The sequence below is a fragment of the Haematospirillum sp. H4485 genome, assembly GCF_012102745.1.
Lineage (GTDB): Bacteria > Pseudomonadota > Alphaproteobacteria > Rhodospirillales > Rhodospirillaceae > Haematospirillum.
The window spans coordinates 1-57,671 of sequence record NZ_JAAVSY010000014.1; the positions used below are offsets into that span (position 1 = coordinate 1).

The following is a 57,671-nucleotide window of genomic DNA, read 5'->3' on the forward strand; positions in this document are numbered from 1 at the left end:
GGAAAATGCGGCTCTATCGCCGCCCATCGGGCGTCCGAAAGCCAAAACAGGTGGGCCATTCATGCCTCCAATCTCCCGATTGAAGGGTATGAATCTGATCCGCAGACCACGAGCAATACCATGATTGAGTCTGGAGCCTAGGTTATTTCTGTATTGCTCTTTATGCCCCGCTGTTTCGGCAGCGGGGCTTTGTGCTGTTGATCTTCAGGCAAAGTCTGTGAGGCGACAGATCAGGCCATGACGCAGTTCAAAGAACGAGACGCCGCGTAGATCAATGCGCTGGCCTTCTTTCCAGCCATTGGGAAGATCTGTGGCAACAATTGCGGCATAGTCCACTTCAAGGGCAACCGCATCGTGCCCGACAACAGCATGGCGGACAGACTGGCTGCGGACTGAAAAAGCACGGATGCTTTGTTCAGCAAGAGTTGTGAAGGCTTCTTTCCCCGCCAACGTCAACCCGGATACACCCCCGTTGACGCTCTCAAACACAATATCGTCTGACAGGGTTTCCAGCATGGCGAGAACGTCTTTCTGGTTATAGGCATCAATGTATCCGACAACAGCAGTTGGCAGCAAACCGGGGGACATGGTTTTCTCCACACCAAAGGGAACGGGAAACACAAAGCCATACCTTATCTGTGTGTCACCAATGACAGCGTGAATCAAATGGAATCCTTGTGATATCTCTGTCGTTGCCTGCGGATTATTTTGTTTTTTATGTGACGTTCTATCCAAAGTATCTGGATGGAAAAGTATTTTGGGTGCAGTCTGATGTGTGAGTCATTCCGGGTTTTGTTGCCGGAATATGGGGGTGGTTATGGGGATGCGCCTTCTTACTCCTGATCGGTACCGACGCATGCCATGGCGTAATGGTCGCGGTATGACGACCGAACTTGCCCGTGAACCAGAAGACGGAATGGGCAATTTTCTCTGGCGTGTCAGTATTTCCGAGGTTAGCCGACAGGGGCCGTTCTCGTTGTTTCCCGGCTATGATCGTCTTGTTGCGGTTATTGAAGGGGAAGGAATGGATCTTCTGCTCGATGGGTCACTGGTCGAGCGGCTGAGCCGTAAAACAGCACCCTATACCTTTTCTGGCGACAGATTGGCTGAATGCCGTCTTATTGGCGGGATGATCCGGGATTTCAACCTGATTGTTGATCGTCATTATGGCCGTGCCACATTGCATCGCATTCGTAAAGGACCTGGTCTGACAGTGGGGGGGCTGGGGGCTGTCGTCTTGATTTATGCTGTTTCCGGCGAAGCCTGGATCCGGTTTCGGGAACAGGATGAAGAGCAACGGATTCGCCTGGAGGAAGAGCATACCTTGATCTTGGAGGGGGATCAGGTTGAGATCACGTGCCCGGCAGCAGAAGCTGAGGCCCTTGTCTCCGAGGTCAGTGTCGTCGGGCGTGCCAATGCTCATATTTGTATTGGTGCAATGGAAGATAATACCTTGCCATAACGCACCCCCCGCTGCGGGGATGGTCATATCTTCCATGGCGATGTAGAAAATGGGCAGCTCTGACAACAGCTGGCATTTGTGATGACACCCATTATTCCCATGTACCAAAAGCCCCCGGCCGGCCCGAAGGCAACATTCCGACTGTCATCGGACTATGTTCCTGCCGGTGATCAGCCTGCTGCAATTGAAGCTCTGACCAAGGGTATCTTGGCTGGTGAACGAGATCAGGTTCTGTTGGGGGTAACGGGATCAGGAAAAACCTTCACGGCTGCCAAGGTCATTGAGGCATTGGGGCGCCCTGCTCTGGTGATGGCTCCCAACAAGACGCTGGCTGCCCAGCTGTATGCAGAAATGAAGGCATTTTTTCCTGACAATGCTGTCGAGTATTTTGTGTCGTATTATGATTATTATCAGCCAGAGGCTTATGTACCCCGTACCGATACGTACATCGAGAAAGACGCCTCGATCAACGAGCAGATCGATCGTATGCGTCATGCTGCAACCCGCGCAATCCTGGAACGCCGGGATGTGGTGATTGTCGCTTCTGTTTCCTGCTTGTATGGCCTTGGGTCTGTTGAAAGCTATTCTGCTATGCGGGTTGTGGTACGCAAGGGCGATGTTCTTGATCGTGATGCACTTATCCGGTCACTGGTATCCTTGCAATACAGGCGCAACAATGCTGGTTTCTCGCGCGGGGATTTTCGTGTACGCGGGGATGTTGTCGAGTTGTTTCCGGCTCACTATGAGGATCGAGCCTGGCGTATCGATCTGTTTGGTGACGAAGTTGACCGTATTGTTGAATTTGATCCCCTGACCGGCGAAGTGCTGCTGTCCCTTGCGGAAATGATCGTTTATCCCAACAGCCACCACGTTACGCCGCGTCCCGCCTTGTCCCAAGCTGCCAAGGGCATTCGTGCCGAGTTGAAGGAACGCTTGGTTGCACTCTCGGCGGCAGGCAAGCTTCTCGAGGAACAACGCTTGCGGGAGCGGACACTTTTTGATCTGGAGATGCTGGAGACAACAGGCTTCTGCAAGGGAATCGAGAACTATTCCCGTTGGTTGACCGGGCGCAATCCGGGTGAACCGCCGCCGACACTCTTCGAATATCTTCCCGAAGATGCGGTACTCATCGTCGATGAGAGTCACGTAACAGTGCCCCAGATCGGGGGTATGTATCGTGGCGACTATAACCGCAAGTCAACGCTTGCTGATTATGGATTCCGTCTGCCTTCTTGCGTGGACAATCGACCACTGAAATTCGAGGAATGGGATGCCATGCGTCCTGCGACGGTTTTTGTTTCAGCAACCCCGGGAGATTGGGAGCTGGAGCGGGCAGGTGGTGTGTTTGTCGAACAGGTTATTCGTCCTACCGGTTTGGTGGACCCAGTCTGCGAAGTGCGGCCTGTCGCGTATCAGGTTGATGATCTTCTGGCGGAGGTGCGCACCGTTTCAGCCTCGGGAGGCCGAACCTTGGTGACTGTGTTGACCAAGAAGATGGCTGAAGATCTGACCGAATTCTTGCATGATCAGGGAATCCGGGTTCGCTATATGCATTCCGATATCGAGACACTGGAGCGGATCGAGATTATCCGTGATCTGCGTCTGGGTGTTTTTGACGTGCTTGTCGGGATCAACCTATTGCGTGAAGGTCTGGACATTCCTGAATGTGCCTTGGTTGCCATCCTTGATGCTGACAAGGAGGGTTTCTTGCGTTCCACCCGTTCCTTGATCCAGACCATTGGTCGTGCGGCCCGTAATGTTGATGGCCGCGTTGTATTGTATGCAGACCGTATGACAGATAGTCTTGTGGCGGCCTTGGACGAAACGGCGCGGCGACGCAAGAGACAGCAAGCCTGGAATGCTGAGCATGGCATCACACCCGAGAGTGTGCGGTCTCGTATACTGGATGTCGTTGGGGATGTGAGTGTCCATGATTACGTGACCGTTGATACAGGACCTGTTGGTAAGGTCGCCCTGACGGGTCAGTCCCTGCAAGATGTTATCCGTGATCTGGACAAGAAAATGCGGGCCGCTGCCGGCAACCTCGAGTTCGAGGAAGCCGCACGCCTGCGTGATGAGATCCGTCGCCTTGAAGCCCTTGATCTGGAAGTTCCGGTTCCACCGCCGACATCCTCAACGATGGCTGGCAAGGCCAGATCATCACGGCGGCAACGTCCGTAACGTTAGAGCTCACCGTTCTCAAGGGCTCGTGCCAACAGTTCAAGGGCGCGCATACCCCGCACCGAGTTCCCTTTTTCCGTAAGGGGAGGGGACCATACGCAGGCTGTTCCATGCCCGGGAATAACGGCCAGAATGCCCCCGCCAACGCCACTCTTTCCTGGCCAACCAACACGGAAAGAGAAGTCTCCTGTGCCGTCATACAAGCCGCACGTCAACATCAGGGAGCATACCTGACGGGCTTCAACAGGCCCAAGAATCCGGTTTCCTTTCAGGGTTTTTCCGCCCGTTGCCAGGAACAGGCCCGCCCGTGCCAGATCCACGCAACTCATCGGTATGGAACATTGCTTGAAATAGGCTGTTGTAACGGCCTCCACAGGGTTCTCCATTCGCCCATGTGCTTTCAGGAAGTAAGCAATGGCGCGATTGCGGTCCCCGTGTACGTATTCTGAACGAAAAACCGTATCGTCAAATACCAATTTGATATCTCCGGCAAGATGGCCGAGGAAATCGATGACGGCCCTGTCGGGCAGGGCAAAGCGGCTGACAATGGCATTGGTTACAGCCAAGGCACCGGCATTGATGAAGGGATTGCGCGGCAGGCCATTTTCTTGCTCAAGCAGAACAAGTGAGTTGAATGCCGTTCCGGAAGGTTCCCGTCCGACTCTCTCCCATAGTTCGTCCCCCCATGTTTGCAGTGCCAGAACCAGAGAAAACAGTTTGGATATGCTCTGGATTGAGAAAGGGGAAAAGGCATCGCCGGCTGTTGCCAAGCGTCCGTCCAACATCTGAAGTGCGATGCCGAATCGATCCGGTGCAACGCAGGCCAAGGCTGGTATATAATCAGCGACCTTGCCTTCCAAGGGTTCTGCCAGAATGCGATTATAAACGCGGTCAACGACGACCTGAAGCTCATCCACCGGATATGCTCCTGCCAGGGGGGCAATGCCTCCCACGATAGCGCCTTGTCCTAGCCGACAGAATTCCCTGCTGATAATTGAATGTGCAGCAATGACTCAAGGGCAGACTCAAGGGCCTCGGGAGAGGTAAAGTGAATGGCATGCATGCCAACCCGACGGGCCCCGTCAACATTATGCTGGTTGTCATCAATAAAAACGCAATCCTCTGCCTTAAGGTCATTTCGCTGTAGCAAGACCTGATAAATTTCAGGATCCGGTTTTACCTGATGTTCCTCTCCAGATACAACAATGTCCCGGAACAGATCCATGAACGGATAGTTCTTGCGCGTTGTTTCAAAAGTGTCTGCTGCCCAGTTGGTAATGGCATACAAAGGAATATTGGCTGCATGCAGCCGTTCAAGGATGGAAACCGTACCCGCAATTGCCCCGGTTATACTGATATCAAAATTATCATGGTACTGACCTATGATATGAGCATATTGCGGATGGTTCTCGCGGAAGTTTCGCTCGGCTTCTATCCACGAGCGACCACGGTCCTGCTCCATATTCCACGATTCAAAGTCAACATCGTTCAGAAAAGACCGCGTCGCTTCCTTATCCCCCGAGAAAGCCGGAAGAAAAGCACGTGCGGGGTCCCAGCCGATCAGCACGCCTCCTAAATCAAAAACAACCACCGAAGGTCTTTTCTTTTTTTTAGGCTTACCTGAAGACATGCACAGCCTCATAACCGATCATTGTCCCAGATTATGACGTCATCAGTGCGGAAACAAGACCCGTTTTCCCAAGATATGTCATGGGGTAATGTGATCGTGTGATGAGGCACACCTAACCTAGGCGTTTATTATTTCTGCGAGGAATGATCACCAATAATACTCGGTCCGCTCCGCGTTGTCAGGCTTCCTGCCAGGATGACCGGGAACGTTCCTATTTTTATGTTCGTGAATGAAACGCCGTAAACAGGATCTATGACAGATGGCACAAGAGCATCTTCAGGGGGCCCTGAAAGACCAAGGCAACCTTTGTCCATAATGGCAATGTGGTCACAAAAACGAGCTGCCAGGCACAGGTCGTGCAGAACAATGGTGACAGAGCGATTCTCACGCCTTGCCAAGTCAGCCAGAAGCTCGCACACAGCAATCTGATGCGCTGGATCCAGGTTGGCTGTTGGTTCGTCGGCCAAGATAACAGGGGTCTCTGTGGCTAAAACACGCGCCAACATGACCTTTGCTTTTTCACCGCCGGACAAGGTTGTTGCATCACGTTTGCCAAGACCCTGTATGCCCACACGCTCCATTGCCCTGTCAACGGCTTTGCAATCGGTTTTGCCGGACCTCCAGCGACCGGCCCAGGGCAGGCGCCCCAGTTCAACAACCTGCCGCACATTTAGTGACCAATGCAGGATATGGCCCTGCGGTAAATACCCGACAAGACGTGCGCGTGCCCTGGTTTCTGGTGCCGGTAACAACATATCCTCTAGCGTAAAGACTCCACGGGCAGGAACAATCCCGGCGATGGCTTTCAGCAGTGTGCTTTTGCCAGCTCCGTTCGGACCAATCAAACCGGTTAGTGCTCCTTTTGGTGCCTCGAACCGCTCAGCCTGTATTCTGACAGTGTGCCCCGGGGTGACAAGGACGGAGCAAGCAAGAAGAGATGTCATGCCTGAGAAACACCTTGCCGATATCGTAAGACAAGCGCGATGAAGAAAGGTGTCCCGACCAAGGCTGTTACAACGCCGATCATCATTTCCTGACGCGTTGGTACAATCCGGACCAGGCAGTCAGCAAGCACCAGCAGCAAGGCCCCGCCAAGAGCCGAAGGAAGAAGAAGGTGACTCGGTTTGCGGGATACCAAAGGACGAAGGAGATGGGGTACAACAAGACCAACAAAGCCAATCGCGCCCGTTACAGCGACAGCCCCGCCGACAGATGCAGCAATGCCGATAATAACGAGGGTATGAAGCCGGGCTATTTTTACACCCAAGCTTGATGCTGTTTCCAGCCCCAGAGAGAGAGCATCAAGCGCTCGCCCGGTTGACAGGGCAATCAGGGATCCAACCAGAATAAATGGTGTGCATAAAAGGACATCATCCATCGAGCGATCTTTCAGGGACCCCATCAGCCATAGCACCATTTCACTGACAGCCCATGGATTGGGAGCCAGATTCAGGGCAACAGCCGTCAGGGCAACTGCAACACCGGAAATGGCCATGCCGCCCAGAACCAGATCTGTTCCATCCCGCCCTTTGCGGGCCAGTAAAGCCAGTACCAATGTCGCAACAGCTGCTGCTCCCAAGGCAAACAGGGGCACAGCCCATCCAGATGCAGACGACAGGCCATGGTAGAGGGCGACAACAGCACCCAGCCCTGCCGCTGGTGAAATGCCTGTCAGCCCGGGTTCTGCCAGTGGATTGCGTAAAAGCCCCTGTAGTGTTGCCCCCGACAAGCCAAGAGCGGCTCCAACTTCCAGCCCAAGCAGAAGTCTGGGGATTCGTATATCCTGAATTACCATGGTAATGCGTGGATCTCCCTTCCCAAGTACCCCCGCAAGAACATCGGCTAATGGCAACGATGTAGATCCAATACACAGACTGATAAGCGAAACAATGCCCAGAAGGACAGTCAAGATGACAGAGAGTGGGATTATTCGCACTGTCCATCCTCCACTGTCCGGGGCGGCAGTATCAGTAGTGCGGATGAAAGATGTTCCGCTGCTTCCATGACGGTCCAGGTTGAACACGCCCACATGGCTCCGGGAACTGTAATGGCAGGAATTTTCTTCTCTCCTGACAGGTGTTGTAACTGCCGTGATGAAATATCCATTCCCCGTGAGTAATAGGGGGCATCGAAAAAGCTGGCCAGAAGCAGATCTGGGGGGTCCAGCAGAAGGTGCTCGGGATCATGACGTGGCCATCCCTCAGCTTGCGTGACATTACGCAGGCCATTGAGAGTCATGATCGCATCAATAATGGTGCCCGGACCAGCGCTGTATCCACCCGGTGTCTGGTACAGGGCACGGCGATCAGCCCCGGTTCGTCGGTAGGCAACCGCATCCAGGGAACGCTTCATGGCCTGTTTCAGCATCGTGCCGCGCTCATGCTGGCCAAGAGCTTCGGCGGCAAGGTCGATTTGATGGCCTATGCCTTCTACTGTCTCTGTCATGGGAAGACGGACCACGCGAATGCCGGATGTTTCAAGCAGAGAAGCCATGCGGTGATGGCTCCAAGCGTCTGTTATGACGACATCGGCACCAAGCTGGATGTAGGCTTCTGCAGACGGGGTTGGCCGCGGATATCCTGCCCCTTTCCGGGCCATCCAGGATACATGAGGGTCCGCCGCATCAGGTGATACAGCAACAATCTGGTCCGGATCAGCCAGCTTCAGAATAACCTGATCGGCACACAGGGTAGCTGAAGCCACACGGGGTTGATGTGCAAAAACCCGCAAAGGAAGGCAGAACAAGAGAATGCTGGCAGCCAATATAAGCATGCTGCTGTTCTTGTGGTTGGAAGAGATCACGGGCATGTCCTCAATACTGAACCGTCAGGCCGGCAAAGACAGAGCGCCCCGGGGTTCCGCGCCCATATTGTTCCTCGTAACGGCGGTTCAGCACATTCTCCATACGCCCATGTATTCGGAGGCTTTTGTTCACGACCCATCCTAATTTGAAATCTGCAACCCAATATTCACTTGCCCGTTCTCCGAACTGTGAAGCTTGGTCGCGGTAACGGAGGTTTGTTTGGGCATGCAGGGCAGGCGTTATGGCCCAACCCAGTGCCCCCGTTGCTTGATGACGAGGAGGCAAGGTAAGTAGAGGATCACCAGTCAGAACATTCTGGCTGATTTGCCATGTATACGTACCTTGTGCAGTCAAAGTGCTGGATAACTGCCATGAGAACTCAGTTTCCACGCCGCGGGTTTGTACACGTTCCGTATTATCATATCCGCCGCTGTAGGTGCAGCCGGGACGGGTACCCCTCTTGGATGACCAGCTGATCTGGTCTTTGATCATATTATTGAACCAGTCTACGCTCAGGATCACACGACCTGAATTCAGGTGTTGCTGGAAACCCGCATCCCACCCTCTCAAGCTTTCTGATTTTAGGTCGGGGTTCCCCTTACATGCATCGTAACACTCATAGAGACTGGGTGTTTGCCAAGCCGTGCCGTAACTGCCGCGTACAGTTGTTCCAGTAAGAGCAATGTGATACGCGGCTCCCAGTTTCCAGTTTTCATCACCGCCATAATACGTTTGATTGTCGGTGCGGCCAGAGGCTGTAAAATCCAGATTATCGAGCGGGGTTACCCCCAACGTTATGAAAGCCCCATGCTTGCGCATTGATACGTCCGTATTGGGCGATGATGGAGAGTAATTTGGTTCAGCAAGACTGATGGAGTCACGCCCCAAGTCGGCGCCAAACTGGATGTTGGCAGATGGAGTTAGCGTCCAGGTTCCAAGATAGTCCAAGCGACTTCTTTGCCCCTTATACGCATCAGGCAGAGGAAGGCCCCGGACGATCGCACGTTCCGTTTTGCTGTCTGAAACGGCAATGACCTGTGTCAGGCCAAGGGATGGGGTCTTGTGTGTGCCGGCCAGCCTAGCTTGGTGACTGGTAATATCAACGCTGTCAAACGTATCCTGCGTCTTCGAGTCATAAAAACGATCCTCACGCGTATAACGGACAAAGCTGTCTACTCGTGCCTCCTCTGTTGCCTGAAGGCCCAGGCGAGCCGCTCCTCCCCACTGGCGGTACCCATCACGCTCTGTGCCACCCCTGCGCTTGTTATAGTCGGAGTAACCGCCCCTGTTTTCACCATGTAAGGATACACGGTAGTCTATGGGGCCGGACAGACCGGATATCATGGATTGTCCTCTACGGGTCTTGTAGCTGCCTAACTCCACAGCCGACTTTCCACTGAAGGGGGCATTGGCACGCTTTGTTGTGATATTGATGACGCCACCGCCGGTATCAGCACCGAACCGTCCCGCCTGCGGCCCCCGCAGAACATCAACGCTCTCAATATCATCCATGTTCATACCAGAAACATAGAACTGGGATTGAGCCCTGGATGTGTCACTCACCTCTATCCCGTCGATAAAAACCCGTACGTTGCGGGCGCCCGCGCCACGTAGTCTCAACTGCGCCTGGTCCCCATATCCATTGGTATGACTGAGCGACAAACCCGGTATTTGCTGGAAGACTTCATCCAGACGCGTGATCTGGTTACGCTGAATATCTTCGGCCGTTACTGTGGATTGGCTGATGGTTGTCTGCTCCTGGGAAACACCTGCCATCGCCGGGATTGTTTCACTGACTGTCAGCGGGGGAAGGGTGGATGATGCCGTTGCCAGGGTTGCCGGGAACAGACAGGGAATACTGAAAACAAGGAGACGTGCTTTCAAAACGTTGCCCTCGATGTGGCAGGCACGCCGTTCCCGGAGCCCAGCCCGACAGAAAGACCGGCGTCACCAGAGAATACCCCCCGGTGACACCATTCCTGGTGCTGCGCCACAACAACGAAAAGCTGCCACCGATACTACCCCGGTATCGGATGACGTGACGCTGTCTGTGGCAGGTCTCCTGGCTTACGGGTCAACATCCTGTGCCACCTTCCCGCCAGGCAAAACGCTGCCTTGGCAGTGGTATGTCGGCACGGACTCTCCGCCTACAGTTGCGGGGACAGCCACATCAGGGAAACCTCGTAGAGAAGTTTTCCATCCGTTGTTCCCTTTTCATCCGGATACACGTGCATTCCGGAACCACAGACGCAGTGAAATCGCTAAACAAATGACACGTTCCTGTCAAGGGATGACGTTGAGCATCACCCGACGATTATGCAATCAGATTCTGAATTGCTGTGTATGAAGATCTCTTTTTATGGGACATATAAGGGCATGTCTGTATCAGGGAGGAGCAGATTGCTACGCTATGTTTGGATTGTTATCGGCATCTTGATGATAGGGATTGGTGCTGTTGGTATCTTGCTTCCGGGGGTGCCAACAACCGTTTTCGTCTTGGTTGCCGTCTGGGCTTTTACGAAGGGCAATCCGGAATGGGCTGCACGTCTGGAAACCCACCCTGTTTTTGGTCCCTTGATTGAAGATTGGCGCCGACACCGTGCCATTCCGTTATCAGCCAAGATAATGGCGGTTTCAATGATGGCAACCTCTCTTCTTGCTCTTTTTTTATGGTCGCCCCTGCCATTTTACGGCATCGTCTTTATTGGTGTCGTTATGGGACTGGCTGCTACCTGGATTCTATGCTGCCCCACGGCCCGCCCCTCAGATCGTTCCGCAGCGTCCGATCATCGATCATGATGTCGGACACTGCGGAGTATGATCAGGCCAATTCGTTCCCCATCGTGAACAAGGCCGTCGTGCTGATTGCCGGGGATGGGGATGCACCTTGGTAAATACCTGTTTCAAGGTAATGAGTGACCGGGTCAAGACCGGCTTCGACAAGTTGTGGGTTCTGTTCTACGTACCACGTAACATCAAATAATGGATTGGGATCACGACCTTCCATCCATCCCTGTTCCTGAAAATGAGCCCATGGGTCCATACCAGCAGCAGCGACATCTGGATTCTGTTGCAGATAGAAATCGGCATCAAAACCAATGTTCATACTGGCCATGACCGTTGGATCACTTGTGACTTCAAGACTGGTATCAAGGAATACAAGTCGTTCAATATCAAAGGCGACAATTTTCCCTTCAGGTGTATCAATCCGAATACCAAGCCCAAAGTTTGTCACCTGAACATCTGACATCGGGATGACAAAAGCTATGGTATCAAAGCCCTGTCCACCAACGACAAGATCGAAACCATGTGATGCATGGAATACATCATCTCCATCGCTTCCATAGATCGCATCACTGCCGGATGTGCCGGCGATGATATCAGAGCCATCTGTACCACGAATAACTCTGGCATCTGATTTATTGACAAAAATAACACGGTCAGGCTGGCTGGCATCTTTGTAGGTACTGTAATTATTCCCTTCCATCCAGCTTTTTATGGAGCGGAAATTGGTGCCAATATCCGCTGCGGCCATACGTGTAGATATAATACCAACAACATGCGGATCATCATCGCTCCCGCGCCACAAAGGTCCTCCGCTATTGCCCGGGTACACCGCGTGTTCGTTGATATTGATGAAGCTGGTCGCGAAATTGTAGCTTGCCTTTGCGACGTCATCGATCATCTCCCCGTGGTATACGTCCGGAAAACCCGTGACATGCGTCAGGCCTTGGTAGAAAGTGTGGTCCATTTTCATGGTATCGCCAACGGAAGATACCTTCTGTTCGAACCCAATAATGGCAACATCACGCCGCATTTCTTCGTAGCCCATGCGACCGTCGCCATCGTCGTCTACCCTGTTGCTTTGTACGGATGAAGCCTTGAAGAACCCAAGTGGTGCACGACCGGTATCATATCCCGGTGCGACACGAACCTCTGTTGCGTAGCCCAGTTCTCCTCTGTATACGCAGTGGGCCGCTGTAAGGACATCGTTGTCACCGACAATCACGCCGCTTCCTGTTGCGGCTACCCCCCCCGGCCATTTGGAGTATACAAAGACGACCGATTTCCAAGGGGCATCTGTTGTGTTGTAGACCTTGGACATTTCCACCTCCCCCGAATTGTTCTCTCCAAGCATCCAGCCTTGTAAGTATACGTACAAGATGCGTTCCGTTGGGGAGGTGATAAAATATTCGTGCAGGAGTGATGTTTTCCTTGTGCCAGCAGTCCAAAGGCAACTCTCGCTACAATATATATCAATATATTATAACTATAAACGCTTGATAACCATATTTTTATTGTATGTTTGCGCTCATTGAGCACGGATGTATCTGCCCGGCGAACAAATATCTTATAACTAGATAAGTGGCGCAAGATATATTTATCTTGGATTGCATGTCCTATTTTCAGATAATGTCATGCCAAAAACCTGTTATTCTAATCTACCTTACAGCGTAAACCTGCCTTGCGTAGGGTCTGGCAGACGGCTTCTGCTTTGTCCTTGTCAGGAAATCCGCCAAGGCGGGCCCTGAACCAGTGACGCTGACGTTTGCCCTTTTTCAGTTTTCCTGTTTCCTTTGGCCACAACTTGATCATGTCCGCATCCACAAGGCGCTCACGGGTCAGGCGGCGCCACAGAGCATCCAGTGCCGGTTTCTCGTACAGGCCTGCGAGGACAATCAGATATCCCTCTGGTTTCTCATCCGTATCCAGCATGATACCGGCAGGAATAGCTGGTCTTTTTTGTGCCAGCGCGGGTAGGGTTTCTTCCACTGTCAGGCCACCGCCCAGGGCGGAGAACAAGTCAATGACATAGCGCGCCTGGTCAAGGCGGGCCTTGTGGATCTCATCTTGATCCCGCCGGAAGGTTCTTTCTGTATCGAGAAGAGTCATATAGTCGCTGGCACCAACAGTGTATGACTGTTGGCTGAACTCCCAAGCGGTCCGTGAGGCGTTCAGGGCTGCTTCTTGCGCCTTGTATCGCAGGGCACTGAAGTAAATTCCCGAAAGGGCATCTTCAACATCCCGCACACCATCAACAAGAGCTTGGCCATAATTCTCGATCAATTCTTCATGGCGTGCCTTTGCCAGATCGATCTGGCTGTTACGCTTGCCATAGTCAAACAAGGTTGCTGTCAAATTTGCCGCTGCATTCCACATCAGGGTGTGTGGTCTGAACAGCGTGTCCATCGTCTTGCTTCCTGTGCTTCCGCCAGCCGAAAGGTCAAGGGAAGGCAAAAGCCGTGCGCGTGCTGCATCGATATCGGCTTCCGCAGCAAGGAGTTCGGCCTCGGCTGCTTTTATGTCGGGACGCAGCAACAAAAGTTTTGGTGGTACGGCGGGAATATCTGCCTGGATGACCACGTCATCCAGGCTATTGGCAGACAGAGGCAATTTGTCCGGTGTTGTACCGATCAGGCGTGCCAGGCGGTGAACAAGCTCTGCCCTTGCCAGCTCAAGGGACGGAATGGTGGCTCGCACGCTGCTGACAGCCGCTCGTTGTTGCTGGACTTCTATACCGGATGCGTCCCCTTCCTGTTGGCGCTTCAGAACAGAGGTAAGCAGCCTGTCCAGCGCTCGTTCAGTATCAACGGTGACGCGAACGCGGTCGCTCATGGAAAGATATTCCATCCACGTACGAACGACCGATGCAACAACAGTTCGTTTGGTATTCTCCAAATTGAAGGCCGCTTGCCATATCCGTCGACCGGCCGCTTCGGCCGCACTGTTGCGTTCACCCCATAGATCAATCCGCCAATCAACGCGGGCCCCAATGCGGAAGCTGCGTTCTGAACGAGGATTTCCGCCTTTTGGAACTGATCCGAGGCCATCAAGCGGGCTTTCAACATTGGCCTGCAAAGGTGCTGTTAGTACAGGCAGTTCGTCAGCATAGATTGCTGCGGCGCGTGCTCTTTCCTGTTCAAGCTTGTAGAGTGCAATGCGAATATCGTGGTTCTGCACCAAGGCTTGATCAACCAGCTGGTTCAGCTCTTCAGAATCAAAAAGGAGCCACCATTCGGGAAGAGCTTCGTCCACAGGTACAGGCGGCAGCGCCTGGCGGGCCGTATCACTGACAAAAGTGGCGGGCAGGGGAATGTCCGGTGTTTCACGGTCACCGCCCGGAAGAGCGCACCCGGACACAAGCAGAGGAAATACAAGACAACAGACAGTCCGTGCATTCCCTGTATATCCAAGCCACATTATCTCTGATTCCCCATATCATTTCTGCGTCCCAGTCGCGGTCATTATCGGGAAAAACATTTTTCCTGCAAGTGAAGGTGTGCCTTGGAACCAAACATAATGCAGTGATATCAGCATTGCGGAGATCAGTATTTTATTATCTTGATGCCGTTACAATAATCTCGACAAGATATTCAGGTGTTGCCAGACGTGATTCCCCGGTTGCGCGCGCAGGGGCATATCCTTCTGGTACCCAAGTATCCCAGATTTGATTCATTGCTTCAAAGTCAGCTATATCCGCGAGCCAGATCTGGGCAAACAGGATCTTGTTTTTGTTGCTACCCGCCAGTGCAAGCAGCCGGTCAACCTCAGCCAAGGCCTGAGCTGTTTGTTCAGAAACGGTATAGCCCGGTTCACCGACCTGTCCTGACAAATATATTGTCTCTCCATGAATAACGGCCTGACTCATACGTTGGTCTGTTTCAATGCGGACAAGGGACATGTGGTATGATCCTCTGCAGGGCCTGTTCTTCATAATACTAGGCCCGCAGGTGTAATATGTTCACTATGCGTCAGTCTATAGTGAACCGGATGTGCGGGGTGATTGATATATCCTTATGCGGACCGGATACCCCGGCACACAGTGTGATGCCGGGGTGCGTGATTCCAGGCAGAGTGCCTAGATTGCCTTGATATAGGGTCTCGCAAGCCCATGGATGGGCAGGTATGGTACGGAGAAGTATTTGTTCCTGTCGTAGCGTTGTTTGATCGTATCCTGGAAGGCAGGCAGCGCAATCAGGGCAGCTTCTGTGCCTGCTGCCAGCAGTTTTCCTTTGGCGCATGCAAGGGCATAAACGGAAACGCTGTGGAATGCAGCATCAAATGTTGGAACGAATGTCCAGTTTCTTCCATCTTCCGATGCTGCCAGCTTGTTTGGCCCGTAACCGGCGACAAGAAAAAGATTTTTGTTTTGGGCAACAGGTGCACACAGGGTAGAAAAAGCCCGCTTCAAGCCGGTATTATACCCTGACCAAGTACGTCCGTCAGTCGACATGGCAACCATACCATTATCGCTGGCGGCAAGAAAAATTCCTTTCTTGTCGCCTGTTTGTCCCCATGTGACGGAGCGGATCTGGAAATCGGCATCAAGTCCGGCGTCCGTGTTCGAGAAGGTGGTCCATGAGATGCCATCATGAGACACTGCAAAGTGACCGCCCCAGTCTCCGGCAACAAACAGTCCTTCCCCCGTATCTGTATACCCCCAGGTCAATGGGTTCCCTGTGCTTGAATCTGATCCAATGTGGCATCTTGTGGGAGCACTCCAGTGGAGTGCATCCTGTGATGTGGATGCATTTCCGAATGAGTCCAGAACAACAAGAATATGCCGGTCGGGATCAAAAGCGATACCCTGTATGACACCCATCAGACCTGCGTCGCGCCGTGTCCACAGTACACCATCCGGTGATGTTGCCAGAACACCATCACGTCCACCGGCAATGAACGTCGAGCGCCCGTTTAGCAGTGGAGCCCAGAGTAGATCATATACCCAACTTTCCCCGAAGATATCCCGGGCGGCAGGTTGCTCTGTCCAGAATATCCCGTCGGGGGATGTTGCGATAATTCCTTGGTATGCGCCCTGATGATAGCGCATACCCGTTGCAACCAGTACGTCTTCCCCTTCTGCTATTGTATATATCGTCCCTTCGTGAAAAATAGCGGCTGCATTGCTCTGCTGCCACAGTGTTGGCAGGAGCTGCCCTGCCTGCCTGGATGTGTCCAGTTCCAGGGAGGCCAGATAGTCTGCCAGAGACGTCCATTCTTGCCGCTTGTAAACTCCTCCGTCTGCTGGTAGCCAGTCTGGTGTCAGAGGTTTCAGCGACCAGCGTATATCGCCAACATTCCACAGGCTGATCTGTTCTCTGGATTCATTATTATCTTTATTATTATTTGAATAATGAGCATCTGTAGATCTTGTCATTTTATTTCTCTCTTATACGTTTCCAATGATTATATTTTATTATTACATGCGCTGCGGCATTAACGTGATGCGCAAATATAGGCATTCAAGCCATGTGCTGGCTCTATGTAGGGTGTTATAAATTCTGTTTCAGGATCATGATGAACCAAAGAAGGATATGGTTTGGCCAACGATGTAACAGGGACTTCTGATGCAGCAATGGGTTTATGGGCAAGATCATGCATGGCCGCAAAGCCGCTACTCCCCCCGACGAAGAGCTTACCATTTGCATACATCAGTGCAGTTATGTTATTGTCTTGAAGAAGATCGTTTATGCCGCTGATGCTTTTCCACGTCCATCCGTCTGTAGAGACAGCTAGCGAACTTTTGCCATATCCACCAATAACAAACAGGCTGCCGCCATCAGCCATAGGCACCCATGTTGCGCAGAATATGTGTTTTAGGGGGGGTATCTTGGACATTCCACATGTGTCCATTCTCGGAAAGAATGGCCCGCCCATTGTTGCAACCTGCGATAAAAACCCCACAACCATCATCGCGACGTCCCCATGTCATGCAGCGTATTGCTCGGCTGAGGTCATGCTCAACAGGGTCATTATGGCAATAATTCCATTCTTCTCCATCCCGGGATGCAAAGATTTTTCTATTTGCAGGAGCAGCCATAAAGAGGCCAGACCGTGCTCCTGTTATGCCCCAGGTTAAGGTATTTCCAAGCCATGAGTGTATTTGTGCATTTTCAGTTACGTTTAACGAATTCCAGTCCTGCCCATTTGCTGACGTATGAACGGAGCCAGACTGGTCGAGAACCATGAACATGCCTTGCGTATTGCCCTTGGTCAGGCCGTAGGTCACACCCTGAATGCTCCCACGTGCACGAAGACTGCATGGGGTCCAGTTTGCTCCATCTGCTGACATGGCAACCATTCCATTGGAGGCTCCGGCAATGAACATGGGACTACCATCGGGCTGGTGACCGTAAGCAACGTCAGTTATTCTGGATCCCAGCGTGGCCACGTTGGCAGATTCACTAGGGACCCAATGGATGCCATCATAAGAAAAAGCCAGAACAGGCTTGCTTTTTCCGTTGCTGGAATGTTTGCCGGCCGCAACTAGAACGTTATCGCCAGCAACCATTGAAAAGATATTTCCTTCCTCGAACAATACCCTGATATCTACAATGGTCTCCCAGTTCTCTTTTTGAGAACCAGATAGATCTATCCCGTATGTATTTGGTTTACTTTTACGGTGTTGCATCATCCAGCGTGGGGCAATATCTGCCAGTAGTGGCCAGTCCTCACGCCTTCTGGGTTTTCCATCAGCGGGAAGCCAGCAGGTCGAGTCCGGGATGCGGGCAGACCACAGAACATCACCGATGTTCCACGTTTGAATTTCTTTGTCACGGGTATTTTTACCATAGAAATTATTCTTTGTTTCATTCATTTATCTAATTCATTCATATAATATAAATTATTAATATCCATTTAATTTAAAAATAATTTTTAACATAAATTAATAAAATTCATATTCGATTAATGAATAATTTATATCTTGTGTTGTTGATTATCTATGCAGTCATTATCTTTAATAAATAATTTTAATTATTATGGTTGGTGGCCCCAGTAATGGTTCCACCAACTTTCTATTATGGAGCGGAAAATTAATGATCTTCTAGAATAGTAGAAAGAATACCAAAGCCGCGAGCTCTATCGAAGTAGGTATTGCCAACGCGAACCAGAAGTGTGGAGCAGAAATCATCAGCAAGATCAGAAAAATGATCCAGCAAAGAGTTTGTATCGCGTGGTGTGCGGTGACCGATGCGAGACGGGCAGCTTCCACGACGACTGAGAGCCCACCGACTGGAAAGCGCAACAGCAAGAACAGCACGCCAGTTGATGGCATTATCACTCAGACTGGAGGCGATATAAAGACGCGACCCATATGGGCTGTTTCTGCTGTGAGAAAGCTCCAGGCGTGGCGAGCCTTCACGGCTGCTGCTGTCCAAGGACATCTGTGACCCGAAGTCACTCAGGGTACGCCAGCTGTTTGTGATCAGGGCTTCATCTTGTGTCATGGTCCATGTGCGGCCATTGTCAAAGCCGGCATCGTGGATGCTCTCTGCCAGATTGCGGAATCGCATGCCTTCAAAATACGTTACGATAATCCTCAGAAGGGAGCGGGCAACGTCGGCAGTGCTGTCTTCGTCATCGTTGGCAGCGTTATGTTCTGCCAGCGTTGCAATAGCGGAACGCACCGTTCGCATGGAAGAGCGAAAGTTACCGCCATAGCGTCGCATGTTGGCCTTATGCTCCAAGCTTGGATAGTCATAAGACATATTCAGGTTTCTGGCGGTGGTTCCAGGTATGGTCAAATCCAGAGGAACTGCTGCCGTATCAGCCGATGCATGATGGTACGGTGCTGGTTCGTACATTCTGTGGAACACACGGTGACCTAGCCGACCATTGATAAAGCCCAAGACGTACAGGTCATTGTTGCGTACGACCAGATCAACTTGTTGCAATACGCTCCTGTTGTCTTCGTTCAGGGCCGCCATACTAACGATCGAATACCCCCTGTCTCGTCGGGTGATGCGCACTGCTTCTTCACCGTTGTTTTCTTGGTCCATTTCTTCTTGGGCCAAGGGGCTGGGTATCGTTTCCTGTGGCTCTATTGGTACGGGCGCTACTTCGGTCAGGCTATCTCTCAGACGCTGTATTTCCTGGAGGTAGGAATGATCTTGGTCTGATCCAGCCTCTGGCTGGGCTTCTGCGTTGGGGTGAGCGACGTAAGTCGTATGATGTATGATAGCATGTGCTGCGTGCGTAAAGCCAATAACACCACTGAAGGCAAGTCCAATTGGAATGATCAGGTGTTTTTTTAAAAGATTATTTTTCATTTTATTGTCACTCTTTATGCAAAGTCAGGCTTTTTATATTGTAATTGTCGCAATCATATTTTGAATCTGTTGACCCACTTATCTTCATGCCTGTTGCCATGCCCAAGAGAAGGAGTTTGTACTCAGATTTCCCACCGTCGCTCTTGGAGTTATCCATCAATGTATACCCATGGCCGTTACCCAGTGTGAAATTTATGGGCCCTGCGCCATGCGCTTTCACGCTCTCTATGTTTTGCTTGTAGAAGCAAGCATTTGCAGTTCCTGTTACAGCAATTGTAATAGATGAAATAATGATTAATGATTTAAATATATTCATTGGTAATCTTCTCATAAAATTATCTGTTGTATGAAACAATACTTTTTACAAGATCTCCTCCGCAATTTACGTCATCGCTATACCCGGTTACGCGAGATCTTGTTGCAACTGACAGCATGAGCATCTGGTGCATTGACTTTCCACTTGTTGTATTGGTTCCATCAATGAGTTTGTAGCGCGTCTCGTTTCCCTCCACCTTGAAGATGATTGAGTTATTTCCATGGACCTTCACAAACTCTATGGGCTTCAACTCAAAGCATGTACCATATTTTGCTGCGGTGGCATGGGCACCGGATACGTGCAAGGAAGAGATTGCAGCAAGAGAAATAACAGATGCAATTTTAATAACTTTAGACTTCATTTTTTTCATCCAGTCTTATTGATTAATAATATAGAGAGCTGACCCAAGTCCCTTCTCATAGTAGTAATTTCCAATCCTGATCAGGGTATTATTTACTGTGCTCTTTTCATCAGGATCCTCGCAGGGATCTGTATGCGGTGATAAATCACGGGGATGGCGCCTGACAGCCGGAGGGCAACTGTTATGCCTTGCCAGATGCCATTGTGTTGCCAAGACCACAGCCGTTGTCCTATGCCATGATTCATGCTGCAAATTATTGAGGCTGGCAGAGAACCTATACATTCCCCCCTGACCGCGTAAGGCAAGGGTTTGTGTATTTGTGTCATTCAATGCGTTAAGAGAACCAAATTGCGTCAATTCGCGCCAAGCGTTGGTGATGCGGGCCTCCCGTGGTGTTACGATCCATTCTTGTCCATGATCGAAGCCAGCTTGTTCTATTGCTTGTGAAATGCTGCGGAAGCGTGCTCCTTCAAAATAGGCCACGATGATGCGGAGTATGGCTCCGGCTAGTCTTTTCTGGGCTCTCCCTGTTGTAGAGCCAGAATACTCAGCGAGAGTCATGACTGCGGCGCGCAGGGCCTCAAGAGAGATATCAAGATTCCCCGTGTAACGTCCTATCCCGGCTATATACTCCAGGTTTGGGTAGTCATAGTTAAGGTCAAGATCTGTTGTCCGATGTGTTGTCCAGCGTATATCTGATGCGGTGCCAAGTATCGATGGCAGAACAGGAACATGTGGCTCCCGCCTTTCCGGAGGAGTGCGCAGGCGATAAAAGGTTCTTTGTGTTGAAGGGCCGTTTATGAACCCCATCACATAAAGGTCGCGGTCTCTTACAATCAGGTCAATGCTTTGCTGAGCGCTTCTGTTATCATCGGACAAGTTCATAAGTGTAATGACAGAATGATTGCGGGTTGCTCTTGTGATGCGCAGGCTCTCTGGCATGACATGTGCTATCCGTTCCAATGCACGGGATATATGGTTGTCCGTTGTTGACGTGGCTGCTGTAGGGCTTGCTTGCACAACATATTCGTGGACTGGCAGTGTATCGGTCAGCGCTTCCCGGAGACGCTCTATCTCGCGTGCATAGGTATGTTCTCCAGGATTTGAGATGGCATTTGGGTGTGCAAGATAAACGTTGTGTGATACTGCTCCCGCAGAATTACACAGGATCAGGCAGGAAAGGGAAATGGTCACATAGGTTATGGCCATTTTCCATGCTGCGAGAATGCGTTCTGTTCCCATGCGTGTCATTCAGTATGGAGAACAATGCCTGTTACCATCTCTTGCGAGCAGTCTGAACCACGTCTGTAGGCCGTTACCTTGTTTCCTGTAAGAAGGGAAGAAAGAAGTATCTTGTAAACACCCTTTGCATCATCTTTATCTATCTTAGATGAATAGTTAAACCATTTATCCTGTACTTTAAATCTTAGGTATTTCTCTGATCCAATGTTTATGTCTACAACAGGTTCTTTTTCTACGCATATGCCATCATTGTAATCTTGGCTACCAGGAGCGGCCACTTCTGCATAAGCGTGGCTTGATAAAGATAATAATAGCCCAATTAAAAGAGCGTGTTTATTAAGCTTATTTATATACATAATATATAAACTCTCTTTATGGGATGAATATTATAAATAAATTATTTAGGTGTGTTATTTTTTATTTACGAATCGTGAAGGTGTACGCTAGATACAACTTTTCCAGAGCAGCTTGATGTTCCGTAATTAGCTGATATTTTATTTCCTGTAAGAAGAGATGCCATAAGTGCCTTGTATGCACCCTGAGCATCAGCCTTTGTAGCGTAGTTATAGTATTTAAACCATTGATTTTGTACCCTAAATTTTATGTATGTATCTGAGTCTATTGATACCTCTCTAACAACTTCATTCTTTATGCATACTCCGCTTTTGTAGTCATGGCTGTTATCGTTAGCTATTTCTGCATATGCAGGGCTCATTGAAATTACAGATATTCCAATAATAAGGGCAGTTCTTGCGGATTTAATGGTGTAATTCATTTTTAATTTTATCCTTAATATGATCAACATTATGGATGAATTATGCATTTTGTCGAAATTATGTCAAAATTTTTATAGCTAATGATATTTATCAAAAGTGAATAAATGTTATTGTCATGTATTAAATATTATTAATTGAGATGTATATTTCCTTATATTTATATAAACAATGCATTCTCTGCGCGTTATGTGTAACGTGGTGGCCTTTTTTCCATAAATGCACGCATTCCTTCGATACTCTCTGGATGATGCAGGGCTTCACCAAAGTTCTGGGCTTCCAGATCCATCTGGGTATTCAGCACATTGTTGGCCGCAGCCTGTAAAAGCTTTTTGCCTCTCTCCATCGCACATCGAGGGCCAAGGGCAATGAGCATGGCAAAGGTTCGTGCAGCTTCTGTTACTTCGCCCTCAGGAACCATTTGGCGTATCAGGCCATAGCGATCAAGTTCGCGTGCCCATATCGGTTCCCCCAGAATTACAAGCCTGGAAGCCAGCGCGTGAGGTAATGATCGTGTCAGGAACCATGATCCGCCTCCGTCCGGGGTTAGCCCAACTTGGACATATGCCATGGTGAAGCGAGCTGTTTCTGAAGCAATGATAAAGTCACATGCCAATGCCATGCTGAAACCAGCCCCTGCGGCATCGCCTTCAACAGCAGCAATAACCGGTACAGGAGCGGATCGAATGGCTTTGATAAAGCCATGGAAGCTTTCAAAGGCAGCCTGTGTTCTTTCCTGCGGCTGCTGACGCAATGTGGTTAGCATGCTCAAGTTGCCACCTGAACAGAACGTACCCCCTGCACCTGCCAAGATAACGGATCGTATAGAGGTATCATGTCTGACCTCTTCCAAAGCTTCGCGGCCTTTCTGGAACAGAACCTCCCCTACGGCATTGCGTGTTGCCGGATCATGCATGGTAATGACAAGGGCAGAATGCTCGCGCCGGATATCAACAGGAACATCAAGATTAGGTATTTTTGTGGATGTTATTGTCATATTCAATGCCTCCCCTTTCCCCTGCTAAAGGGGGGTGATGATAAACGTATTAATGGAATAGAGAAGTCGGTACATTATGCAATGTATAATAATGTCATTCCTGCAAACGATACGGATGCTTCGTAATGGGCGTGTCATTGTATCTATTAATGCCGTTTACATGTTTCCCGCTCTTATACAGCTTTAATATGGAACAATTCTGCACTTTAGATTCCTGTTTTCCATCAGTGATACCTGATTTGTACAGACATACAGTGTTATAGCTCTGTCTATCAATTGCCAAGACACATCAACTTATAGGATAATACAAGGGCCTTATATCCATGGGAAAAACAATTGTTATTACCGGTGCAACAGCTGGCATCGGTTTGGCCGCAGCCAAGCGTTTTGTTCAGGCCGGGTGGAAGGCTGTGCTGATCGGACGTCGTGCGGAGCGTCTAGAAGAAGCACAACATCAACTTGGTGGCATGACCTTTGTGTATTGATATCCGCGATGCTGTGGCCATGGAAAAGGCATTGGCAGCTTTGCCTGCTGATTTTTCTGACATTACAGCTTTGCTGAATAATGCCGGATTGGCACTGGGCATGGAGCCTGCCCAATCCTGCCGTCCTGAAGAGTGGCAAACCATGATCGATACCAATATAACAGGTCTTGTTCATGTTACGCATAGCCTTCTGCCTCGACTCGTTGCGGCGGGCAGCCGTGCTATCATCGTCAATATGGGGTCTATTGCCGGTACATATACCCATATCCAGGTGGGAATGTATATGGTGCAACCAAGGCTTTTGTGCACCAGTTCAGCCTCAATTTACGCACGGACCTGCATGGTACCGGTGTGCGTGTCGCATGTATTGAGCCGGGAATGGTTGAGACCGAGTTTTCAACGGTTCGCTTCCGCGATGATCTCGAACAAGCACGTTCCGTCTATGAAGGAGCCTCTGCCCTTCAGCCAGAGGACATAGCCGAGACCATTCATTGGGTTGTCAGTCAGCCTCCGCATGTCAATATCAACCGTATTGAAATCATGCCGACCACCCAGTCTTCTGCACCTTTGCGAATTTATCGGTCATAAAGGGACGGAAACCAGCCTGCGAATAACAGGCTGGTTTCCGCTACTGTCAGCGGATCTGAAGCCAAGTTGTCTTCATTTCCGTATATTTGTCAAATGCATGCAAGGATTTGTCTCGGCCAATACCAGACTGGCGGTATCCCCCGAAGGGGACAGTAATATCGTCGGCATCATAACAGTTTGCGTAAATAACCCCCGCTCTCAGAGAGCGGGAAACGGTGTGTATGGTATTGACATTGTCGCTCCACACGGCTGCAGCAAGACCATAGGGGCTGTCGTTGGCAATTCTCACGGCTTCCTCGACACTGTCGATGGTTATGATGGACAGGACGGGGCCAAAAATCTCTTCGCGCGCGATGCGCATCGCATTGTTTACGTTATCGAAAATGGTGGGTTCAATATAACAACCACCGTCAACAGGGTTGGCACGTCCTCCCCCCTTGATCACAAGACCACCTTCACGGCGTCCTGCATCAATGTATCCCATGACTCGCTCGGTGTGGGTTTCATCAACCATGGCGCCAAGACGGCAGGCAGGATCGAGAGGATCCATGGGCTGCATGGTATCGGCATGTGCCAGAATCATGCCCACAACTTGATCCTTGATACGCCGGTCGACAACGAGACGGGAGCCTGCCGTACACATTTCCCCCTGATTGAAGAAAATGGCTTCTGCTGCAGCCCGGGCCGCTTCGTCCAGTACAGAACAGTCACCCAGAATGATGTGAGCCGACTTGCCACCACACTCCAGCCCAACTTTCTTCATGTTGGAACGACCCGAATATTCCAGGAAATGTTTGCCCACTTCTGTGGAGCCTGTGAAGAAAACCCCGTCAACATCCATGTGAAGACCCAAAGCCTTGCCGGCAACAGTTCCATAACCGGGTACCACATTGAACACTCCGTCAGGAATACCGGCTTCTGCTGCCAGAACAGCAAGCCGAATGGCGGTCAAGCTGGATTGTTCTGCAGGTTTCAGGATAACCGAATTACCGGCAGCCAAGGCGGGAGCGATCTTCCAGGCGGCCATGATCATGGGGAAGTTCCATGGAACAACCGCAGCCACAACGCCCAAGGGTTCCCGCGTAATCAGAGCCAAAGCAGATGCTGGAGCCGGTGCAATCTCGTCATACACCTTGTCAACGGCTTCGGCATACCAGCGGAATGTTCGTGCTGTTGCCCGGACATCACAATGAAGGCTGTCTGTAATGGGCTTACCCATATCAAGGGTTTCCAGCAGCGCCAGCTCCTCACGGTGATGCTCGATTTTCTCGGCAAAAGTCAGCAGGACTCTCTTGCGCTCTGATGGGTCAAGGCCGGCCCATCGCCGATCCTGGAAAGCGGCCCGTGCGGAATCAACCGCCATATTAACGTCCACAACCCCACATGATGCCACTTCAGCCAACGGGCGACCGTCGATCGGACTGTAAGATGTGAAAACATCTCCGGAAGCCGAATCGGTCAACTTGCCTCCGATAAAAGCTCTCCCTTCTATTCCTCGTGCCAAGGCAAGATCGGCCCGCGTTGCCCAAGTGGCACGATCAAGAATTTGCTTGTTCATCACAGTATCCTTTGTATCCGGCATAGAGCGCCAATCATGCTGACAGTTGCGAGTAACCAGAATTCTGTTGGTTGTTGATGCAGTGGGTCGACAAAAACAGATGCCCAGGTGATGCTTGGAGGGTGCTGTCGCGCCCTGTGGGTTGATACTATTATATTCTGGCTGGCCACGAAATATCCGGTCTTGCGGGAAGGAATAAAATGGATCCATGTCAGCCGTTTGGTGATCAGGCTTTTCGCCGGAAAGATCCTTATGGGCGGTGGCCCGAGATGACCTATGGCGGTGCCCTGAGTTTTTTGCGGCGCCCCTATACGCGCAATTTGCAGGGTGTTGATGTTGCCGTTATGGGAATTCCCTTTGACGGTGCGGTCACCTATCGGCCAGGAGCCAGGCTTGGTCCACGGGCCATACGGGCTGCCTCGGTTTCCTTGGCCGAGCTGAAAGCCTTTCCGTTTGGCTTTGATCCTTTTACACGCTTGTCGGTGATTGATTACGGCGATTGCTTCCTGGATCCGCATCACCCGGACGGCATTGTCTCAACGATTGAACGTGAGGCGCGCGCTATTCTGGACACAGGTACGCAGCTTGTCAGTCTCGGGGGGGATCACTTTGTAACCTATCCCCTCTTGAGGGCCCATGCCGCAGTCCATGGTCCCTTGGCCTTGGTGCATTTTGATGCCCATAGTGACACGTGGGATGATGACGGGTGTCGCGTGGACCATGGCACCATGTTTGCGCGTGCCGTACAGGAAGGACTGGTGGATGTGGCCCGTTCCGTTCAGCTTGGCATACGGACCCATAATGACCGGGATTATGGTTTTCGTGTCCTGACCGCACCGTGGATCCATCGGGAAGGGCCGGGCAAGGCGTCTCAAATTGTTCACGATCGTGTTGGTGGTGCGCCGTGCTATGTTACGGTCGATGTAGACTGTATAGATCCAGCCTTTGCGCCTGGAACGGGTACTCCTGTTGTTGGTGGACTGTCCTCATACCAGTTCTTGGATATTTTGCGGGGATTGAGCGGCCTGAAAATCATCGGTGTTGATGTTGTTGAGGTGGCTCCTGCCTATGATGTATCGGACATAACAGCACTGCTGGCAGCAACTGCTGCGCACGACTGTTTATGTCTGATGGCAGCAGACAGACCTGAATATGCTCACGGTCGGCAAGAGAGGTGAAGCGTGCACATTGGTATTCTGGAAACCGGACGACCACCGGATGAACTGGTGAAACAGCATGGATCTTATGCCGACATGATCCGCACCTTTCTGGCCCGTGAGGAACCGGATTGGTCGTTCTCCGTCTACCCGGTTATTGATGACGTGTTCCCGCAAGATGTATCGCTCTGCCATGCATGGGTTATCAGTGGGTCTCGTCACGGCGTTTACGAGAATCTAGCATGGATGATCCGCCTGAAGACATTCCTTGGGCAGGCCATTGCAAAGTCTGTTCCTGTTGCAGGGATTTGTTTCGGGCACCAAATCCTGGCTGAGGTCATGGGCGGTGTTGTCCGCAAGTCCGAGCGGGGATGGGGCATTGGAGTACAGGAGTATATGTTGCAGATACCTGACTCTGCCGGGGGCAGCTTGCAGCTACACGCCATCCATCAGGATCAGGTTGTGGTGTGTCCTCCCGGAGCAACGGTTCTTGCTTCTTCCTCTTTTTGTCCCTATGCGATGCTGGCTTATGGCAACAAAGCGCTCGGGATTCAGGCGCATCCGGAATTCTCCCGTGATTTCGAGAAGGATCTTTTGCTTTTGCGTCGAGGGCACACCCTGCCGCCGGATCTTGTTGATCAAGCGGTTACTCGTTTGGGGACGGAAAGAGTCAAAGCTGATTCCGCAGCACTTGCCCATCGTATCAGCGCTTTTATCAAGGCTGGGATCTGTCAGGCATCATAAATGATACCGAGATGATGCTCCATCAGGCAAAGCTATCATAGAAGGGCTGTCTGCTATCGGTGTGTACGGTGTATAAATAGATCTTATGCTCCACAGCCTCACTCATATGCCAGAATGCGAGGAGGGTTGCGAGAGCGACGTCGGAGAGGAAGTTTCTGTCGAGTTTGTCATAGCGGGTTGCGACGCGGCGGAAGTCCTTGATGCGACAGAAGGCGTTTTCGATCAGGTGGCGGTCTCGGTATCGCCGCGCGTCACAGGCGATGGCGCGCTTTCTGTTGCGGCGTCCAGGAATGACGGGCACGACCGAGAGGCTGCGCATTGGCGTCATATCCCTTGTCGGCAAGGACGTAGCGGGCTTCGGTCAAATTTGCGAGCAAAACCGGTGCGGCCTTCATGTCGGCGACATTGCCCGCGGTCAGGTGAAAAGCAAAGGGTCGCCCCGGAACGTCTGTCAGAGCGTGGATTTTGCTGGTCTGGCCGCCGCGCGATGGACCGATGCCCTGCGCTTTCACATAGGTGCTGTCGATCGCGGTGCTCGTGGTCACCGCGCCCGATGTCGCCAAGGCGTCGAGCAGGCCCACCCGGAAGCGCCTGCGAGACCACCGGTTGAAGCGATTGCAGATCGTCGTCGAAGGGCTATAATCCTGCGGGCAATCGCACCATCGGCATCCCGTCTTCAGGACATGGATGATCCCGGAGATCACGCGCCGGTCATCAACACGCAGCGCACCCGGTTGGTTCCCGGGAAAATGCGGCTCTATCGCCGCCCATCGGGCGTCCGAAAGCCAAAACAGCTGGGCCATTCATGCCTCCAATCTCCCGATTGAAGGGTATGAATCTGATTTGAAGACCACGAACAATACCATGATTGAGTCTGGAGCCTAACAACGGCCATACCGTCGATGAGGCACTGTTGCAGTATCTGTCGCCCTTGGGCTGGGAACACCACATCAACCTGACTGGCGATTACCTCTGGCATAGCCACATCATTTTCCATTCTCTGAGACGACTCCATAAACTCGCCAGCTCCGGCGGCAAGTTCCTCATCGGTCAGGCTTGTTTCTGCTTGATCTGCTGACTGACTCAACATCCTGCACGGCACTGCCAGACGGCATCTGTTCACAAGATTTCTTATTGTGCCTTGGTTCGGTATGAAAAACCGCCAGGGGATTTGTTGTCCTGTGTCTGTCATGGTCTGAACTTGCTATTTTTATTCTGTACAAACGAGACAACAAACATATGACTGAAACATTTCTTCATGGTGTCGAGGTTCTGGAAATTGATGCCGGACCACGCCCGGTGCGGACCGTCCGGTCTTCGGTGATCGGGGTTGTGGGAACAGCGCCGGGGGCGGATGCGGATCGTTTTCCGCTGAATACCCCGGTGCTGGTCAGCGGCAGCCGCACCGAGGCCGCAAAGCTCGGCAGCGACGGGTCTTTGCCCGATGCCCTGGACGGTATCTTTGACCAGATCGGTGCTGTGGTGGTGGTGATCCGGGTTGACAAGGGCAAATCCGACGCCGAAACGCTGGCCAATGTGGTGGGCGGTGTTGATGCGGCCAGCGGTCAGTTCCGTGGCGTGCATGCGCTGCTGGGAGCGGAATCGGTGGTGGGTTTTGCACCACGCATCCTGTGTGCTCCCGGTTTCACCCACCAGGCTGAAGAAGGACAGGCCAACCCGGTGGTGGCCGAGCTGAAAGGCATTGCCGACCGTCTGCGGGCTATTGTGGTGGCCGATGGCCCCAATACCACTGACGAGGCTGCCCAGGCCTATGCACGACAGAATGCCGGGACCCGGGTCTACATGATCGACCCTTGGGTCAAGGTTCTGGACCGGTCCGGCGCGGTTGCCGTGCGTCCGGCATCGGCACGCGTGGCCGGTATCATCGCCCGTGGTGACAACGATCGTGGTTTCTGGTGGTCGCCGTCCAACCAGCCGGTTAACGGCATTGTTGGCACCGCCCGTCCGGTTGATTTCAAGCTGGGTGATACCGCCAGCCGCGCCAACCTTCTGAATGAAAAGGGCATCGCCACGATCATCTGTCAGGATGGGTACCGCCTGTGGGGGAACCGCTCCCTGTCGGCGGATCCCAAGTGGGCGTTCCTGTCGGTGCGCCGCACAGCCGACCTGATCAACGAAAGCCTGCAACGGGCCCACATGTGGGCTGTGGACCGGAATATCACCAAGACCTACGTCCAGGATGTTACCGAAGGCGTCAACGCCTACCTGCGCACCCTGACCAATCTGGGTGCCGTTCTGGGCGGACGGTGCTGGGCTGATCCGGACCTGAATACCCCGGCCAACATCACCCAGGGCAAGATCTACTTCAACTTCGATTTCACCCCTCCCTATCCGGCGGAGCACATCACGTTCCGTTCCCACCTGGTCAATGATTACATCAAGGAGGCCTTTCACTGATGGCCGCGCGCGACGTTCTGAAAAATATCAACCTGTTCGTTGACGGGCGTGGCTATGCCGGACAGATCAGCGAGTACAACGCGCCGGAACTGACCTTGGTCACCGAGGATTTCCGGGCCGGTGGCATGGATGTACCAGTAACGCTGGACATGGGCATGGAGCCTTTGGAAACCAGCTTCAGCTTGATCAGCTACGACCGCGATGTGTTGGCCCTGTTCGGTGTTGCCGAAGGAAAAAGCGTGCCGTTGACTGTACGTGGTGCCCTGGAATCCTGGGACGGCACGGTCACACCGGTTGTGCACCACATGCGCGGCAAGATCACCAAGATCAGCCGTGGGGCCTGGACACCCGGACAGAAAGCCGAGCTGAAGATCACCATGCGCCTGGATTACTACCGTGAAGAACACGGTGGTCAGCCGGTTCACGAGATTGATGTCATCAACATGATCCGCAAGGTCAACGGCGAGGACCGCCTGGAGAGCGTACGCCAAGCCTTGTCGATCTGACAGTGGTTCTGGCCGACGGGCCGGGATGCATATTTTTTCCCGGCCCTTGGTCGTCTTTTCTCCTAATTTTGGTAAAATACTATGTCTTCTGACACGACTGATATTGTTCTGGACCGTCCGCTGATGGTGGATGGGACCGAAATTATGACCGTACGCATGCGCGAACCTACGGTACAGGACCAGATTGCGGCCAGTGAGGTCAAGGGCAGCCCCGCCCGGCAGGAAATCGCCATGATCGCCAATTTGTGCGAAATTACCCCGGATATGGTTCGTCAACTTTCTCTGCGTGATTACAAAAAGTTGCAGCAGGCTTTTCTGGGTTTTACCGAATAAGGGCTGTCGATGTGCGTGCCGGGGTTATTGCCCTGGCCTCGCATACCGGGTGGTCCTGGTCTGAAATCGGCAGCATGCCGACCAGCACTTTTTTATGGTGGATTGAAGGTTTGCCAAAACGTGATACGTGATAAAGAATCGACGCCTGATATGGCGCCGGAATCGGGTAAGTCCGGTTTTTCCAAGAGATCTAAAAAAAAACAGGATCGGGGGCCGGTTATGACCCAGGCGGCACCATCAATCCGGGCTGCCGTGAAGGGAGGGACTGCTTCCTCCTCGGGTTTCTCTGCCGGTGCGTCTCGCTCCTCAGTGGATTCCGGCGTTGCATCCGTCATGAGAAATGCTGCCTCCGGATTCTTCTCGCTGTCTTCGGCGTGGGCCGAAAGGGCCGTTGATTTCGATACAGTCATTCAGGAAACCAGTCGCTTGATGCAGGCAGGTCCCGAGGGGGCGCAGCGGCTCTCTGACCTGGCCATTAACACAGCCCGTTCCGGGGAGTGGTCTCCTGTCCAGATCGGGCAGGCCCTGCATGCTGCGGGCCAATCCGGTATGGCCGAAGGGCGGGCGGTTGCCTCGTTACCCGGGGCGTTGCTTATGGCACAGGCCGGAAACATGGTTCCCGCTGATGCAATGGCCCTGTCTGCCACAATCCAGAACCGGATGCCGGTTGACCCGTTGGATATGACCCGCATGGCAACCATGCTGGTGCAAACCGCAGGGGATTCGGCACGTGCTGTTCCCCTGCTGGGCCAAGCTCTCGCAACCGTTGGCCCGGATGCGGTTGCCGGCGGTGCCAGCCTGGAACAGGTCACTGCAATGCTGGGTGTGTTGGCCGAAGCGAGTCTGGAGGGCGAAAAAGCGGGCTTGGCTCTTGGTCATGTTATCTCTGGACTGGCGGATCCTTCTTCTGATGTTGCATCCCTGTTGCAGGCAATGGATATCGGTTTGCGGGATGCATCCGGACAGATGCGATCTGTTCCCGATGTGCTTGGCGATCTTGGCCAAGCTATGGTCGGCCTTGATGCCTCAGGTCGGGAGCAGCTCACCGGGCATCTTTTCGGCACCGATCCGGATACTTTCAAGGCGGGGTCGGCCTTGGTTTCTTCTGCCGGTGCCGGTCAACTCCAGGTCCGCACAGAGCAGCTTGCTGCTGTCACCCCTGTGGTGTCTTTAGAGGGAGCTGATCTCGATACGCTGGATAACCGGCTTCAGTGCTTGATCAACAAAGCTGACGCTTTTGCCATGGCACTGGGCTCCATGCTGATGCCCTGGATCCGTCCCTTGATGGAAGTGGTAGCAACCATTCGCGAGGTGGCCAAGGTTGTTGGCATGTTTACGGATGCATGTGCGGTACTGCGTGCGGTTGGCACCCTTGTGTGCCCGGTCTTCAATGTGTTGACGGGTATCATGCGGGTGATCGGAACAACTCTGATGGGGCTTGGCCCGGTTTTGAATATGGTTGTCTTGGGTATTCGGGCGATTGGCATTGCCATGATGGCCAATCCTCTGGGGCTTGTTATCACGGCTATCGCCTTGGCTGCGGGGTTGCTGATTGCTCACTGGGAGCCTGTCGTCGCGTTCTTTTCCGATCTCTGGTCCGGGTTGTCCGATGGTGCGGCCACAGCGTGGGATGCGATTTGCAGTCTGGTCATGGAAAAGGTCAAGTGGCTGACAGATGTGCTGACCCCTGTGTTTACCCTGTTCGGGTTTGGTGACGCTGCAACACAGGCGCCACCCATTCTTCCAGCTTCTCCGTTGCCGGGTTCACAGCCGACCCCGTTGCCTTCTTCCCTTCCTGCTGTGCCTCCGGCTTCCCAGTCGGCAGAGCTTGAGCGCTCCGTCGCCGCTTCACAGGTTATCGGGCGCGTCGCTCCTGCAACAGCTGCATCCGGAACCAGCACCACCCATCATGTTACCAACGCAAACACAATCACGATCAATGCCCAGCCCCATCATAATCCGCAGGATATTGTTGATGAAATGGAACGTCGGCAGAAACAGCGCAGCCGGGGTGCGCTGTATGACAGCACACTGGTTTACGAGGCCTGAGAATGTCTGATGTCATGATGCAACTTGGTGCTTATCAATTCAGCATCAGTACTGCGGCGTACCAAACTCTTCGACGCTCTGTTGCATACCGTTGGTCTGCCCAGGATCGTATTGGCCGTTCGGCGGCCTTGCAGTTCACCGGCCTTGGTGAAGACACGCTTACGCTGGACGGCGTGATTTTCCCGACCCACAAGCATGTATCCCACCGTGCCCCCGGCACCGGCTTTTCGGCTGAAGGCTTTGCCAAGTCTCATGCTTCCGGAGCCAGTCAGCTTGATGCCATGCGCGAACAGGCAGCCACAGGCAAGCCTCAGCTGTTGCTGGATGGGCAGGGCCAGATTTTGGGACAATGGGTCATAGAACACATCGAAGAGCAGCAAGACACGTTTGCTCGTGCCGGTGTTGCGCGCCGTCAGACATTTAGTCTCAAGCTCAGGAAATATGATGACAACTCTTCAGTACAAAACATGTGATGGTGATACCGTTGATCTGATCGCCTGGACATATTATGGCCGTCGTCGTGGACGATGTGTGGAGCAGCTTCTGGATGCCAACCCCGGACTGGCCGACCAAGGTCCGGTCTTGCCGGCAGGGCTGACTGTTTGTCTGCCTGACATCCGCGAGCCTGTCTTTGCAGGAGGCATTCGTCTGTGGAGCTGAAATACAGACCCGATGTTCGTATTGTTGCCAACAACAGCGACATTACAGCACTGATCCGTCAGCGTCTGATCCGTTTGTCCTTGACCGATGAGGCTGGACTCCAGAGTGACACCCTGGAGCTGGTTCTGGCCGATCATGATCCACTACAGCCTATTTTTCTGCCTGCATCAGGCGCAGAGCTTGAAGTCTGGCTTGGGTATACGGGATCTATGTCCCGTATGGGGCTTTTTGTCGTTGACGAAATGGAGCTTTCCGGTCCCCCGGGCTGTCTTCTGATCAGGGCCAAGGCTGCGATACAAACAGCAACACCGACGGGAAAGCATTCCCTCTATTCCCAGAAGACACGCTCCTGGCCATTGGATACAGGGTTGAGTTCCCTTGTCGAGAAAATTGCCGGAGAACATGGTCTGCGTGCTGCCATCGCGGCCGATATTGATGAGATCCCGATTCCCCATATTGATCAGGTCAATGAGTCTGACATCAATCTTCTGACCCGGCTGGGGCGTGACACGGGACTCGTCATCAAGCCGGCTGATGGCGCGCTTGTTGTTTGTCGTCGTGGGCGGGGTATATCTGTTACAGGCCAGCCGCTTCCTATCCTTGAGGTACAGCAGCAAGACGTGAAGTCATGGCGCGTATCACTCAGTCAGCGCGAACAGGTTGGCTCTGTCGTTGCCTTGTATCGTGATGTGGAAGCCGCTGATGATTGCGAAGTGGTTGTGGGGGAGGGGGAACCTGTGCGGCGCTTGCGCTACCATTATCCGGACAGATGCAGTGCTGAACAGGCAGCCCGTGCTGAACACGAAAAATCTAGTTTCCTAAAGGGAACATTGTCTCTTGTCCTTGCTGGCAACGGTGCCTTGGTTGCTGAGGGTCGCCTAAAGGTCAGGGGATTTTGTGACCGTCTCGATGGTGAATGGCTGATAACGCGCGTGACGCATGCCCTTGACGGTAATGGCTATGTGTCCTGTGTGGAAGCCAGTCGCTCTGTTGCAGAATCTTGATTGATGGCTACGTTCGCTGTGCAACTTTTATGCAATAAATCATGATCCTGAGTTTCGTATTACTGTATGAAATTACTGGACTACTATAGAGAGAGATCACTTAATAATGAAGTGACTATGAATGGAGCAATATCTCCGAATAAGTAACTTTCATTCACCATCATTAATCAATGTTAATAGTTTATAATTTTTCACTTTTTTCAAAAAACATCTTGATTGCTATGCGCCTCATGCATTATTAGTGTGAGTGCTTGTTCTTTATAGGCAGTCATTTTTTCTTTTTTAAGAAGGAAAATTCACACCTGTATTGTTAATTAATTAACGCGTAGTTTAATTTTTAATATAAAACGAGGCATTTATTTTATTTTGTCGTGAGAAGTGATGTGTTTTGTGCGGCATTCCGTAATGAATAGTCGCCCGGATAGGAGTATGTGAGATGCAGATGAATTCAGAATTTTTTACTGTTGATGATCTTCTGATTCGGTGGGGTGGAGTTATTGCAAAAGGAACTCTTGCCAATTGGCGGGCAAAAAGAATTGGTCCTGCATATGTGAAAATTGGCGGTCGTATTCTTTACCCTGTTTCTATTGTAGAAACGTGGGAAAAGACAAACATGCGATCATGTAATTATAATTAATTATTAATAAAACACTAAATTTATTTATGAATTATTTTCTATAATATTTAAGCAGTGCGCCCTGTTCCATGAATTCATGGTCAGGGCGTCAGCATTTTACAATAGAGAAAAAATCCTGATCGCATTCTGATTGCCCAGATTGCACTAGAATGCCACTAGCTTCAGATGCATGCTTCTGTATTGGTTCTTGTGCTGGCAGGAGGTGGCTGGTTATGGCCATGAAGAGCTTTATCCGGCTTCTGTGCCTGGCTGGGCAGTTCCGGTGGCGTTTTGTTTCCGCCTGCCTGCTATCATCGGTTGCTGTCGCTCTTTCGTTGGCTCCGTTGCTTTTTATATGCCTTGCCGTAGAATCTCTCTCTTCTGATAATACCTTTATTTTCTGGATCAGTGTTTGTGTTGCTGCTTCCTGCCTTGTGCTTCAACCGCTGTGCGCCGGCCTTGCCACTGGTATTGCCCATGCTGCAGCCTTTGACACGTTAGCTACGATAAGGCATGCGCTTTTGCGCAAGTTCGGCTGTTTACCACTTGATTTCTTTTCGTCAAGACAGACTGGGGCCCTTAAGCGCTTGGTCAATGAGGATGTTGAGGTCTTGGAGCTTTTTCTCAGTCATCAGCTCCCTGACATGGTGTCCGCTCTGTTGGCGCCTTTGTCAGCTCTCGTCTTTCTGGCAGTGATTGATTGGCGTTTGTCCGTGGCGGCATGTGGCATTGTTCCTTTGGCCATTACAGCCAATGCTTTGATGATGCGGGGGCATTCCGGAAAGATCAGCCAGTACTTTCGTCTTTTGGGAACGATCAATGCAGCAGCCGTCGAATATCTACAGGGTATTGATGCTCTGAAAACAGGAGGGCGTGGCCTGCGAAGCTTTCGTGTTTTTCGTAATCATGTCTGTGCGTTTCGCGACTTCGCTGTATCTTGGCAGAAGCAGTGGCTTGGTCCGTGGGCATTTTTCTCTGTTGCAACCGGTGCATCCTTGCTCTTTGTTGTGCCTACGGGAATGTGGCTGGTCTTGCATGTAGGCGTTATGCCGACAACGATGCTCCTTGCCGTTTTTATCGCAACCGGCATTAGCGCTCCCCTGACCAAACTTGTCTTGTATGGAGAGGTCTTTCTGCGGGTCAGCAAGGCTGAACAGGCTATTACCCGGATTTTGGAAGAGCCAGAACTTACGACAGAAAACCTGCACTATATTTCGTCTATTTCTTCATTCGGCTTTCATCTTGACGCAGTGGGATTTCAGACAGAAGGGGAAGTCCTATTACGTGACATAAGTTTTGAGATACCAGCGAACCAGACAACAGCACTGGTTGGCGTATCTGGTGCTGGAAAGACATCTTTGGTCCGGCTTCTGGTTCGTCACATCAGGCCGACATCTGGACATATTTCCTTGGCAGGCCGGGGTCTTGATACCTTCGCCCCGGATGAACTGGCATTGTGTATCGGACTTATCAACCAAGATGTCTTTTTATTCAACGATACTATTGCCGCCAACATTGCCGTAGGCATGAGAGATGCCTCTCATGAGGCCATTCTGGCTGCTGCAAGGGCAGCTAACGCCTTACACTTCATAGAGCAGCTCCCCGAAGGATTTGACACCGTTATTGGTGAAAATGGTGTTCGTTTGTCAGGCGGAGAACGTCAGCGGCTTGCCTTGGCCCGCGCTTTGTTACGTGATGCTCCGATCCTGATTCTGGACGAGGCAACGTCCCATGTTGATCCGGTGCACGAGGCGCTGATTCAGCAAGCTGTCAATCAATTGGCTGGCCGAAAGACGATTGTGGTTGTCTCGCATCGACTGGATAGTGTGTCGGCCTGTGACCAAATTGCTTTGTTGTCCGATGGTCGCTTGGATGCTGTCGGGACTCACGAGCAACTCCTTGGTTGTTCTTTGCTCTACAGCCGGCTCTGGGCGTTGCAGTGTCGTAACCTGTCCTGGTCACTTGGATGCCCGCCAATCGATGGAGAAAGGCACCTTGGAATCTCGGCAGGGACCATGGCGGCATCATGAAGAGCGGGAGATCCGGTATGATGGTTTTGCTGCGTATCCTGAACCTTTCCGGTGTGGAGCGAGGCGCTATGGTACGTTCCATCCTGTTCAGAATTCTGGAGAGTATGGCGGCAGCGCTTCCGGTCGGCTTGGCATGCCTGGTGGTTATGGCTCTGATGCAAGATCAGCGTGTTGTGCCATGGTTACCATATTCCCTGGATACGATGCCGGCTGTGATGTCCGTCGCTGCCGTTTTTGCGGTTCTTTACGGGCTACAATGGGTGTTATCCCATCTTGGGAGTTTGTATGGTTATGGCGCGGGCCTGAACATGACGGCGAACCTGCGTATCCGGATCGCAAAAAAACTGCCGACTTTGCCCCTATCATGGTTCAACAAGCATGATTCCGGTGAACTGGCTCATATCGTGATGCAGGATATGGTGACGATCGAGCAGGTTCCCGGGCTTGTAATCCCGCGCCTTGTCACGGCCATGACGTTGCCTGTTGTTGCGCTCTCTGCCTTGATGTTTCTGGATATACGTATGGGTATGGCGCTGTTTTTTGGTATTGGGTTGTCTATACCTGTCTTGATTCTTGGCCATCGTACCCTGCGCCGGGCTACGCAACGTTACGTGCAGTCCCAGTCCGCCATGAATGCGCGACTGATCGAATTCATTCGTGGGATTGCTGTCATCAAGTCCTTTGGACTGGCCAGTGACAGCGAGACGCGCTGTTATCAAGCTATCGGCTCATTTCGTGATCGTTCACAGGATTTAACATGGTCCTTCGTGCGGCCGATGATCGCCTTTCCGTCTGTCTTGATGCTTGGCTGTATTCTGGTTCTGGCCGGCGGTGCATACTTTGTGGTGGCGGGAACACTGGAGCTTGCAGCCTGGCCTGTCTTTTTCTTGGTTTCCCTGCGTTTGCTCGGCCCGTTGGCAAATCTCATGGAGTTTTCCGCGCTTGTCCGCCAGATGGAAGCCGCAATGGAGCGCATCATGCTTATTCTTGATGCGCCGTCGGATGAGGTGACCGGGGATTACTATCCGATTGATTGTGCCGATATCGTTTTCCGCAATGTCAGCTTTTCGTATGCCGACAAATTATGTCAGGCTGGGCCGGATACTGCTGGCCATGTTGTTGATCTTGATTTTACAATTCCCACCAATACGGTGACGGCCATTGTTGGCCTGACGGGTTCCGGGAAAAGTACCTTGGTCCGGCTTCTGGCCCGGCAGTATCAGCCTGCCTGTGGGCAGATCATGATCGGCGGTGTTGATCTGGCAGTAATACCGGATCAGCAGCTGCATGGCCTTGTTTCTGTCGTGTCCCAGACCGTAACCCTGTTTACGGAAACGGTAGCGGATTCTATTCGTGCAGGCCGACTGGATGCCTGTGATGATGATGTAGTCAAGGCCGCCCGGGCAGCGCGCTGTCACGATTTTATCATGCGATTGCCTGATGGTTACAATACAGTCCTTGCTGGTGCCGGTGCGGCGTTGTCCGGCGGGGAGAGGCAGCGCATTGCTTTGGCCCGAGCCTTTCTGCAAGACAGTCCCATCCTTGTCCTGGATGAAGTGACATCTGCGCTGGATATTGAGAATGAGCGTCTGATACAGGAGGCGCTGGGGGATCTTGTGCATAACCGGACTGTTCTGGTTATTGCACATCGTTTGTGGACAATACGTAATGCTCACCAGATTTTGGTCATGGATCATGGGCGCATTGTCGAACGCGGGTCTCATTCAGAGTTGATTGGTGGCGGAGGTTTGTACAAAAACCTCTGGTCTGCTCTTGCATCAGCACCAGGATGGCATGGCTCTGGAGCCAAGGCTGCCTGAATCGTACATCCTTTTTTTCCAGTCTCGATAATGCCCTAGTTCTCTGCAAACGGGGCGGAAAGGTGCTTGGTGTTTTATCAGAAAACTCTTTTAATCCCGATTGCGATGTATTGATAACCAATCGCAATAGAGATTGGCGCCAACATGCCGTCATGTACACCGTCCGTGATTATACGGTGTTTGTACCCGGGAGCGTTGGTGATGTTGGAACATGTTGCGGTGATGAGGGAAGGCCGTGCCGTCAGGAGTGCTGGCCAAGATGATAACGAACGTCACCGTCCTTTCCCCCTGACCGATATCCAGCACGCTTATTGGGTTGGTCGCAGCAGCTCCCTGGAACTGGGGAATGTGGCCTGCCATGTTTATTTTGAATGGGCCTTGGGCACATTGGATGTAGAAAAGCTAGAAAAAGCCTGGAACGAGGTTATTCGGCGCCACGATATGATGCGTGCCATCATACAGCCTGATGGTCGCCAGCGTATTCTGCCTGAAGTACCTTGGTATACAGTAATAGTTGACAGCCCCGACGCAGAAGATGCTGACCAAACTGTATCCATGACGCGCGACAGGATGTCTCGCCAAGTTCTGGATGCCGGGACGTGGCCGTTGTTCGAGATGCGTGCCACCCGCCTTTCAGATGCCTGCTTTCATTTGCACCTTGATATTGATCTCTTGATGTTTGACGTCCAGAGCTTCCACGTATTTCTTGCGGATCTGGAGCACTTGTATGCGGGGATACCCGTTGATCCGCCGCCTTCTTTTTCATTTCGTGACTATGTTCTTGCAACAGAGAAGAGACGTGGGACGCAGGCTTGGAATGATGCCCGCTCATGGTGGCTTCAGCGTCTTCCTGATATGGCACCTCCTCCTGACCTTCCCCTTGCTGTTGCGCCCGGATCCCTTCCTTTCCCACGCTTTCGCAGACACATCCGGAGCCTGGCCCCACAGGCATGGTCACGCCTTGTACATCGTGCTGCAGAGCATGGCTTGACCGGATCCGCTGTCCTTCTGGCAGCATTCTCTGAAGTTCTGGCATATTGGTCTCGATCTCCCCGTTTTACGGTCAATCTGACCCACTTCAACCGAGAACGCCTGCATCCGGACGTGATGCGGCTGGTCGGTGATTTTACCTCGGTCCTGTTGGTCACAGTTGATTGTGCTGAGAACAAGTCCCTCTATGAGCGGGCACAAAACATACAGAAGGAGATGTGGAGCGGACTGGCGCACCGGGTTTACTCCGGTGTTGATGTCATGCGTGACGTGTCGCGTTTGTCTGGAACTGTGGATGCCGGACGCATGCCGGTTGTCTTTACCAGCCTGCTTGGCATGGATATTGATCATTTGGCTGATACGGAACGGGAAGGGGCATTGCTGGGGGAGCCAATATGCTTGGAAACGGCAACACCACAGGTTTGGCTTGATCACCAAGTTATGGTGCGGCGCGGCGAATTGGTCTGGAACTGGATTGTTATTGAGGACCTTTTCCCGCCGGGGCTGGTCGAAGGCATGATGGATGCCTATGACAGGCTTCTGGCTTCCTTGGTTGATTCTGAACAGGCCTGGCAGCAGCCTGTTGGTTCTTTGCTGACAGCGGCCCAGTTGGAGCCACGCCAGAGCGCGAATGCAACCGATGCGCCGTTCAAGCCATTCCTTCTTCATCACCCTGTTTTTCAGCATGGACGGAACAAGGATGGCCTTTCAGCTTGCACACCTGCTCTGTTCCATGGGGCAGAGTGTCTTGGCTATGCGACGTTGTTGCAGCGTTCGGAACAACTTGCGGCTTGTCTGGACATAGAGCCCGGCGATTCTGTGGCGGTTGTTCTGCCAAAAGGCTTGGAGCAAATTATTGCCGTTCTGGCTGTCCTTGAGGCCGGTGGAGTCTATGTCCCCGTTTCACTTGATACGCCACGGGCCCGTCTGGCACAGGTTCTTGATAGCGCGTGTGTGCGGCTTGTGCTGTGTCATCAAGATCATGCTGCCCCTGATCATATACGCTGTCTTGATCCCTCTCTTCCTGTTATTCCCAAAGCGGGTCGTCTGCCTGTGTATCAGCCGCGTCAACCGGAAGATCTGGCCTATGTTATCTACACATCTGGCTCAACCGGGATACCCAAGGGAGTTATGATCAGCCACCAAGCTGCTGCCAACACGGTGGCTGATATCAGTCGTCGCTTTGCGGTTGGTCCGCATGACCGGGTTCTTGCTCTTTCATCTCTGGCATTTGACCTGTCTGTTTACGATATTTTCGGTGTTCTGGGGGCTGGTGGGGCACTGGTTCTTCCAGATGAAGACCAGCGTCTTGATCCCCTGCACTGGGCTGACCTGATGGATCGTCATGGCGTGACAATCTGGAACACGGTCCCAGCCCTTCTGGAGCTGTTGGTTGATGTGCTGGAAAAGGGACAGGCACAAACACCCCGTGGTCTGCGCCTTGTTCTTCTGTCCGGGGACTGGATTCCAGTTAGCCTGCCGGGGCGGTTGAGGGCTTTGTTCCCCGATGTCCGTATTATTGCCATGGGTGGTGCGACGGAGGCTTCGATCTGGTCCAACTGGTTCGAGATCAAGAATGTTGATCCGGTGTGGCGCTCTATTCCTTATGGGTTCCCGCTGTCCAACCAGCGCTACCACGTTCTGGACCGAAGATGGCGAGATCGACCGGACTATGTGGCCGGAGACCTGTATATCGCCGGATCTGGTCTGGCGGATGGCTATCAGAATGACCCGGAAAAAACGTCACAATCTTTCGTGCAGCATCCACAAACGGGTGAGCGTCTGTACCGCACCGGGGATATGGCCTGCTATTGGCCTGATGGTACCTTGGAATTCCTGGGAAGAGAGGACAATCAGGTCAAGGTCGCCGGTCAGCGCATCGAACTGGGTGATATTGAAGCTGCCTTGATCCATGCCAGCGGAGTTCGTGATGCGGTCGCTGTTTTCACACCCGGGGTATCCGGCGGTAGTGGGGGGCGTATTACAGCCTTTGTTGTCCCTGTTCCGGTGCCGGCGGCAAGTTCTGCTTTCTCCCTTCTCCCGTCCTTGTCAGCGGATCGATACCAAAGGGCATGTGAGGCATTGTCCGTCCCTGTTTCTGGTCTTGGGCCTGATATAAAGACCTGCGCAGAGGCTTTTGGTATTGCCGGGGATCGCCTGGCTTTGTCTGTGATGGAAACAGTTCTGGCCCGACGGGATGTGTTTGACGGTTCTGTTCCGCTAACCATGCCAGAGATCATGCGCCGCAGTGGTATTGCCGAACGTTATGCCGGTTTACTGGAGCAGTGGATCAAGGCCTTGGTCGCGGCGGATGTGCTGGTAGAGACTGATGCTGGTGGTTTCTCAGCCCTGCGGCCCTTGCGTTGTGATCCTGATGCCGGGCAGGCGTTCCTCCAAGATTTGAAGTCTGTCGAGGCTGACTTTGAGAACTTCCGGATTACGGACTGGGTCGAGGCGTGTATTGCGCATTGTGACGAGCTTCTTGATGGCCACCTTGATCCGGTTGAAGTTTTGTTTCCCGGCGGGGACAGTGCCTTGGCGGGTGATCTTTACCGCCATAATCCCTTGTCCGCTCCTTATGGGAAGATGGTTGCGGCAGCCGTTCGTGCCTTTGCAGAGGCGGCCCCTGATTCCGCTGTATCCATCATTGAAGTCGGTGCAGGAACCGGTGGGACAACAGCCCATGTTCTGCCGGTTCTGGATCCGGGGCGCAGTGAATATATATTTACAGATATCTCGTCCTTCTTTCTGGATCACTCCCGCTCCGGTTTCTCTGATTGCCCGTTCCTGCAGACAGCATGCTGGGATATTTCCTGGCACCCATCCTCTGCGGGGCTGGGAGAGCATAGTGCGGATATCGTCATAGCCAGCAATGTCCTGCATGATGTGCGTGATATTCCGACCGCCTTGGCCAATCTGCGTTCAGTGTTGAAGCCGGGGGGGCTTCTGGTCCTGCGCGAGGCAACCCGACACAATCTGTTGCAGCTGGTGACAGCCGGTTTTCTTGAAGGCTTTGGCCATTTCACCGATTTTCGTCGCGATGACGGTCGGCCATTGGTTGATGCTGAAACCTGGTGCCGCGTTATGGAAGACGTTGGGTTCCTTGTGCCCTGTGTTTCTGATGGTGGTGCGGCATGGGCTGGTCAGCATGTTTTTGTTGCCCGTACTCCTGGCCGGGCTGTTTCCTTGGATCAGTCTGCCCTGGTGCGGGAGCTGTCCGAACACCTGCCCCCGGGCATGTTGCCCTCATCTTTTATTGTTCTGGACCGGCTTCCGCTGGGTCTGAATGGCAAGGTAGATCGCAAGGCATTGGCCTCGCTGGTCCCATCTGTTACGGCAGGCTGCTCCGTGGATGCCGTGTATACGCCTCTTGAAAAGACCATTGCCACGGTGTGGGCGGATATTCTGGGTGATATGCCTGGCTCCGGGGATAATTTCTTCCTGTCGGGAGGAGACAGTTTGCTGGCCACGCATTTGATCAGCACACTGCGAACAATGGGTTGTGGTACCCCAACGCTGCGTCTGTTGTTCGAAAATCCGGTTCTGCGTGATTTTGCGGTCGCACTGGATGCATCCGGGGCTGCCCCATCCTTGGAACCTGATAATTTTCCGGCTGTCCTGCATCTAAGGACGGGCGTGGACGCAAAGGCACACCTGATCCTGTTGCCCGGCAGTGATGGCATGGCCACTCTTTTTGCACCTCTGGCGGCACGTCTTGACAATACGATAACGGTGACAGCACTGCGGACACCGGGGCTGGCCAAGGGTGAACAGCCGGCTTGCAGACTGATTGATCTTGTTCAGTATTTCAGGGGTGTTATAGGCCAGTTATCTTCTGGCCTTGGTTCATGTCCCCTGTATCTTGGCGGGTGGTCTTTTGGTGCCTTGTCCATTCCCGGCTTGGTATCTGCCCTGAAAGACGATGGTCTTTCTGTTGCCGGGGCTGTTCTGCTAGACCCGCCACCTGTTGGTGCCTTTGCCCTTGGTCGTCCCGATCCCTCTGGCATGCCGGCCGCCCCGGAAACATCGTCTGCCCTGATGGCCTTACTGGGTATCCAGGAAGCTGATCTTGATCATAAGCAGGAGCAAGCACTGGTCCAGCGTTTTACTGCCATGGTTCGGGCCCATCGTACGGCGATGCAAGACATGCCCGCACCGTTTGTTGAGCCACCAAGCCTGGTGATTGCGGCAACAGAGGTTCCCCCGGAATGGCAGGATCTCCCCGCCTGGCCCGATGGGATTGTTCCTACCATTCTGGTTCAGGGAAACCACTGGAGCCTTCTGACAGATCCTGTTTCCCTCGATGCTCTGGCCCAAGCCATTGAAACCATCATCCGCTGTCCGGTGCATACCCGGCCATAGCAGGAGAATGCCCAGATATGTCTGTATCCCGTTCCGAACATATTGCCTGCGCTTCCAGTCTGGTTGAGGTTTTGGAGGCCAATGCCCGCAGCCATCCTGATCATGAGATTGCAACATTCATGATCCTTGACGGTTCCGGGGATACGTTTTCCCGGCACCATCTTTCCCTTAAGGCACGCGCGTTGGCATCTGCCCTGCAACAGACATGCAAACCGGGGGACCGGGCGCTGCTTCTGTTTCCCTCCGGTGCTGATTATGTCATTGGCCTTCTGGGGTGCCTGTATGCCGGTGTTATTGCTGTTCCGGTCAATTTACCGGGGTCGGCCCGTGTGTCCCGCGTGTTGCCAAAAGTGGTGCCCATTGCCCGGGATTGCCAGCCGGGCTTCCTTCTGACCACCCGACACATCGCACAGGATTCTGCAGAGGCTCTTGATCAACTCTGCCGTACAGTTGGATGCAAGGTTCTGGTCACTGACGCCGGTCTTCCGGACCCCGAAGCCTGGGTATGCCCTGATGTATCGCCTGATACGGTTGCCTTCCTTCAATATACATCCGGTTCAACCGGAGATCCCAAGGGCGTTGTCAACACGCATGCCGGTTTGCTCGTAAACAGCGCCTTTATCTGTCGTGCCAATGGTTTGCAACAGCATGACAGTGTAACCGCCACGTGGTTGCCCCTGTTTCATGACATGGGACTGATCATGGGTGTTCTGGCGCCGCTTTTGCATGGAGCACGCAGTGTTGTAATGCCACCGGCCATGTTTACACGTGATCCGCTGACGTGGCTGGAGACAGCAACCCGTTTCTCTGCCACGGTGCTTCCGGGGCCGGCCTTTGGTTTCAGGGCGTGTCTGGATGCGCTGACGCCGGAACGTCTTTCTGCCCTGGATTTGTCACGGGTTGAGGTGGCCGTACCAGCGGCGGAGCCCGTTGATCCCCTGATGTTGGATGCTTTTATTGAAGCCTTTGCACCTGCCGGACTACGGCGGGAAGCGGTCAGGCCCGGATATGGCCTGGCCGAAGCAACTCTAATGGTCTCAGGCTGCACAATGCACGATGGTCCTGTTACCCGGTGGTTTGACGTCGAGGCTCTGGAGCAGAACCGTGTTGTCAGCGGGACCCCACAGGGCAAGGGAAGTAGGGCCTATGTATCTTGCGGATCGGACTTTGACGGGCAGGATATACAGATTGTCGACCCTGAAACCCGGATGCCTGTTACCGAAGACAGGGTTGGCGAGATCTGGGTATCCGGACCTTCAGTCGCGGCGGGCTACTGGAATAAGTCCGATCCAGACGGTGAGGTTTTCGGTGCTGTCCTGAATGTCAGAGAAGATCACCCCTTGGCTGGGAACCGCTATCTCCGTACCGGCGACCTGGGAATCCTTTATGAGGGCAGGCTTTATATAACCGGCCGCCTGAAGGATGTCATGATCTTTCATGGGCGTTGTCACTATCCAAACGATATTGAAAAAACCGTCAGCGACTTTGATCCTCGCCTTGTCCCGGGAGGAGGGGCTGCTTTCTCCATCCAGACCGAAAGTGGGGAAGCCTTGGTTGTGGTCCAGGAAGCCCTGCGCAAGGGCGACTTGCCAGCGTTGATGGAACAGGTGCGTCAGGATATCGGGCGTCAACACGGGATACCGGTGCATGCCATAACCTTTATCCGCAAGGGAACACTGCTGAGAACAACCTCGGGCAAGGTCCGGCGCAAGGCTGTCCGTCAGGCTTGGCTTGATGGCAACGTGGTCTCTTTACACAGCCGCCTTTTCGCTGATACCGCTCCGGAAGGCATGGGAGGCGTATCCTTGCGTCACATGGTGCAACAGCTTGTTGCCCGGGCTTTGGGAGATGTTGATCCACGGGCACTGGACCCAAAAACAGGCTTCTTTGATCTGGGCCTGGACTCTGTCACGGCGCTGGATGTGATCGGACGCCTGGAAAAGACATTGGGATTGCGTTTGCCCGATACGCTTCTGTTCTCCAACCCCAACATGGATGCTCTTGTCGCGTGGCTGGAAGGAAAGCGGGATCCACAACCAGATCCGGCTCCTGTTCGCCCGCTCTTGTCACCAGCAGGGAGTGCGGAGCCCATTGCAGTTATTGGTATCGGCTTGATGATGCCAACCGGAACAGGGACAAACTCTGAATCTCCCGCTGAGTTTCTAACATTTCTTCTGGATGGGGGAGATGCGGTACGTTCGGTGCCGCAGGGTCGCTATGATGTGGACCTGCCAATTCCGGGGTGCGGTGCTTTTCTGGAAAACATCGATGGATTCGATGCGGGGTTCTTCGGGGTCAGCCCGCGAGAGGCCATTTCCATCGACCCCCAACACCGTCATCTGCTGGAAGTTTCTTGGCATGCCCTGGAAGATGCGGGCTTGGATCCCGTATCCTTGAAAGGCAGTGATACGGGGGTCTTTGTTGGTATCAGCGGGAGTGAGTACGCGCATCTGCCGTTCCTGTCCGGGGATGCGGATTGTTTTGATGTTCATTATGCCCCCGGTATTTCAACGGCTGCGGCAGCCGGTCGACTGTCCTATGTCCTGGGACTTGAAGGCCCGGCCCTGAGTCTTGATACGGCTTGTTCCGCATCGATGGTTGCTGTGCATCTGGCGTGTCAAGGGTTACGGGCAGGTGAATGTTCCCTTGCTCTGGCGGCTGGGGTCAAGGTTCAGATCATGCCTGAAATTGATCTGGCCCTGCACAAGGCCGGCATGCTGGCTCCTGACGGGCGCTGCAAAACCTTTGACAAGGATGCTGATGGTTATGTCCGGGGTGAGGGATGTGCCGTTCTGGTCCTGAAGCCCCTGTCACATGCCCTTGCTGATGGCAACCGGGTTCGGGCTGTCATTCGCCAGTCTGTTGTTCGTCAGGATGGCGCTCGCGCCGGTTTGACCGTGCCGGATGGCCATGCCCAGGAAGCTATGATCCGGCAGGTTCTTCGACGTTCAGGCCTGTCACCGGATGCAATCGATTACGTCGAGTTGCACGGAACCGGGACACGTCTGGGCGATCCAATTGAGTTCAATGCGCTGTCCCGCATTTTTGGTGCTGATGGCAACCGTTCGACTCCCCTGCTGATGGGGTCAGTCAAGACTAATATTGGTCATCTGGAGGCTGCAGCCGGTATTGCCGGGCTTGTCAAAACGATTCTGGCGCTTGAGAGTGGTGTCCTGCCCCCGCATGGCAATCTCCAGACCGTCAATCCAGCGATTGCGCTACAGGATATCCCCGCGCGTCTTCCTGCTCAGCCAGAACCATGGCCAGACCGGGCGGGAGAGGCACCGCGCCGCGCCCTTGTTTCGTCCTTTGGTTTTACCGGGGCGATTGCCTGTGCTGTTCTTGAAAGTGCCCCTGCCCAACATGATGGAGCAACATCTGCACCTGAACCGGATCGGCCGGCCTGGATGCTAGCCTTGTCTGCATCATCCCCTCATGCCTTGGAAGTGCTGTCGCACCGGTATGCAGAACGCGTAGCCAGCGCCGGGATTCCGTTGGCACCTCTCCTGAATGGAGCACACCGTTGCCGTTCACACCTGCCAATACGTCGGGCTGTTGTGGGGCGGAACCGGGATGAGCTGGTTCAGGCATTGTCGAGCGCCCCTGGCCAATCCCGCCGGTGTCTGGCCGCGCCACGTATTGGTTTTGTGTTCTCCGGACAATCAACCCAGTATCCGGGCATGACACGTGGCTTGTATGCGTTTGAGCCGCGGTTCCGGTCTGCTCTGGACGAGGTTTCTGCCGCGCTGGAACCTTGTCTGGGATTCCCGGTAACAGAACTGCTGTTTGCAGAATCAGACACGCGCTTGGGACAGACGCAATATGATCAGCCGGCTCTGTTTGCTGTTGGATACGCCTTGGCTCGGATGTGGATTGATCTGGGTGTTCAACCAGATTTCATTATCGGGCATTCCGTCGGTGAATTTCAGGCTGCTGTGATTGCCGGCATTCTGCCCTTGCATCAGGCTGCCCGTCTGGTTGTTGAGCGTGGACGCCTGATGCAGGCATTGCCGGCAGGCGGAGTCATGGCGGCCCTGCGCATGAAACCGGACGAGGCCACGGATCTCCTGCTTCAGGCAGACAGTCCGACCTTGGCAATTGCGGCAATCAATGGACCGGAAGATGTTGTCATCGGTGGAGACGACAAGGCCCTGCGGTCCTTCCTGAAGCCGTTGGAAGAATGCGGTTTATCGGTGCGGATGCTGGATGTATCCCACGCCTTCCATACTCCGTTGATGGATCCTGTTCTGGATCATCTTGAGCAGGCTGCCTCCGGATTGCAGGCAGCGGAGCCGCGTATTCCCATGTGGTCAACGGTTGACTGCTCATATGTTGATCCGGAACGAATGGGCAGTGGGGCTTACTGGCGTGAGCATGCCCGTCATCCGGTCGCCTTTCTACCTGCTGTTCAGGCCGCGGTCGCGCATGGCTGTTCGGTTCTTCTGGAAATTGGCCCGGCAGCGGTTCTGACCCCCCTGATCCGTCGTACTCTTGTAGCAATGGCACTGGAGGAGATGCCGGTATCCCTGCCATCCCTGCGCCGGGATGCCTGTGATGCTGTTACCATTCTGGAGGCTTTGGCAAGGCTGTACGAGGCTGGTGTAAATCCTGACTGGTCCGTGGTTTCACGCGGGCCTGTTCTGCCGCCCGAGCATTTGCCCCTGTATCCGTTTGAGCGTCGCCCGTATTGGATGCCTGCAAGGCGTGTTTATCAGGGTGTATCCACAGAAGAGCAGCACATTGATGTGCGTGACGTGGCAACGGCCCGCACAGGTTCTGATCTGGCGTACCGTCTGCCCCCTGTTGCTGCATCCGGACAAGATCTTGCAACGGCCTTGGCCAGCATGGGGCCAGAGCAGCATGCGTCCGGTATGCTGGATCTGGTTACGCACCTGCTGTCCCGTATTCTAAGGATTGAGCCACAGCGTTTGCTGCCGGGGCAGGACCTGCTGTCCATTGGTCTTGATTCCATTCTGGCCATGGAGTTTGTCCGCTCCGTCAACCAACTTCTGGCCATTTCCTGCGCCCTGCGTCCTGTTTTCGAGACACCAACGCCGGATGCCATCAGTCGTTATCTATGCACTTTGATGATGCAGGCGAGAGAAACACCCCGCGAGCATGATGCCGATCTGGTTCCCGACGTTCCGAACCGATACCAGCCATTCCCCCTGACCGAGCTGCAGTATGCGTACTGGGCAGGCCGGAGTCAGGCTTTCGCGATGGGCAATATCGCGTGCCATGCCTATCTGGAAACAGAAAGTGCCATACTTGATCCCCGGTGTCTGGAAAATGCCTGGAATGTCCTGATTCAGCGCCATGATGCCTTGCGGCTGGTTATTGATGCCGATGGACGTCAGCGTATTTTGCCTGATGTGCCCCGGTATCATGTGCCGGTTGTTGATATGTCCGGAGCCGATGGGGCCTCTGCCGAGACCCATGTACAGGCTTGGCGTGATGAAATGGAACATCAGATCCTGTCAACAGAGAGTTGGCCTCTGTTTGATGTCCGGGTAACCCGGATGCCCGGCGGGAAAATACGCCTGCATCTGAGCATTGATATGCTGATTATCGATGCAACATCCAGCCAGATTGTCTGGGATGAACTGGAAGTCTTGTGCCGGCATGGTGCCAATCCAGATCATGCCGGTTTGTTACCCCTGTCATTGTCATTCCGTGATTATGTTCTGGCACGTCAGCACAGGCAGGACTTTCTTGCAGAACGGGATGCAGCGCGCGCGTGGTGGACGAACCGCCTTGATGCTTTGCCTCCAGCACCGGACCTTCCGTTGGCTGTCGATCCTGCCACAATAACCAACCCTGTCTTTGTGCGTCATAGTGCACGTCTGCAAGCCGGGTTCTGGTCTGTGATCAAGGATCAGGCTGCTCTTTCGGGCATAACCCCGGCTGCCCTTCTTGTATCTGCCTTTGCCGATGTCCTGGCGGCCTGGAGTGCCTCTTCCCGATTTACCCTGAACCTGACGATTTTTGATCGTCGCCTGTGGCACCCTGATGTTCCACGTCTTGTCGGCGATTTCACATCAGTCGTGTTGCTGGGTATAGACCGTGATGGCCGTAGTGCTTTTATTGACAACGCACGCACACTGTTTGCGGACATGATGGAGGCCTTGGAGCATCGGGCTTATTCTGCTGTTGATGTGTTGCGCGACATGGCTCGCAACCGTGACCAACGGAAAATGTTGATGCCGGTTGTGTTCACCAGCCAGCTGGGCACAATTCCCCCATCGCAGAGCAACAGGGCTGATTCTGTCTTGGGGGATCTGGTTCGTGCTGTAACCCAAACGCCCCAGGTATGGATTGACCAACAGGTATCCGAAGCTGCAGACGGCTCCCTGGTGATCAACTGGGATATGGTTGATGCCTTGTTCCCCGAAGGCATGCCCCGGGCTATGTTTGAGGCTTATTGTGCTCTTCTTGAGCGTCTGGGGCAGGACAGACAAGCTTGGTTGCATCCTGTCGGGCCGCTTTTGCCACATGAACAGCGCCAGGTTCGGGCTGTTGTCAATAACACGCATGCCCCAATACCCGAAGGATTGTTGCATGAGCCGTTCTTCCGGAAGGCACGGGAGAATCCGGACCAGATCGCCCTTGTTGGCGGGGATGATACAACCTGGTCGTACGGAGAACTGGCGGCATGGTCAGCACGGATTGCCCATGCTGTCCGGGGGGCGCTTGCTCAACCTGTCCACGGTCAGCGGGTTGCCGTCTTGATGGAAAAGGGGCCGGAACAGGTTGCAGCTGTTCTTGGTATTCTGGCGGCCGGTCATACTTATGTTCCGATTGATCCCGCGTGGCCGGATCTCAGGGTATCCGGTATTCTGGACAGCGCGGATATTTCAGTGCTTTTGGCCCAGTCTTGGCGTCATACGGAACTTGCAGGGCGGTTTGGCGAAGGTAGCGGACGCCATGTTCTTGATGTTTCAGAGGCAGCGCTGTTCCGTTATCCTGATACGGTGCCGGAGCCTGCTGCCATCCATCCCGAAGATGCGGCATATATTATCTACACATCGGGATCAACTGGCGTTCCCAAAGGGGTTGTGATTGATCACCGGGGGCCGCTTAATACCGTTATTGATGTCAACAACCGCTTTGGCGTGACGTGCAAGGACCGGGTCTTCGGGCTGTCTTCCCTGTCTTTTGACCTGTCCGTGTACGATATCTTTGGTACCTTTGCATCCGGCGCAACACTGGTTCTTCCGCACGAAGATGATCGGCGCGATCCGGCGCGCTGGTCCCGCCTGTGTCGTCAACATGGCGTGACCGTGTGGAATTCTGTACCGGCATTGCTGGATATGCTGTTGACCGAAGCAGACCTTGTTGCTGTCGGGGGGCTTCAGGTGGTCATGTTGTCCGGGGACTGGGTTCCCCTGTCACTTCCTGAGCGGCTGCGCACCCTGTCTCCGGATGTACGTCTGGTTTGCATGGGCGGGGCGACAGAGGCATCCATTTGGTCCAACTGGTTTCTGGTTGATCAGGTTGAACCACACTGGCGCTCTGTCCCGTATGGTTATCCCTTGTCCAACCAAGGCTATCGTATTCTGGATTCCGGCCTCAATGATCGTCCGGACTGGGTGCCCGGTGATCTCTATATTACCGGGATCGGACTGGCCAAGGAATACGCCGGCGATCCGGAAAAGACAGCCGTCAGTTTTCCCTGTCATCCTGATGACGGAACCCGCCTGTATCGTACCGGTGATATGGCTCGCTATTGGCCCGATGGGGTGATCGAGTTTCTGGGACGCAAGGACCATCAGGTCAAGATTGCCGGCCATCGTATTGAAACAGGAGAGATTGAAGCGGCCTTGCTGTCTCATCCGGCTGTCCGGGATGCTGTTGTTGATGCCTTGGGCCAGGATGGTGAGATCAAGCGTCTGGTTGCATGGTTTACGGTTGACCCTGCCCATATGGATGCGGCCCCATGTTTCCTGCCTGATCTATCCCGTGATCCCGACGCCGTACGAGAAGAGCATGAGCAGGTGGTATCTGGCCTGCATGCCATTGCAGATCGCTCGATCCCCGGTCAGACTCCCGCTACTTATGAAGCCCTGTGGACCCTGATGACCGAAGTCGCACGCCAATGCGTGCGTGATACTTTGCTTGCAGCAGGTTTGTTTGCCCAGCCGGGTTCATGTCTTGCGCGAGATGATGTGTTCCACGCCCTACTGTGCGACAAGCGTTTCACATCCGTTGCTACGGGCTGGCTTGCCGTGTTGCTGGATACCGGAGAGCTTGTTGTTCAGGATGATGTCCTCTTGGCACCTTCTGGCCTGCAGAACCGTTCGTGGGATGATCTGGCCAATGAAGCCCGCCATGTTGGTTTCCCTGCTCGTATTCTGGCATCCCTCAAACAGGGATCGGGGATGAGGCTGTCTGTGCTCCGGGGCGAAGAAGATCCTTTGGCCCTGTTCTATGGGGCCGATGATGTATTGTCCCCGGAATATCTGGCCCGCCTTGATCCCCTGTATGAGAGGGGACTGGCTGCTGTTCATGCTGTGCTGGCCGACAGAGCCGGGCAAGCTACATCGGAACAGCCTCTCCGGGTCCTGGAAATCGGGGCCCGGGGTGGGCTTGCCACCCGGCAAATCTTGGAGGGCCTGGGGAATACCCTGCACTACACGGTAACCGATACGTCCCGGCTGTTCCTGGATCGTGCCCGTCAGGTCTTGGACGCCGTTAATGGTCCTGCGATCGATTTTTCCCTGCTTGATCCGGATCAGGATCCGGTCTTTCAGGGGTTCCCGCTGCACGGATTTGATGTGGTCATTGCGTGCAATGCCCTGCACCGCAGTCGCAATATTCCGCGATTGCTGGGTTTCCTGTCACGCCTTCTGGTGCCTGGTGGCCTTGTGCTGGCGCCCGAGATAACCCGGAGCAGTCCGCTGCAAGGCGTTACCGTTGCCTTGCTGGAAGAAGGGTATCGTCATCTGGAAGATCAACGCCAACAGGCGGGGCAACCTCTTCTGGATCCGTATGGTTGGGAAGGTATATTCTCTGCGGCAGGCTGGCCGGTTGTCCGTGCTGTCCCCTTGTTAACACATGCAGATATGCATCCCGGTGTACACGTTCTTGCCGCATGTTCACCGACATCGGCCCGTGGCTTTACGGTCAACGTGTTGCAGGATTACCTGTCGGAGCGGGTGCCGGTTTACATGATGCCTTCCGCCTTTCTTCTTCTTGATTCTGTTCCCCTGTCATCAAACGGCAAGGTGGATCGTCAGGCTCTGCCCAAACCGGCCGGAGCCGGTATGCGTCGCCGTTCCTCTTCGCTTGTGACCGCGACCGAGCAGAAATTGGCTGTCCTGTGGCGCGAGGTTCTGGGTGTTGAGGGGCTTGGGCGGGAAGACAGCTTTTTCGATCTGGGCGGGGACAGCCTGACCGCCGTTCGTCTGGTCGAGCGGGTTCGTAGCGAGCTGGAAAAGGATATCCGAGTACGGGATGTCTTTGATGCCCCGGTTCTTGCTGCGTTTGCCACCCGAATTGATGCGGCTGAGTCCTGCGAGGAAGAGGCCCTGCCAGCATTGGTCCCGGCGCCTCAGGATCGTTTTCGTCCGTTTGCCTTGACGGACGTTCAGGAGGCCTATTGGGTTGGGCGCCAGATCAGCGGCATTTCAACTTGGTTGTACCTTGAGATCGACGTGGATGATGTGGATCCCGCTCAGCTCTCCGTGGCCTGGAACCGGTTAGTGCATTGTCATGACATGCTGCGTGCCGTGGTCGATGAGGATGGCCAACAGCGGGTCCTTGAAACAGTCCCTGATTACGCGATGCCTATAATCGATGGACGAACACTGTCTCTGCCGGCCTGCGAGCAGCATACGCTGGCCTGGCGGCAGGCTATGTCACATCAGGTTCGGCCCACAGAACAATGGCCCCTGTTTGATATCAGGGTAATCCAGACAGCAGAAAGTCTGGTCCGGATCTTTTTTGGAATTGACAACATTATTTGCGACGGTCGCAGCATACAGATGCTGTTGCGTATGTGGTTGTCTCTGGCCCGCATGGATGATCCGTGCACAGCGCCCTTGTCTGTCCCTGGTCTGTCATTCCGTGACTATCTGTGTGCTGTCGAAGGTATACAGGGGTCGGGACGGTGGCGCCGTTCCCTCGCATGGTGGCTACAGCGCATGGAGCATCTGCCACCAGCGCCGGAGCTTCCCTTGGCCATGGATCCGGATTGTATTGAAAAGCCGACGTTTGAACGCCGTGAAGGACGTCTGTCTCCCGAACAATGGGCTGCCCTGCGTGCGCATGCCACAGCAGCCGGGGTTACGCCCAATGCTGTTCTGCTCTCGGCCTATGGCCTGATTCTGGGGGCCTTCAGTTCCCGCCGTGACCTGACCCTGAACCTGACTCTGTTCAATCGTCTTCCTCTGCACTCTGATGTTGATCAGTTGATCGGCGATTTTACATCACTGGTGCTGCTGGCCCTTGATCCCGATCCACAGCAGACTTTTGCTGATTCAGTGCGGGCCGTGCAGGCGCGTTTGTGGGATGATATCGGGCATATGCAGGTCTCGGCTGTTCGTGTTCTGCGCGATTATGCACGTCACCATGGACTGAAACAGGCTCCGACATTCCCGGTGGTGTTTACCAGCGGGCTTGGTGCTGGCTCTTCTACTGGCGAGGACAATCTGCCCGGGCGCTTTGGGTTCGGCATTACCCAGACGCCGCAGACATGGCTGGACCATCAGGTCCTTGAAAAAGATGGCGGGCTGTTCTTCAACTGGGACTCTGTCCAGGGCCTGTTCCCCGAAGGGCTTCTGGATGAAGCCTTTGCAGCATACAGCCGTTTTCTTCGGTCCCTGTCGGATGCGGCCCCATGGCAGCGCCCACCATCCAGTGGATATGTACCGGAGAATAACTTCGATCGCTTCCAACATACCCCTGTAGGGCGTGTTCCGCAGTGTCACGTGATGGCATCCGCATCGGCAGACAAGGATAGAGCCGATGTGGAGAAAGAGCTGTCTGCCCTGGTGCAATCTGTCGGCAATTTAGTTTCCGCCCCACCCCGTGACCGGACATTCTTTGAAATTGGTCTGGGCTCCCTGACTTTGGTGCGTTTGCATCAGGCCATTCGCCGGACCATGGGTCTGGAATGCCGGGTTGTTGACCTGTTCCGCCACCCGACGCTTTCCGCTCTTGCTGCTCATCTGGTGACCCTTCGCTCTGCCAGCCAAGGAAGCAAAGGTAGCACCCGTTCCGGGACACTTGCCGCTGTCGCACAGGCAGACACCAGCCTGCGGCGTGCCCGTCGCCGTGATCTGAAAGCCAAAGTTCATTCTTCCATGGAGCCTGCCCAATGAGCCGTCCCGTCTCTGATTGCCCTGAAAAGACCTTGCGTGACCGTGACTATGGCTCCTGCCAACCTGTGGCTGTCATTGGTGCTGCGTGCCGTTTCCAGGATTCCCCGACCCCCGTGGCTTACTGGCGGAATCTGGCTGATGGGCGCCTGTTGTCCAGAATCTTGACCGAAGAGGAACTGGACCAAGCCGGCATTCCAGAGTCTATACGGCAGAATCCTGATTTTGTGCCGATGGCATCGGTTGTGCCACGTGCCGCGCACTTTGATGCAGCTTTCTTTGGTTTCTCTCCGCAGGAAGCTGAAAGCATCGATCCGCAGCAACGCTTGTTCCTGACTTTGGCGTGGGAAGCCCTGGACAGCGCTGGTTATGCCGGACAGGCCCGGGGCATGAACATTGGTGTCTTCGGTGCAACACGTATGGGGACCTATCGTCTGTGGACCCGTGCCGATACGGTTGGTATCGGGGCCCCGCGGACCTTGCAGGCCCTGATTGGTAACGACAAGGATTACCTGGCCTCGCGTGTTGCCTATCGCCTGGGATTGACCGGGCCGGCTGTGACCGTGCAGACGGCTTGCTCCAGTTCCCTGGTTGCCGTCCACACTGCTTGCGAACAGATCCGCAATGGCGAGTGTGCCATGGCTCTGGCCGGAGGGGTGGCGCTGACCTTCCCTCAGGAAAGTGGTTACCTGTTCCACGAGGGAATGATCTTCTCGCCGGATGGTCGGTGTCGGCCTTATGACGCCAATGCCCAAGGAACAAGTATTGGCAATGGTGCCGGTGTGGTCCTGCTCAAGCTTCTGGACGATGCGGTGGCCGATGGAGATCCGGTGCTGGCCGTGATACGGGGGTCGGCCGTCAACAATGATGGCGCGGCAAAAACAGGGTATACGGCACCATCGGTGGATGGTCAGGTTGCTGTCATCCGCGAGGCCCTTGGCATGGCCGAGGTAGATGCAGGCAGCATTACCCTGCTGGAAGGACACGGTACGGCCACGCCTTTGGGTGATCCGATCGAGGTTGAGGCCCTGACAACAGCGTTTCGTGCGGATACGGACGCAAGGAGCTTTTGTGCTCTTGGTTCTGTCAAGGCCAACCTTGGTCATTGTGATACCGCAGCCGGAATCGCTTCGCTGCTGAAGGCCGTCATGGCCCTGCATTATCGACAAATTCCTCCTGTGCCTGGCTATGAAGCACCCAATCCCCATATCGATTTTGCTGCTTCGCCTTTCCATGTTCCCGTCACACTTGCCCCTTGGGAGAAAAAGGGGAATTGCCCACGGCGTGCTGGCGTCAGTTCTTTCGGAATCGGGGGGACCAACTGCCATATCGTGCTGGAAGAGGCGCCGGAGCCGGTTGCCGGGTCTCCCGTGGTGTCTTTCCCGACAGGGGTACCTGTTCTCGTGCTGTCGGCAACTGGCCCCGATGCCTTGCGGCACACAGCAGCCCGCTGGGCAGATGATCTGTCCGATCTTCAGGAAAACCGGTTGCCTGCCTTGCTGCGTACTGCGGCGGCAAGACCTGTTCTTCCCTGGCGTCTTTCCCTGTCGGCACCGGATGTCATAGGACTGGCGGAGAATCTGGATCATGTTGCCGCAGGAGATACGGTACCCGGAATGACCCTGCTCCACCAACAGCCAGAATCAATCGCACAGGTCATACTTCTGTTTGCGGGAGATCCTGCCCAGTGTCTGTCCCATGGCCGTTCCCTCTATGAGAGCAATGCCACATTCCGCCGGGCGTTTGATAGTCTGGCTAGCCTGCTTTCTGCGGGACATGCTGGATCTGACCTACTCTCTGTAGCAGGGCATGCCGATGTCGCCACACTTTTGGTAACCGGTGTTGCTGTGCATATTGCCTTGGCGGAAGTCTGGTTGGGGGCAGGACTCAAGCCGGACCAGATTATTGCGTGTGGTCCATCGGCTCTGGCTGCTGCGGCTGTCGCGGGCGTCCTGTCACACGAAGACGCACTGTCTTTGGCCGCCTTGTGGGCCAGACAGCAGGCGGCATCACCGGATAGTGCCTTGCAGCCCATTCATGTATTACCGGAGGCCGTACCTTTCCGGTTGATTGTCGGTGAGACTTTGGTCAGTGCCAACGCAGACCGCATGCAGGAGACGTTGCTTGCAAACATGCAGGTTCCCCTGCGTCTTCCTGATCTGTCCTCTGGGGCGGGAGTGCGTGCCATCGTCAGTGTTGGTATTGTGGAAAGCCGGG

38 protein-coding genes, 3 pseudogenes and 1 riboswitch (1 of these 42 running past the window's edge) are annotated in these 57,671 nt (G+C 53.6%); of the genes and pseudogenes, 19 read left to right on the plus strand and 22 right to left on the minus strand.

Annotated features, from left to right (window positions below; genetic code table 11):
• Positions 1-204: 204 nt before the first annotated feature.
• The gene (locus HEQ61_RS09690; RefSeq protein ID WP_168021183.1) at positions 205-588 is read right to left on the minus strand and encodes a nuclear transport factor 2 family protein; all 384 of its coding nucleotides are present in this window, start codon (positions 586-588) and stop codon (positions 205-207) included.
• Positions 589-817: 229 nt separating this feature from the next.
• Between HEQ61_RS09690 and HEQ61_RS09695 the strand changes: the two genes are divergently transcribed.
• Positions 818-1,462, plus strand: a complete 645-nt coding sequence (locus HEQ61_RS09695; RefSeq protein ID WP_168021181.1) for a HutD family protein — start codon at positions 818-820, stop codon at positions 1,460-1,462.
• 81 nt (positions 1,463-1,543) lie between these two features.
• Complete coding sequence (uvrB, locus tag HEQ61_RS09700) at positions 1,544-3,643, plus strand: excinuclease ABC subunit UvrB (protein ID WP_168021179.1); 2,100 nt, start codon at positions 1,544-1,546, stop codon at positions 3,641-3,643.
• 2 nt (positions 3,644-3,645) lie between these two features.
• Here uvrB and HEQ61_RS09705 read toward each other — a convergent pair whose 3' ends face one another.
• The 6 genes from HEQ61_RS09705 to HEQ61_RS09730 all read right to left on the minus strand — a co-directional run bounded on the left by HEQ61_RS09705 (position 3,646) and on the right by HEQ61_RS09730 (position 9,960).
• Complete coding sequence (locus tag HEQ61_RS09705) at positions 3,646-4,560, minus strand: glutaminase (RefSeq protein ID WP_168021178.1); 915 nt, start codon at positions 4,558-4,560, stop codon at positions 3,646-3,648.
• 50 nt (positions 4,561-4,610) lie between these two features.
• Positions 4,611-5,234 (minus strand): HAD family hydrolase, encoded by a 624-nt coding sequence (locus HEQ61_RS09710; protein WP_168021177.1) that lies wholly within the window; start codon positions 5,232-5,234, stop codon positions 4,611-4,613.
• 167 nt (positions 5,235-5,401) lie between these two features.
• Positions 5,402-6,217: an ABC transporter ATP-binding protein gene (locus tag HEQ61_RS09715; protein WP_168021176.1), complete on the minus strand. Its 816-nt coding sequence runs from the start codon at positions 6,215-6,217 to the stop codon at positions 5,402-5,404.
• Entirely contained in the window at positions 6,214-7,209 is a 996-nt protein-coding gene (locus tag HEQ61_RS09720) for an iron ABC transporter permease (protein WP_322099242.1), read from the minus strand. Before HEQ61_RS09720 ends, HEQ61_RS09715 begins: the two co-directional genes overlap by 4 nt.
• Positions 7,200-8,045: an ABC transporter substrate-binding protein gene (locus HEQ61_RS09725; RefSeq protein ID WP_168021175.1), complete on the minus strand. Its 846-nt coding sequence runs from the start codon at positions 8,043-8,045 to the stop codon at positions 7,200-7,202. Before HEQ61_RS09725 ends, HEQ61_RS09720 begins: the two co-directional genes overlap by 10 nt.
• A gap of 40 nt (positions 8,046-8,085) precedes the next feature.
• Positions 8,086-9,960, minus strand: coding sequence for a TonB-dependent receptor plug domain-containing protein (locus HEQ61_RS09730; RefSeq protein WP_168021174.1), 1,875 nt, complete (start codon positions 9,958-9,960; stop codon positions 8,086-8,088).
• Between the two features lie 150 nt (positions 9,961-10,110).
• Positions 10,111-10,337, minus strand: a riboswitch (cobalamin riboswitch).
• Between the two features lie 139 nt (positions 10,338-10,476).
• On the opposite strand from HEQ61_RS09730, the gene HEQ61_RS09735 reads away from it, so the two are divergent.
• The gene (locus tag HEQ61_RS09735; RefSeq protein WP_168021173.1) at positions 10,477-10,875 is read left to right on the plus strand and encodes a YbaN family protein; all 399 of its coding nucleotides are present in this window, start codon (positions 10,477-10,479) and stop codon (positions 10,873-10,875) included.
• A gap of 22 nt (positions 10,876-10,897) precedes the next feature.
• On the opposite strand, the gene HEQ61_RS09740 is transcribed toward HEQ61_RS09735, so the two are convergent.
• The 13 genes from HEQ61_RS09740 to HEQ61_RS09800 all read right to left on the minus strand — a co-directional run bounded on the left by HEQ61_RS09740 (position 10,898) and on the right by HEQ61_RS09800 (position 22,816).
• Positions 10,898-12,181 carry a trypsin-like serine protease gene (locus tag HEQ61_RS09740; protein WP_168021172.1) on the minus strand — a complete coding sequence of 428 codons (1,284 nt, stop codon included), beginning with the start codon at positions 12,179-12,181 and terminating at the stop codon, positions 10,898-10,900.
• Between the two features lie 332 nt (positions 12,182-12,513).
• Entirely contained in the window at positions 12,514-14,277 is a 1,764-nt protein-coding gene (locus tag HEQ61_RS09745; RefSeq protein ID WP_168021170.1) for an efflux transporter outer membrane subunit, read from the minus strand.
• Between the two features lie 136 nt (positions 14,278-14,413).
• On the minus strand, positions 14,414-14,758 hold the full coding sequence (locus HEQ61_RS09750; RefSeq protein ID WP_168021169.1) for a RidA family protein: 345 nt from the start codon (positions 14,756-14,758) through the stop codon (positions 14,414-14,416).
• 177 nt (positions 14,759-14,935) lie between these two features.
• Positions 14,936-16,234, minus strand: coding sequence for a hypothetical protein (locus HEQ61_RS09755; protein ID WP_168021168.1), 1,299 nt, complete (start codon positions 16,232-16,234; stop codon positions 14,936-14,938).
• Between the two features lie 59 nt (positions 16,235-16,293).
• Positions 16,294-16,644, minus strand: a complete 351-nt coding sequence (locus HEQ61_RS09760; protein WP_168021167.1) for a hypothetical protein — start codon at positions 16,642-16,644, stop codon at positions 16,294-16,296.
• Entirely contained in the window at positions 16,637-17,674 is a 1,038-nt protein-coding gene (locus HEQ61_RS09765) for a hypothetical protein (protein ID WP_168021166.1), read from the minus strand. The genes HEQ61_RS09760 and HEQ61_RS09765 overlap by 8 nt, the downstream gene beginning before the upstream one ends.
• A 217-nt stretch (positions 17,675-17,891) precedes the next feature.
• Positions 17,892-19,127 (minus strand): ribosome-inactivating family protein, encoded by a 1,236-nt coding sequence (locus HEQ61_RS09770; RefSeq protein ID WP_168021165.1) that lies wholly within the window; start codon positions 19,125-19,127, stop codon positions 17,892-17,894.
• Positions 19,128-19,134: 7 nt separating this feature from the next.
• Positions 19,135-19,443, minus strand: coding sequence for a hypothetical protein (locus HEQ61_RS09775; protein WP_168021164.1), 309 nt, complete (start codon positions 19,441-19,443; stop codon positions 19,135-19,137).
• A gap of 19 nt (positions 19,444-19,462) precedes the next feature.
• Positions 19,463-19,804 (minus strand): hypothetical protein, encoded by a 342-nt coding sequence (locus HEQ61_RS09780; RefSeq protein WP_168021163.1) that lies wholly within the window; start codon positions 19,802-19,804, stop codon positions 19,463-19,465.
• 15 nt (positions 19,805-19,819) lie between these two features.
• Positions 19,820-21,046 carry a ribosome-inactivating family protein gene (locus HEQ61_RS09785; RefSeq protein ID WP_168021162.1) on the minus strand — a complete coding sequence of 409 codons (1,227 nt, stop codon included), beginning with the start codon at positions 21,044-21,046 and terminating at the stop codon, positions 19,820-19,822.
• 5 nt (positions 21,047-21,051) lie between these two features.
• Positions 21,052-21,402 (minus strand): hypothetical protein, encoded by a 351-nt coding sequence (locus HEQ61_RS09790; RefSeq protein WP_168021161.1) that lies wholly within the window; start codon positions 21,400-21,402, stop codon positions 21,052-21,054.
• A 65-nt stretch (positions 21,403-21,467) separates the two neighbouring features.
• Positions 21,468-21,821: a hypothetical protein gene (locus tag HEQ61_RS09795; protein ID WP_168021160.1), complete on the minus strand. Its 354-nt coding sequence runs from the start codon at positions 21,819-21,821 to the stop codon at positions 21,468-21,470.
• 185 nt (positions 21,822-22,006) lie between these two features.
• Entirely contained in the window at positions 22,007-22,816 is an 810-nt protein-coding gene (locus HEQ61_RS09800) for an oxepin-CoA hydrolase, alternative type (RefSeq protein WP_168021159.1), read from the minus strand.
• 323 nt (positions 22,817-23,139) lie between these two features.
• Between HEQ61_RS09800 and HEQ61_RS11615 the strand changes: the two are divergent.
• Positions 23,140-23,889 (plus strand): annotated as a pseudogene (locus HEQ61_RS11615) (SDR family oxidoreductase).
• 46 nt (positions 23,890-23,935) lie between these two features.
• On the opposite strand, the gene HEQ61_RS09810 reads toward HEQ61_RS11615, so the two are convergent.
• Complete coding sequence (locus HEQ61_RS09810) at positions 23,936-25,447, minus strand: aldehyde dehydrogenase (RefSeq protein WP_168021157.1); 1,512 nt, start codon at positions 25,445-25,447, stop codon at positions 23,936-23,938.
• Positions 25,448-25,647: 200 nt separating this feature from the next.
• On the opposite strand from HEQ61_RS09810, the gene speB reads away from it, so the two are divergent.
• The gene (gene speB / locus HEQ61_RS09815; RefSeq protein ID WP_168021156.1) at positions 25,648-26,625 is read left to right on the plus strand and encodes an agmatinase; all 978 of its coding nucleotides are present in this window, start codon (positions 25,648-25,650) and stop codon (positions 26,623-26,625) included.
• A 3-nt stretch (positions 26,626-26,628) separates the two neighbouring features.
• Complete coding sequence (locus HEQ61_RS09820; RefSeq protein WP_168021155.1) at positions 26,629-27,348, plus strand: type 1 glutamine amidotransferase; 720 nt, start codon at positions 26,629-26,631, stop codon at positions 27,346-27,348.
• Positions 27,349-27,457: 109 nt separating this feature from the next.
• Here HEQ61_RS09820 and HEQ61_RS09825 read toward each other — a convergent pair.
• Positions 27,458-28,151: pseudogene (locus HEQ61_RS09825) on the minus strand (IS5 family transposase); the annotation flags it as partial.
• Between the two features lie 83 nt (positions 28,152-28,234).
• On the opposite strand from HEQ61_RS09825, the pseudogene HEQ61_RS11620 reads away from it, so the two are divergent.
• From HEQ61_RS11620 to HEQ61_RS09885, 13 genes and pseudogenes are all read left to right on the plus strand, one after another.
• Positions 28,235-28,426 (plus strand): annotated as a pseudogene (locus tag HEQ61_RS11620) (hypothetical protein); the annotation flags it as partial.
• A gap of 161 nt (positions 28,427-28,587) precedes the next feature.
• Positions 28,588-29,766, plus strand: a complete 1,179-nt coding sequence (locus HEQ61_RS09830; protein WP_168021154.1) for a phage tail sheath subtilisin-like domain-containing protein — start codon at positions 28,588-28,590, stop codon at positions 29,764-29,766.
• Complete coding sequence (locus tag HEQ61_RS09835; RefSeq protein WP_209315720.1) at positions 29,766-30,272, plus strand: phage major tail tube protein; 507 nt, start codon at positions 29,766-29,768, stop codon at positions 30,270-30,272. Before HEQ61_RS09830 ends, HEQ61_RS09835 begins: the two co-directional genes overlap by 1 nt.
• Before the next feature lie 81 nt (positions 30,273-30,353).
• Positions 30,354-30,605, plus strand: coding sequence for a phage tail assembly protein (locus HEQ61_RS09840; RefSeq protein WP_168021153.1), 252 nt, complete (start codon positions 30,354-30,356; stop codon positions 30,603-30,605).
• A gap of 219 nt (positions 30,606-30,824) precedes the next feature.
• Entirely contained in the window at positions 30,825-32,654 is a 1,830-nt protein-coding gene (locus HEQ61_RS09845; protein ID WP_168021152.1) for a phage tail tape measure protein, read from the plus strand.
• A gap of 2 nt (positions 32,655-32,656) precedes the next feature.
• Positions 32,657-33,127, plus strand: coding sequence for a phage tail protein (locus tag HEQ61_RS09850; protein ID WP_168021151.1), 471 nt, complete (start codon positions 32,657-32,659; stop codon positions 33,125-33,127).
• Positions 33,096-33,314: a tail protein X gene (locus tag HEQ61_RS09855; protein WP_415877258.1), complete on the plus strand. Its 219-nt coding sequence runs from the start codon at positions 33,096-33,098 to the stop codon at positions 33,312-33,314. Before HEQ61_RS09850 ends, HEQ61_RS09855 begins: the two co-directional genes overlap by 32 nt.
• Entirely contained in the window at positions 33,305-34,318 is a 1,014-nt protein-coding gene (locus HEQ61_RS09860; RefSeq protein ID WP_209315719.1) for a phage late control D family protein, read from the plus strand. Before HEQ61_RS09855 ends, HEQ61_RS09860 begins: the two co-directional genes overlap by 10 nt.
• Before the next feature lie 849 nt (positions 34,319-35,167).
• The gene (locus HEQ61_RS09865; protein WP_168021150.1) at positions 35,168-36,964 is read left to right on the plus strand and encodes an ABC transporter ATP-binding protein; all 1,797 of its coding nucleotides are present in this window, start codon (positions 35,168-35,170) and stop codon (positions 36,962-36,964) included.
• A 17-nt stretch (positions 36,965-36,981) separates the two neighbouring features.
• Positions 36,982-38,784 (plus strand): ABC transporter ATP-binding protein, encoded by a 1,803-nt coding sequence (locus HEQ61_RS09870; protein WP_168021149.1) that lies wholly within the window; start codon positions 36,982-36,984, stop codon positions 38,782-38,784.
• A 201-nt stretch (positions 38,785-38,985) separates the two neighbouring features.
• The gene (locus HEQ61_RS09875) at positions 38,986-44,136 is read left to right on the plus strand and encodes a non-ribosomal peptide synthetase (protein WP_168021148.1); all 5,151 of its coding nucleotides are present in this window, start codon (positions 38,986-38,988) and stop codon (positions 44,134-44,136) included.
• Positions 44,137-44,153: 17 nt separating this feature from the next.
• Complete coding sequence (locus HEQ61_RS09880) at positions 44,154-55,457, plus strand: non-ribosomal peptide synthetase/type I polyketide synthase (protein ID WP_168021147.1); 11,304 nt, start codon at positions 44,154-44,156, stop codon at positions 55,455-55,457.
• Positions 55,454-57,671: the 5' end (the start) of a beta-ketoacyl synthase N-terminal-like domain-containing protein gene (locus HEQ61_RS09885; protein ID WP_168021145.1), read on the plus strand. 3,440 nt of this gene lie beyond the right edge of the window; the window shows 2,218 of its 5,658 coding nt (coding positions 1-2,218); the start codon lies at positions 55,454-55,456; its stop codon lies beyond the right edge, outside the window. Before HEQ61_RS09880 ends, HEQ61_RS09885 begins: the two co-directional genes overlap by 4 nt.

Coding starts and splice junctions, on each gene's coding strand:
- HEQ61_RS09795 (WP_168021160.1), bottom strand. CDS start 21,821: ATGAATTACACCATTAAATCCGCAAGAACTGCCCTTATTATTGGAATA.
- HEQ61_RS09810 (WP_168021157.1), bottom strand. CDS start 25,447: ATGAACAAGCAAATTCTTGATCGTGCCACTTGGGCAACGCGGGCCGAT.
- HEQ61_RS09855 (WP_415877258.1), top strand. CDS start 33,096: ATGATGACAACTCTTCAGTACAAAACATGTGATGGTGATACCGTTGAT.
- HEQ61_RS09870 (WP_168021149.1), top strand. CDS start 36,982: ATGATGGTTTTGCTGCGTATCCTGAACCTTTCCGGTGTGGAGCGAGGC.
- HEQ61_RS09840 (WP_168021153.1), top strand. CDS start 30,354: ATGTCTTCTGACACGACTGATATTGTTCTGGACCGTCCGCTGATGGTG.
- HEQ61_RS09725 (WP_168021175.1), bottom strand. CDS start 8,045: ATGCTTATATTGGCTGCCAGCATTCTCTTGTTCTGCCTTCCTTTGCGG.
- HEQ61_RS09765 (WP_168021166.1), bottom strand. CDS start 17,674: ATGAATGAAACAAAGAATAATTTCTATGGTAAAAATACCCGTGACAAA.
- HEQ61_RS09770 (WP_168021165.1), bottom strand. CDS start 19,127: ATGAAAAATAATCTTTTAAAAAAACACCTGATCATTCCAATTGGACTT.
- HEQ61_RS09845 (WP_168021152.1), top strand. CDS start 30,825: ATGACCCAGGCGGCACCATCAATCCGGGCTGCCGTGAAGGGAGGGACT.
- uvrB (WP_168021179.1), top strand. CDS start 1,544: ATGACACCCATTATTCCCATGTACCAAAAGCCCCCGGCCGGCCCGAAG.
- HEQ61_RS09830 (WP_168021154.1), top strand. CDS start 28,588: ATGACTGAAACATTTCTTCATGGTGTCGAGGTTCTGGAAATTGATGCC.
- HEQ61_RS09880 (WP_168021147.1), top strand. CDS start 44,154: ATGTCTGTATCCCGTTCCGAACATATTGCCTGCGCTTCCAGTCTGGTT.
- HEQ61_RS09875 (WP_168021148.1), top strand. CDS start 38,986: ATGTTGGAACATGTTGCGGTGATGAGGGAAGGCCGTGCCGTCAGGAGT.
- HEQ61_RS09755 (WP_168021168.1), bottom strand. CDS start 16,234: ATGACAAGATCTACAGATGCTCATTATTCAAATAATAATAAAGATAAT.
- HEQ61_RS09790 (WP_168021161.1), bottom strand. CDS start 21,402: ATGTATATAAATAAGCTTAATAAACACGCTCTTTTAATTGGGCTATTA.
- HEQ61_RS09750 (WP_168021169.1), bottom strand. CDS start 14,758: ATGTCCCTTGTCCGCATTGAAACAGACCAACGTATGAGTCAGGCCGTT.
- HEQ61_RS09780 (WP_168021163.1), bottom strand. CDS start 19,804: ATGAAGTCTAAAGTTATTAAAATTGCATCTGTTATTTCTCTTGCTGCA.
- HEQ61_RS09850 (WP_168021151.1), top strand. CDS start 32,657: ATGTCTGATGTCATGATGCAACTTGGTGCTTATCAATTCAGCATCAGT.
- HEQ61_RS09715 (WP_168021176.1), bottom strand. CDS start 6,217: ATGACATCTCTTCTTGCTTGCTCCGTCCTTGTCACCCCGGGGCACACT.
- HEQ61_RS09690 (WP_168021183.1), bottom strand. CDS start 588: ATGTCCCCCGGTTTGCTGCCAACTGCTGTTGTCGGATACATTGATGCC.
- HEQ61_RS09745 (WP_168021170.1), bottom strand. CDS start 14,277: ATGTGGCTTGGATATACAGGGAATGCACGGACTGTCTGTTGTCTTGTA.
- HEQ61_RS09760 (WP_168021167.1), bottom strand. CDS start 16,644: ATGGCTGATGGCGGCAGCCTGTTTGTTATTGGTGGATATGGCAAAAGT.
- HEQ61_RS09865 (WP_168021150.1), top strand. CDS start 35,168: ATGGCCATGAAGAGCTTTATCCGGCTTCTGTGCCTGGCTGGGCAGTTC.
- HEQ61_RS09800 (WP_168021159.1), bottom strand. CDS start 22,816: ATGACAATAACATCCACAAAAATACCTAATCTTGATGTTCCTGTTGAT.
- speB (WP_168021156.1), top strand. CDS start 25,648: ATGGATCCATGTCAGCCGTTTGGTGATCAGGCTTTTCGCCGGAAAGAT.
- HEQ61_RS09695 (WP_168021181.1), top strand. CDS start 818: ATGGGGATGCGCCTTCTTACTCCTGATCGGTACCGACGCATGCCATGG.
- HEQ61_RS09740 (WP_168021172.1), bottom strand. CDS start 12,181: ATGTCCAAGGTCTACAACACAACAGATGCCCCTTGGAAATCGGTCGTC.
- HEQ61_RS09785 (WP_168021162.1), bottom strand. CDS start 21,046: ATGGGAACAGAACGCATTCTCGCAGCATGGAAAATGGCCATAACCTAT.
- HEQ61_RS09775 (WP_168021164.1), bottom strand. CDS start 19,443: ATGAATATATTTAAATCATTAATCATTATTTCATCTATTACAATTGCT.
- HEQ61_RS09835 (WP_209315720.1), top strand. CDS start 29,766: ATGGCCGCGCGCGACGTTCTGAAAAATATCAACCTGTTCGTTGACGGG.